The following is a 55,686-nucleotide window of genomic DNA, read 5'->3' on the forward strand; positions in this document are numbered from 1 at the left end:
ACAACTTCGGCCTGCTCCTGCGATGGCTCGCACAACTCCTGTGTGCCATCATCCGGGCCATCGCCGAAACTGTCCCGGCTCAAAAGATCGCTTAAATCAGCGCTCGTCCGCGTTCTTCACGGCGGACACCTTAGCCGCAAGGATACGACTCATGTTCTGACCGTGATCTGGGACACGTTCAACGGGGTGGTCACCGGATAGCCTTGCGAACGAGGCTCCCTGCACCGGAGGTCGAGATGAGAAAGCTTCTGGCGATCGCCACGCTCGTGCTGGCAAGCACGGCCGCAGCGCAGGCGCAGTACACATTCGATTACGGCGGCCGCACCATTCGCATCGATCCCGATCGCGGCACGGTTTCGATCCCCGGCGTCTACGACAATACTCCCCGCCGCACCAAACGCGCCAAGAGCGACGACACCGAGCAGAAGCGCAAGGCTCCGAAGGAAGCCAACACGGACGCCAAGTCGGACACTAAGACGAATTCCCAGGCCGCGCCGCCCAGCGCGCCAGCAGCGGCTGCTCCGCCTGCCGTCGATCAGGCCGCCGTCCCGCCGGCGCCTGCCGCAACGGCAGAGCCGCCCAGCACGGGCGTTGCGGCCACGCCGCCTTCAGCTGCAGCCGCGACCACACCGCCGCCGCCCGCCGTCCAGCAAACTGCTGCGCCTGCTGCAAAGCCTACCACCGCTCCAACGGTCGGCGCCGCCTCGCCGAGCGCTCCGGCACCCAAGCCGCTCGCCAATCCCGTGCAAGCAGCGAACTCGCCGCTTGGCGTCTGGCTCACCGAAGAAAAGGAAGGCAAAATCCGCATCGAGCAATGTGGTGCCAATCTCTGCGGCTACGCCGTCGACAAGAAATCGGCGAACAGGTTCTGATCAACATGAAGCCGGGCAAGGACAAGTGGAGCGGCCGCATCTTCGATCCGAACAGCGGCAGCACCTACGATTCCACCATCGCGATGAGGAGCCCGGACACGCTGCGCGTCCAGGGCTGCGCGTTCGGCGGCATGTTCTGCGGCGGCCAGACCTGGACGCGGGTGAATTGATTGCCTGCAAATCGTAGCCCGGATGGAGCGAAGCGTAATCCGGGATTTTCACCGCGGGAGAGACCGCCCCGGATTGCGCTTCGCTCCATCCGGGCTACGGTCTCATAAAATCAAAAGCCCCGCCTGATAAGCGGGGCTTTCATCTTTCGAACTGCTTGCGGCTGCTCAGCCGACCTTGCCGTTGTATTCCTCGTCGGTGACGTGCTCCATCCAGGTCGAATAGACGCCATCGAGCGCCTCCTGCATGGCGATATGGGTCATGCTGTTGTCCGGCGAGGCCCCATGCCAGTGCTTCTCGTTCGGCGGAATCCAGACGACATCGCCGGGACGAATCTCCCTGATCGGGCCGCCCTTGGCCTGCACGCGCCCGATGCCGGAGATCACATACAGCGTCTGTCCGAGCGGATGGGTGTGCCAGGCGGTGCGTGCGCCGGGCTCGAACGAGACACGCGAGGCGTTGAGCCGCGCCGGCGCAGGCGCCATGTTGATCGGGTCCTGCAGCACGGTGCCGGTAAAATTCTCCTTCGGCGCGCGGCGGGTCGGCCGCGAGCCGGAAACGTGGATGTCCATGGGGTTACCTCCCTTTCTTGACGTTATTTCTTGGTCGCGGCGTAGCGCGCCTTGGTCTCGGCATTCATCGGATACAGGCCGGGCAGCTGGGCGCCATTGTTCACCTCGTTGACGATCCAGGCTTCCATCCGTTCCTGCTCCGGCCCCTCGGCCAGCACGTGATCGAGGAACGCCTGCGGGATCAGCACCGCGCCGTCCTGGTCAGCCACCACGACGTCGTTCGGGAATACGGCAACGCCGCCGCAGCCGATCGGTTCGCCCCAGCCGACGAAGGTCAGACCTGCAACCGACGGCGGAGCCGCGTAGCCGTCGCACCACACCGGCAGGCCGGTGCCGAGCACGCCCTCGACGTCGCGCACCACGCCATCGGTGATCAGCGCCGTCACCCCGCGCTTGGCCATGCGGGCGCAGAGGATGTCGCCGAAAATGCCGGCATCGGTGATGCCCATGGCATCGACCACGGCAATGCAGCCCGCCGGCATCGCCTCGATCGCGGTGCGGGTCGAGATCGGCGACGACCAGGATTCCGGCGTCGCCAGATCCTCACGGGCGGGCACGAAGCGCAGCGTGAAGGCCGGTCCGACCAGCCGCTTCTGCCCGGGCTTCAGCGGCTTGGTGCCGCGCATCCAGATGTTGCGCAGGCCCTTCTTGAGCAGGACGGTGGTGATGGTGGCGGTGGACACGTGCGACAGCGTCGCGATCGCTTCGGCGGACAGTGACATCTGGAAAGCTTGCTCCGATGGGAGGAAAAGACCGGCGCATGTTGCCGGGCAAAGGCCTTGCGTCAAGGGCTGCGCGAAAAAGCTGCGATCATCCAGATTTATCGCCGGCATGCCGATTAATTTATTGAAGTTGCTGCATCATTTTGCACGAAGCGAATTCCGTTTTATCTCGAAACACGCTAGCTTGATGGCTGCCGACAGCACTTGACCCAATGGCCGAACCCTTAAGTCCTCCCCGCCTTTTGCCGAGTGGCGACAGCGCCATCACGGTGGAATTCAGCCGCACCATCGACGACGCCGCCAACCGGCGGGTGCTGGCGCTCGACCGGGTGATCGCTGCCGAGCCGATCGCCGGCATTACCGAGACCGTGCCGACCTACCGGTCGCTGCTGGTGCATTACGACCCCGTCCAGATCGGCTTCGACGCGCTCGGCGCGCAACTGCTGGCTCGCGCCGCCAAGGCGCCGCCGACCGAGACCGGAACGCGGCGCTGGCGGATTCCCGTGACCTATGGCGGCGAGCATGGCATCGATCTCGAGGATGTCGCGAAGGCGCTCAAAACCACGCCCGACCAGATCGTGGCGCGCCATGTCGCCGGCGACTATCGCGTCGCCATGATCGGCTTCACGCCGGGCTGGTCCTATCTCAGCGGGCTGGAGAAGTTCCTGCATATGCCCCGGCGCAAGGATCCGCGGCTCCTGACCCCAGCCGGCACCATTTCGATCGGCGGCATCCAGACCGGCGTGCAGTGCCTGGCCGGTCCGAGCGGCTGGCACCTGCTCGGCCGCACCCCGGTGCGAACCTACCAGTTGCATCGCGATCCGACCTTCCTGCTGGAGCCGGGAGACGCCATCACCTTCACCGCGATCGACGCCAAGACCTTTGCCGAACAGGACCGCGCCGCCGAAGCCGGCGAGTTCGTCGCCGAACTGGTGACGCCATGAGCAAGCTCGTCGTCACCTCGATCGGCCCGGCAAGCTCGGTGCAGGACGGCGGGCGTCCGGGCTCGCAGCGCTACGGTCTCGTGCCGAGCGGCGCAATGGACCGGCTTTCGCTGGCGGCCGCCAACACGCTGGTCGGCAATGACCTGTTCGGCGCCGCGGTCGAGATCGGCCCGTTCGGCGCTAGCTTCACCGCGCGCGGCGGCGCGGTGCGCGTCGCCCTCGCCGGCGCGTCGCGCAATGCCGATATCGGCGGCCGGCCAGTCGCGTTCGACAGCTCGGCGACGCTCGCCGAAGGTGAGACGCTCACTCTCGGCTTCGCGCGCGGCGGCTCGTTCAGCTATCTCGCGATCGAGCATGGCATCGAGGGCGAGCCGATGTTCGGCAGCCTCGCCGTCAACGCCCGCGCCGGGCTTGGCAGCCCCTACCCGCGGCCGCTGCAAAGCGGCGACGAGTTGACGACCCAGGCCGCAAGTGGCGCGCCAGAACGCCGCATCGAATTGCCGGCCGCGACCGATGCGCCGATCCGCATCGTGTTCGGCCCGCAGGACGACGAGTTCGCCGAGGACCACAAGAAGCTGTTGGTCGACAGCGAGTGGAAGATCTCGGCGACCAGCGACCGCATGGGCTATCGCCTCGAAGGTCCCGCCATCAAGCATCTCGACGGCCACAACATCGTCTCCGACGGCACCGTGAACGGCAGCATCCAGGTGCCCGGCAACGGGCAGCCGATCGTGCTGATGCCGGACCGCGGCACCAGCGGCGGCTATCCGAAGATCGCAACCGTGATCACGGCCGATTTCGGTCGCTTCGCGCAGATATCGGCCGGCCGGCCGTTCCGCTTCAGGGCGGTGACGATGGCTGAAGCGCAGGCCGAGGCGATCAAGTTCCACGAGCTGCTGCGTTCCCTGCCCGACCGCCTCCGCGGCATTGAGGATTTTGGTCTCAACATCGAAGCGCTGCGGGATGCGAATGTCGCGGGTCAGGCCGTCAACGCCGTCGATGTGTCGACCTGGCAAGTTGCGCTACCCTGAATCTGTACAACAACAGACGGATCGATCGTCATGACTTCAACTATCGACCTCAATTGCGATCTCGGCGAAAGCTTTGGCCCCTGGGAAATGGGCAATGATGTCGCGATGATCGAGCTTGCGACCTCGGTCAACGTCGCCTGCGGCTTTCATGCCGGCGACGCCGACATCATGCGCAAGACGGTCGAGCTGGCGAAGGCGCGCGGCGTCAGCGTCGGCGCCCATCCCGGCTATCGCGACCTGCACGGCTTTGGCCGCCGTCCGATGCCGGGACTGACGTCCTCGGAGATCGAGAACCTGATCGCCTACCAGATCGGCGCCCTGCAGGCGATCGCGACCGCGGCCGGCCACAAGGTCACCCATGTGAAGGCCCATGGCGCGATTTCCAACGTCGCCTGCGAGGACGACATGACTGCAAGGGCGATCGCCAATGCGATCAAGGCAGTCGACCGCAATCTCATCTTCGTGGTGCTTGCCAACTCGAAGCTGGTGCGCGCGGGTGAAGCGGCGAATCTGCGGATGGCGCATGAGGTGTTCGCCGACCGCGCCTATGAGGACGACGGCAACCTGGTGTCGCGCAAGAAGCCCGGCGCGGTACTGCACGATCCCAAGGCGATTGCCGATCGTGTGGTGCGGATGGTGCAGGACGGCGCCGTCGTCTCGGTCACCGGCAAGGTGATCAAGATGCAGACCGATACCGTCTGCATCCACGGCGACACGCGTGGCGCCGTCGAGATCGCGCGCGGCCTGCGCGAGGCGCTGAAGCAGGCGGGTATCACCGTTGCGCCGTTCAAGACCGCGCACTGAGCCGCGAACGCACCGATCAAAAAAGGGCCGGCCGCCGCGCCGGCCCTTTTAGATTCCGTTAAGAGTCTTCTTAAACCCAAACTTGCCGTTTGATTGTTAGGTGCAGCTTCCGAGCCTTTGATTGTCCTCTTAGGAAATTGGGTACGAAAGCATGTTCCGCACCAGCCTCTCTCTCACCATTGCCGCGGTTGCTACCGCCGCCTTCACCAGCGCGGCATCCGCCGGCTGCTACAGCTGCTATACGCCGCCGCCCCAGCCGTGCACGACCTGCTATCAGGTGCAGAGCGTGCCGCCGCAATATCGCACGGTGCAGGAGACCGTCATGGTGGCGCCGGGCCGCGTCGTCGCGCATCGCACGCCGGCACAGTATCGCACCGTGATGGTGCCGAGGACGGTGATGGTCGCGCCCGAAGGCGTCGCCTATGAGCGCATCCCGCCGCAATACGCCACCCAGGAGCGCACCCAGATGGTCTCGCCGGGCTATTCCTACTACGCGCCGGTTCAGCAGACCTGCAGCACCTGCGGTGGCGGCTACGGCTACGGCTACGGATATGGTCGCGGTTACGGCTACTGAGCTGTCAGCATCCAGCCAACACAAAGCCGCCGCCTGAGGATATCAGGCGGCGGCTTTTGAATTTTCCGAAGGGCTCAGAACGGGTGGACGGACAGCGTGCCGAACACGATGGCCGCGATCACCGCAAAGGCGCTGTACAGCGCCGCGGTGTGAACTCCGGTTCCGGACTTCCGTGAAATGTTTCGCGCGTAAAGGTGCAGGCGGGCTTCCGCCGATAGCTCGCGCATGGTCGATCTCCAACGCCCCATTCTCGGGCATATGGAATATCGTTCGCGTCCGGATTCAAGCGGGCGGCAAAAATAGCGATGCCGCCGCCTTCGGGAACTCGGTTCCGAGAGGAATATTCCTTCTCGCGCGCCCGGCCGAGAATCCTATTCGCCGCAATTCGAGGCGTCCGGAACCCCGCGATAACCGAAAATCTCGAAAACAACCCCATGCAAAGTAGCCGGAGGTCGATAGCCGAGGCGCTGCCGCCGCCGCGCCTGTTGCCCATCCTTGTCCCGGCAACAAGACGCACCGGGTCGTGCACGTGCCGCCTGACGCGGCCGCTGCGTCGCGCTCAGGCCTTCCAGCGCCCGATCTTGAACGCCGCCAGATGGCCCGGAACGTCGCTCGGGTCGAACGGCGGGCCGGCGAACGCTCCGATGGCGCTGGAAGCGCCGGCCGGGCGGCCCGATGCGGCGTCGTAGAGATCGGGCCTGAACACGGCCATGGCGGTCTTCAGCGCCTCCGGCCGGTACGGCGTCTGGCCCCAGCGAACCATCTGCGCATAGAGCCAGGCCGCCTGCCCCGGATCAGGCCGCGCCGCAGCCTCGCGGCCGACCAGCAGATAGCGATTGCTCTCGCGCATGGTGCCGTCGGGCGAAATCTTCAGGTGGCCATCGAGCGTGCGCTGGATGACGCTGGCATCGACGCCGATCCGCTCGGGCTGCGCCAGGATGCGCGCGACCTCGGACCGGTTCTCGGGCCGCTCGATGAACTCCACGGCGCGCAGATGTGCACGCACCAGCGCCGCCACGATGTCGGGATGCTTCTCCGACCAGCTCTGCCGCACCGCCAGCACCTTTTCCACCGCGCTGAGCAGGATGTCGGAGACGAAGTGCAGGATGTGGCCGATGCCGAGATCGACTGCGATCGAATTCCAGGGTGCGCCGACGCAGAACGCGTCGACATGGCCGTTGGCGAGACTGTCGACCATGTAGGGCGGCGGCAGCACCACGAGCTGGACATCCTCATCCGGATCGACGCCGCCGGCGGCCATCCAGAACCGCAACTGGTAATTGTGGGTCGAGAACGGGAAGGTCATGCCGAAGGTCAGCGGTTCCGCCCCGCTCTTCCGCCGCTTGGCGACCACGCGGGCGAGCGCCTGTGCGGTTGCCATCGGATCGAAGCGGTCGCCGTCGATCTCTTCCATCAGCGCGGCGTGCAGCGCCGGCGATACGGTGATGGCGTTGCCGTTCAGCCCGAGGTTGAAGGGCGCCGCGATCGGCACCTTGACGTGACCGAGCCCGAGGCTCGAGGCGATTGCCACCGGCGCCAACAGATGAGCGGCATCGAACAGGCCGATATTGAGCTTGTCGCGGACGTTCGACCACGACACTTCCCGCACCAGCGTGACGTCGAGGCCTTCGGCCGCCGCGAATCCCTTGTCGACCGCAACGATCAGCGCGGCAGCGTCGACCAGCGGAATGAACCCGATGCGCAATGGTGTGGTCATTTCAGGAGCTCCGACGCCGTCAGGATCGATTGCGCGATCTCTCCGATTTTCTTTTTCTCGCGCATCGCGGTCGAGCGCATCAGCACGTAGGCCTCTTCCTCGGTCAGCCCTTTCACCTTCATCAGGATGCCCTTGGCGCGGTCGATCACCTTGCGCTCCTCCAGCGCGTGCTTGGTGCGGTCGAGCTCGTCCTGCAGCTTGGCGAAGGCATTGAAGCGGGAGACGCAGAGATCGAGGATCGGCTTCATCCGCTCCTTCTTGAGGCCGTCGACGATGTAGGCGGAGACGCCCGCCTCCACCGAGGCCTGGATCGAGGCGGCGTCGCTCTGGTCAACGAACATCGCGATCGGCCGGCGGACCGCGCGGCTGACCTGGAACATTTGTTCCAGCACGTCGCGACTGGGGTTCTCGAGGTCGATGACGATGATCTCGGGGTCGAGCGCATAGATTCGCGAGAGCAGGCTCTGCATCTCGCTGATATGCACGACATCCGTATACCCGGCCTCCCGCAGTCCCTCCTCCAGGATGGCCGCTCGGATCGGGCTCTCGTCGACTATGACGATCTTGGGAGACGATTCAGCGCTCATCGACAACTCTTAAGGCCCGGCAGACGCATCCATATCATGCCGGAAGCCCCGGGAAAGGGTTGTAATTCTCGGCAATTGGGACTAGCTCCTGCCCATTCATCAGGCAGATTAGAGATATGCAAGAGGCCGCCGCGCCGAAAGTGAGCTTTGTGTCCTTGGGCTGCCCCAAGGCGCTGGTCGATTCCGAGCGCATCATCACCCGGCTGCGCGCGGAGGGCTATGAGCTGGCGCGCAAGCATGACGGCGCCGACATCGTCATCGTCAACACCTGCGGCTTCCTCGACAGCGCCAAGCAGGAATCGCTCGCCGCGATCGGCGAGGCGATGGCCGAGAACGGCAAGGTCATCGTCACCGGCTGCATGGGCGCCGAGCCCGAGCAGATCGAAAGCGCCTATCCCGGCGTGCTCTCGATCACGGGGCCGCAGCAATATGAGAGCGTGCTGGACGCCGTGCACCGCGCGCTGCCGCCGGCGCACAACCCGCATATCGACCTGGTGCCGCCGCAGGGCGTCAAGCTGACGCCGCGGCACTACGCGTATTTGAAGATTTCCGAAGGCTGCAACAACCGCTGCAGCTTCTGCATCATCCCGAAGCTGCGCGGCGATCTGGTGTCGCGGCCGGCCAATGACGTGCTACGCGAGGCCGAGAAGCTGGTGAAGGCCGGCGTCAAGGAATTGCTCGTCATCTCGCAGGACACCTCGGCCTATGGCGTCGACCTGAAATACGCCGAGAGCCCGTGGCAGGACCGCAGCGTCCGCGCAAAATTCTTCGATCTCGCCAAGGAGCTCGGTGAGTTCGGCGCCTGGGTGCGGCTGCAATATGTCTACCCCTACCCGCATGTCGACGAGGTCATCGGCCTGATGACCGAGGGCAAGGTGCTGCCCTATCTCGACATCCCGTTCCAGCATGCGAGCCCGGACGTGCTGCGCGCGATGAAGCGCCCGGCTGCGCAGGAGAAGACGCTGGCTCGCATCCAGAAATGGCGTGAAGCGTGCCCCGAGCTGACGCTGCGCTCGACCTTCATCGTCGGTTTCCCCGGCGAGACCGATTCCGATTTCGCCTATCTGCTCGACTGGCTCGATGAAGCGGAAATCGATCGCCTCGGCTGCTTCAAATACGAGCCGGTTGCCGGTGCCGCGTCGAACGCGATTGCCAATGCCGTGCCCGACGAGATCAAGCAGGAGCGCTGGAATGCGCTGATGGCGCGGCAGCAGAAGATTTCTGCCCGGCGCCTGAAGCGCAAGGTCGGCACCCGCCAGCAGGTCATCATCGACGAGGTTGGCCCCACGGTGGCCAAGGGCCGGTCAAAGGCCGATGCGCCCGAGATCGACGGCGCCGTCTACCTCACCAGCCGCCGCCCGCTGAAGGTCGGCGAGATCGTCACCGCCAAGATCGAGCGCTCCGACCAATACGACCTCCACGGCAGCGTCGCCGGATTCTGACGCTTGACATGTTCCGGCGTTCGGCTGTATGGCCCTCCGCCATGAAGCTGAACCGGACCCACCGCCGCGCCATCAACCGTCGTCGCACTCGCGACGATGCTGGGCTGCGCCGTGTCCGACGCCATCGCTGATTGATAAATCAGCCAAGGTTTTCGAGAAGGCCGCGCCCCCAGCGCGGCCTTCTTGCTTTTCGGCCTGCCCTTAATCCCCACACCGACCCCAGAGGAGATCGACATGACCAACGCTACCCATCCGTTCGATGCGCTGATGGACATCACCGCTCGCCCCGAGGTCGTGTTCGTGCGCGGCGCCGGCTCGTATTTGTGGGACAGCAACCGCAACCGCTATCTCGATTTCGTGCAGGGCTGGGCCGTCAATCCCCTCGGCCACTCGCCGGTCATCGTGGCCGACGCGCTGGCCGCGCAGGCGAGACGGCTGCTGACGCCAAGTCCTGCGTTCTACAACGAGCAGAGCCTGAAACTGGCAAAGTTGCTGGTCGACAACAGCTGCTTCGACCAGGTGTTCTTTGCGAACTCAGGCGCGGAGGCCAATGAAGGCGCGATCAAGCTCGCGCGGAAATTCGGCGCCAAGTACAAGAATGGTGCCCACGAGATCATCACCTTCGAAGGCGGCTTCCACGGCCGCACGCTCGCGACCATGTCGGCCTCGGGCAAGAAGGCGTTCGAGCCGCTGTTCGAGCCGAAGGTCTCGGGCTTCCGCAAAGCCAGGCTGAACGACATCGAGTCGGTGCGAAAGCTGATCTCGTCGTCGACGGTCGCGATCATGCTGGAGCCGATCCAGGGCGAGGCCGGCGTCTGGCCCGCGACGGATGAGTTTTTGAAGGAGTTGCGGGCGCTGACCCAGCAGCGCGGCCTGCTGCTCATTGTCGACGAGATCCAGACCGGCATCGGCCGGACCGGAAAGCTGTTCGGCTATCAGCACGCCGGGATCGAGCCCGACATCATGACGCTCGGCAAGGGCATCGGCGGCGGCGTGCCGCTCGCGGCCCTGCTCGCGACCGAGCATGCCTCGTGCTTCGATCATGGCGATCAGGGCGGCACCTTCAACGGCAATCCGCTGATGTGCGCCGCGGGGCTTGTCGTGCTCGATCAGATCGGAAAGCCCGATTTCCTGAAATCGGTCGTCGATGCCGGCCTTTTGCTCGAACGCGAATTGCAGCGGCTGTCGTCGCGGCACGGTCTCGGCGAGATCAGGGGGCGCGGCCTCTTGCTGGCGCTCGACCTGAAGATGCCGATCGGCGCGGCCGTGGTTGCCGAGGCGTTCGCGGCCGGCGTGCTGATCAACTCGCCGCAGCCGGACACGCTGCGCTTCATGCCGGCGCTGAACGTGACGCGGGAGGAGATTTCCCTTGTCATCGACTGCCTGGATACGGTGCTGACCAAGGTCGGCGCTGCGCGGCGGGTGGCGTAGGATCCTCCCCGCTCGTCATTGCGAGGAGCGAAGCGACGAAGCAATCCATCTTACCGGGTGGAGAGGTGGATTGCTTCGCGGAGCCTGTCATCCGGCGGCGCTTTGCGCCGACCGGGTGGCTCGCAATGACGGCGAGAATTACGGCCGCAGGATCGCCGCGCCGGTGGTCGCCCTGCTCTCGAGGTCGATATGCGCTTTGGCCGCATCCTTCAGCGCATAGGCGTGGTTGATCGGCACGTGCAGCTTGCCGTTGATCACGGCGGCGAACAGCGTGTCGGCGCCTTCGAGCAGCTCCTTGCGGGTGCCGACATAGTCGTTGAGCTTGGGCCGCGTCGCGAACAGCGAGCCGTGGTTGTTGAGCTCGGCGAGCGGGAACGGCGGCACCGGACCCGACGCGTTGCCGAAGGAGACGAACAGGCCGCGCGGCCTGAGGCAGGACAGCGATCCCGGGAACGTGGTCTTGCCGACACCGTCATAGACGACGTCGCAGAGCTCGCCGCGGCTGATCTGCTTGACGCGTTCCACGAAGTTCTCCTCGTTGTAGAGGATGACGTGATCGCAGCCATTGGCGAGTGCGAGATCGGCCTTCGCCTTCGAGCCGACGGTACCGATGACATGCGCGCCGAGTGCCCGCGCCCATTGGCAGGCGAGCAGCCCGATGCCGCCCGCCGCGGCGTGGATCAGCACGCGATGGCCGTGCTCGACCTTGAAGGTCTTGTGCAGGAGATACCAGACCGTGAGGCCCTTCAGCATCAGCACGGCGCCCTGCTCGTAGGTGATATGGTCGGGCAGCTTGACGAGCTTGTCGGCCGGGATGACGCGCTCGGACGCGTAGCCGCCGAGATTATAGTAATAGGCGACGCGATCGCCGGGGTGGAAATTGGTCACGCCCGGACCCACGGCCAACACCTCGCCGGCAGCCTCATTGCCGGCAATGAACGGCAGGCCGGGCGCCTTGTAGAGACCAGTGCGGAAATAGACGTCGATGAAGTTCAGACCGACCGCGTGCTGGCGGATCCGGACCTCGCCCGTCCCCGGCGCGCCCACCTCGACGTCCTCATAGGTCAGGACTTCCGGGCCCCCCACCTGGTGCACGCGCACAGCCTTGGTCATGTCGTCGCTCCCCTCAGATATCAGCGTCAAGCGAGCGAATGCCATCGCGGCCGGCTTGTCAACCAAGCGGGCCGGAACCCGCTACGGCACGATCCGGAAAAGTGCGAACCGGCTTTCCCTCGCGACAAACGCGCAGCGTTTGCGCGGAGATCATGCCCATCAGCGCGCCGGCTTCCTGCGGTTGCGCTTGGCCATGACGTTGAACGCCTCGACCGCGGCCGAGAAGGCGATCGCGAAATAGATGTAGCCGCGCGGGATGTGGAATTTGAAGCCGTCGGCCACCAGCGCCACGCCGATCAGCACCAGGAAGGCCAGCGCCAGCATCTTGGTGGTCGGATGCTCCGCGACAAAGCGCGCCACCGGTCCCGACGAGATGTACATGATGACGCAGGCGATCACGACCGCCGCGATCATGATCTCGATGTCCTGCGCCATGCCGATCGCGGTGATGATCGAATCCAGCGAGAACACCAGGTCGATGATGATGATCTGCACGATCACCCAGAAGAACGCGCTGGCGCTCGGCCTGTCGTCGGCTTCCGCCTCGCGCGCCTCGACCTCGCCGTGGATCTCGTGGGTTGCTTTCGCGATCAGGAACAGGCCGCCGCCGATCAGGATGATGTCGCGCCACGACAGCGCGACGTCGCTGACGGTGATCACCGGTTGGGTCAGCCCGATCAGCCAGACCAGGATCGAGAGCAGCACAATGCGAAACACCAGCGCCAGCAGCAGGCCGATCTGCCGCGCGCGCTTGGCCTGCGCCGGCGGGATCCGCGACACGATCACCGACAGGAAAATGACGTTGTCGATGCCGAGCACGATCTCGAGCGCAGTCAGGGTCAGCAGCGCCGCCCAGGCTTCCGGGCTGGTGATCAGTTGCATCATGCTCTGAAGGCTTTCATCCGGCGGATCACGGTATCGCTGCCGATGATGTAGACGGCGATGGCGCAGAGACCGAAGGTGATCGGGGCTCCGACCACGAAATCGTTGGCAAGCGTGTACATGCCGAGCAGCGCCCATGCGCCGAGCAGCCACAGCGTCAGCCAGCGCAGCCGCACCACACGCAGCGGATGCAGCACGTGGAACGGCGCAAAGGTCAGCACGATCAGGAGCGCGACCACGATCGTCGAGAACACCGGCGGCAGGTGCAGCAGGAACAGGTAGAACGCCGCCGCATTCCACAGCGCCGGGAAACCGCGGAAATGGTTGTCATCGGCCTTCATGCGGCGGTCGGCGAAATACAGCGCGCTGGAGACCACGATGCCGATGCCGAGGATCGGCGCCGCCAGCGGCAGCAACATGCCGCTCGCGGTGATCGCATAGGCCGGCACGAACACATAGGTGACGAAATCAACCACCAGGTCGAGCACCTCGCCCGACCAGTTCGGCTGCAGCCGCACCACGTCGAGCCGGCGCGCCAGCGGGCCGTCGATCCCGTCGATGACCAGCGCAACCCCGAGCCAGGCGAACATGTTGGCCCAGTGCTCGCGCACCGCCTCCAGCATCGCCAGCAGCGCGACCCCGGCGCCGAGCGCCGTGAAAATATGAACGGTGAATGCGGCGGTCCGCATCCGTTCTGGCAACGCATCGGGCTGGCTCGAATGCTCCATCGGCCGAGTGCTATCAGGAATCGGACCGGTTTGCATATGCGGTCTTGCGGCGTTCCGCCGCGCAAAGCGTTGGAAACTCTTGGTGGTTACCGATGGCTTGAAAATTGGGCCAAGCATGTCAAATGTCCTGATATGACCGACAGCTCGCTGGATTATGACGTTATCGTAATAGGCGGCGGTCCGGCCGGATTAACGGCTGCGATTGCCCTTGCCGACGCAGGTGCGCGGACTGCGCTGCTGGCGCGCCGCGCGCCCTATGCCGACAACCGGACCACCGCGCTGCTCGGTGCCTCGACCGATATCCTGGATCGGCTGGACGTCTGGCGGCGCTGCAGCGACCGAGCGGCGGCGCTCAAGACCATGCGCCTCGTCGACGACACCGGCCGCCTGATCCGCGCGCCCGAGGTGCGCTTCTCATCCGACGAGATCGGCCGCGAGCAATTCGGCTTCAACATCGACAACCGCTCGCTGGTCGCGGCGCTCGAGGACCGCGCCGGCGAAATGACCGCGCTGAGGCGGTTCGACGATGAAGCCGCCTCGGTGCGGCCGGACGATGCCGCGGTCACTGTGGTGACGCGGCAGGGCCAGTCGCTTCAGGCCCGGCTCGTGGTCGGTGCCGACGGGCGCAATTCATTGTCCCGCGAGGCCGCCGGCATCGAGGTGACAAGCCGCGAGCTCGGGCAGTCCGCCCTCACCTTCAACGTCACCCACACCCGGCCGCACCACAACATCTCGACCGAGTTCCACACCGAGCACGGCCCCTGCGTGTTCGTGCCGCTCAGCGGCGTCAGAAGCAGCGTGGTCTGGGTCTCGGCGCCCAAGGAGGCCGAACGGCTGATGGCACTCGGGGACGACGAATTGTCCGTCGCCGCCGAGCGACAATCGCATTCGATCCTCGGCCGCGTCGAGGTCCAGGGCGGCCGTCACGTGTTTCCGCTGGCGATCGAACGGCCGCGGCAATTCGCCAAGGACCGGATCGCGCTGGTCGGGGAATCCGCCCATGTGCTGCCGCCGATCGGCGCGCAGGGCCTCAATATGGGACTGCGCGATGCCGCTGATATCGCCGAGATCACGGGGCAGGCGATCGGTCGTGGCGAAGATCCCGGCGCGCCCAATGTGCTGTCGCGCTACCAGGCGGCGCGGCGCCCCGATGTCGCCAGCCGGACCTGGGCGATCGACATCGCCAACCGATCGCTGCTGAGCGATTTCCTCGGCATGCAGACGGCGCGCGCTGCCGGCCTGCATCTGCTCGGCGCATTCGGCCCGTTGCGGCGCCTCGCGATGCGCGAAGGCCTCGCGCCGTCGTGGCGGCGGTGAGCAAAGCGTTTTCGAGCGAAGTGGGTACCGGTTCGCGTTAAGAAAACGCGTCAAATAAGAAGCGCGCCGATCAGGGAAACACCAGCCGTCCGCTCTGAATGAACCACATCACGCTGGTCAGCGTGACCACCGAGGCGAAGGTGCCGATCAGCACCGCGACCGACGCCGGCTCGATCCAGGTGTCGTTCTGCCGCGCGATCACGAACACGTTGAGCGCCGGCGGCAGTGAGGCCATCAGCACCGCTGTCGCAGCCCAAGGCTGCGCGAACGGGCCGAACAGCAGCATCAGGCCGAACGCCAGCAGCGGATGGATCAAAAGCTTGATCGCGACCACGCCCGGGACCTCCCACGGCACCCGCTCGAACGGCCGCAGCGCCACCGTGATGCCGAGCACGAACAGCGCCGTCGGCGCGGCGGCGTTTTCCAGGAACTGGATGGTGCGATCGAGCGCGACCGGGATCGGGATGTGAAACGCGGCGACCAGCGCCCCGAACACCGCCGACATGATCAGCGGGTTCTGCACGATCTGCCGCAGCACCACGCCGAGTGCGTGCAGCAGCGAGGGATGGTCGCGGTCGGTGAGCTCGATCAGCAGCGGCACGATCGAGAACAGGAAGATGCTGTCGCAGCAGAAGATCAGCGCGGTCGGCGCCGCCGCCTTGGCGCCGAGCACGGCGAGCGCGAGGCCGGGCCCCATATAGCCGATATTGCCGTAGGCGCCCGACAGGCCGGCCAGCGTCGCCTCGCGCAGCGTGAGCCCGCCGATCACCTTGCCCGCGACCATCGCCAGGAAGAATGCGAGCACGGTTCCGAGCGTGGTGGCGATCAGGAATGGCGGGTTGTTCAGCTCCGCAAACGGCGTCTTGGACATGATCCCGAACAGCAGCGCCGGCAACGAAACGTAAAGCAGGAAGAAATTCATCCAGGCGAGCCCGCTCTCGGGCAAACCCTTGGCCTTGCCGCACGCGTAACCGATGAAGATCAAGCCGAAATACGGCAACGCCAGATTGAGGATATCGATCATTCTGAAAGTAGTTTCTCGGCCGGATTTCGGGTCGTTTTTGCAGGGCTGGAATCGGTAAAGCGTGGGCTAATTCGGGCCTTAGCCCCTAGCATCGGCCACAATGTTGGTCTATCGACGAACCATGATCAAAGCGCGCACCGCCAAGTTTCAGATCGGGCAGATCGTCCGTCACCGGGTGTTCTCCTTCCGGGGCGTGATTTTTGATATCGACCCGGAGTTCAACAACACCGAGGAATGGTGGCTGTCGATCCCCGAGGACATGCGGCCCCACAAGGACCAGCCGTTCTACCATCTGCTCGCGGAAAACTCGGAGACCGAGTACGTCGCCTATGTCTCGGAGCAGAACCTCTTGCCCGACGAGTCCGGCGAGCCGATCCGGCATTCGCAGGTGGCGGAGATCTTCATCAAGGACAAATCGGGCGGCTACCGTCCGCGCAATCCGTCGCTGAACTGAGGTCCGGCGGCGCTCCGGCGAATGCCACGGCGTTTGCGCTGCCACGCTCACACCCCCTCGCGCCTGGCCAAGACAACCGCGATCGCCCAGACGGCAAATCCCGCCAGCGCCAGCCCCGCGCCGACGAGGCCGGTCGACGTCCAGCCATAACCCGCGGCAACCGCCATTCCGCCGAGCCACGGTCCCAGCGCATTGGCGACGTTGAAGGCGGAGTGGTTGAGCGCCGCGGCGAGGCTCTGTGCCTCGCCCGCGACGTCCATCAGGCGGGTCTGCAGCACGGTGGCGAGCGCCCCCCCCAGCCCGATCAGGAACACGTCGGCGGTCAGCGTCCAGAAATTTCCTGCCGCCAGCGGATAGAGCGCGAGCGTCGCCGCCGACCACAGCAGGAGCCCGCCTGCGGTTGCCATCAGCGCGCGGTCGGCGAAGCGCGGCACGATGATGTTGCCGGCAGTGAGGCCGGCGCCGAACACGCACAGCGTAACCGGCACCAGCGCGGGCGAGGTGTGGGTCACCGCCAGCATGGTCGACGCCAGATAGGTGTAGACCGAGAACAGCCCGCCGAAACCGATGGCGCCGATCGCCAGCGTTAGCCAGACATGCTTGCGTCCGAGCGCCGACAGTTCGCGCAGCGGGCTCGCCTTGCTGTTGGCGGCATCACGCGGGGCAAAGATCAGGACCAGGATCGCGGTCAAGAGCGCGAGGCCGGCGACGATCGCGAAGGCCCAGCGCCAGCCGATCGCCTGCCCGACCCCGTTGGCGAGCGGAACGCCGATCGTGGTCGCGATGGTGAGCCCCAGCAGCACGCGGCCGACAGCCGCCGTGCGCCTGTCCGTCGGGACCAGCGAGGCCGCGACCAGCATGGCGATGCCGAAATAGGCGCCGTGCGGCAGCCCCGCCAGGAAGCGCAGCACCAGCATGGTGTGATAATCGGGCGCGAGCCCCGAAAGGCCGTTCATCAGCGCGAAGAAGCCCATCAGCGCGATCAGCAGCGTCCGCCGCATCATGCGCGCCGACAGCACCGCGATCACCGGCGCACCGACGACGACGCCGAGCGCGTAGGCGCTGATCGCGTGGCCGGCCTGGGGCTCGCTGATGTGCATGTCGTGGGCGAAGAACGGCAACAAGCTCATGGTCGCGAATTCGGCGATGCCGATTGCGAAGCCGCCCATCGCCAGCGCGAGATGGACGATGCCGGGATGAAACGTTCCGGGGATGTTGTCCTGGCTGACGCGAACGCCAGCATCGACCGAAGCACCGCCGGTCGGCTGCTCCCGAGGCCGGGAGCGCAGTTCCCGCCGCTGCGTGCTGACTTGCTGGGACATTGCGCGACTTCCATGACTGCGAGCGGCGGCCAGGATTCGCGGAAGAACCACGCGCGCATTTGCGCATCGAAGGCGCTGTCCGCACTTTCGTCTGGCCTCCCGTATCGGATTTATGATTGTACTTCGACGCCGGACTTGTCCGGACCAGGCACCGACGATGCGCGCTCATAGCGCGACGCAATCGAAGCACCCTTCGATGACCATCGCACACGATCTGCGCGATCACCAGCGCAACAGGCTGCCAGCAGCCAGTCTGTTTCGCATGACAAAAAAGGCGCCCTTGCGAGCGCCTTTTGATCGCGATGATCTCGCGTTTTCTTGAACGCGTGATTGAAGTGTTTACTTGGCCGCCGGGTTGGCCGGCGCCGGAGCCTGCGCAGAGCCACCGCCCGCGCCTTCCAGCTTCTTGCGCTGCTCTTCGGCGCGCTTCTGCAACTCTTCCTGCAGCTTCTTCGAGTTTTCCTCGAACACCTTCGGATCGGTCGGCGGCCCGTCATAGGCCTTGGCGAATTCGGTGTTGAGCGGCAGCGGCAGCGTCAGCGGCGCGCCGTTCGAATTGATCGCCTGGACCACGAGGTTCTGGCCCTTCTTCATGTTGGCGATCAGCTCGGGCGTTGCTTCATAGTCGGACATGCAGCCGTTCTGGAAGCAGATCACATAGGGCGCCTGCTGCGGCGGGTTGCCGTCGACGATGATGCGGGTGCCGTGCACGAGCTGCATGCCGAGCGGCAGCGTGACGCGCAGGATCTTCTTCGGCTCGCCTTCCGGCTCGATGATCACGGCGGCGATCACCGGCTGGCCGGACTCGATGCGGCCGTCCTTGCCGGTGAAGCAGACCTGCTTGGCGTTGGCTTCCTGGCCCTTCAGGCAGAACTTGGTCCAGGGGGCGTAGATCAGCTGGATCTGCTGATCCTGCGCCGGCGGCTGGGCGGCCGCAGCGGGCGGCTGGCCGGCGGCCGGTGCTTGGGCGGGCGCTTGGGCCGCCGGAGCCTTCGGAGCTGCCTTGGGTGCCGCCTTGGGCGCAGCCTTCGGTGCCGCAGGCGCCGGCGCTGCCGGCTGCTGGGCCCGAGCGGCAGGAACCAGGAGCGCTGCAGAGAATGCCGTCGCCGCCATCAGGGCAACAATTCGCCCATGCGGCCGGACCGGGGCGGCCAAGATACGGAAATTCATTGCGGAAAACCCTTTCTGAACGGAAGCCCGAAACCGCTGCAGGCGCCGACACATAGCCGTTTGGGCGGCTGTCTCCTAGTCAATTGAGGCGGATACGTGACAGGCGTTCCCGCCTTCGAATTGCACGCCTTCAATACAGCGGCGCGCGGAAAGATCAATGCCGACAAGCGGATTTGCGCCCATCTCGCGGCGAGTTTCAGCGGCCTGTGATAAACCTCCGGACGTGACGTTTCGCGAATCAAATCCGGCGCCTCACGCACGTGTTCCCGGGCACACCTGGCGCGCCGCATGGGCCGCCATCTGGCTGGTGTTGGGATTCCTGGGCTTGGCATTCCTGACGAGCGGGCTGGTCCCTGCGGCCGCCGCCGAGAGCCACGCGATCGCGATGCATGGCGCCCCCGCGCTGCCACCCGACTTTACCCACCTGCCCTATGCCAATCCCGACGCTCCCAAGGGCGGCCGCCTAGTCCAGGGTGTGATTGGCACCTTCGACAGCCTCAATCCCCTGATCATCAGGGGCGTCCCCGTGCAGCAGGTCAGGGGCTACGGCTACGAGCGCGGTTATGTCTACGAAAGCCTGATGGCGCGGGGCAATAACGAGCCGTTCACGCTGTACGGCCTGCTCGCGCGCAGCGTCGAGACCGACGACGCCAGAAGCTATGTGACATTCCACATCGACCCCCGCGCCCGCTTCTCGGACGGCCGGCCGGTGCTGGCCGACGACGTGCTGTTCTCGCTGGCGCTGCTGCGCGACCACGGCCGTCCGATGCACCGTCAGTATTATTCGAAAGTCGCAAAGGCCGAGGCGCTCGACCCGCTCACGGTCCGGTTCGATTTCGGCGGTGTGGCGGATCGCGAATTGCCGCTGATCCTCGGCCTGATGCCGATCCTGCCGCGGCACGTCATCGACCCCGAAAAATTCGAGGAAACCACCTTGGCCCCGCCGATCGGGTCCGGCCCCTACCGCGTGACGGCGGTCAAGCCCGGCGCCAGCGTCACCTTCACGCGCGATCCCAATTATTGGGGCCGCGACCTGCCCGTCAACCAAGGCCTCTGGAACTTCGACGAGATCAGGCTCGATTACTACCGCGAGGCCAACGGCATGTTCGAGGCCTTCAAGCGCGGCCTGTATGATTTCCGGACCGAGACCGAGCCGTTGCGTTGGCACGACGGCTATGACTTCCCGGCGGCGCGCAATGGAGAGGTGATCCGCGACACCATCAAGATCGGCACGCCGCGGCCTTCCGAATTCCTGGTGTTCAACAGCCGTCGGCCGAAATTCGCCGACCTGCGGGTGCGTCAGGCACTGGCGATGCTGTTCGATTTCGAATGGGTCAACCGCAACTATTATTTCGGACTGTTTTCGCGCGCCGGCGGTTTCTTCGCCGGATCGGATCTGTCCGCCTATGGCCGCCCCGCCGACGATCGCGAGCGCGAGCTGCTCAAGCCATATCTGTCGCACATCCAGCCCGATATCCTCGACGGCCGCTATCGTCTGCCGGTCACCGACGGGTCGGGGCGCGACCGCGGCCTCCTGCGCAGTGCGCTCGCGCTGCTCGCCGAGGCGGGCTACGCGCTCGACGGCACGGTCTTGAAGCAGCGCTCGACAGGGACGCCGCTGCGCATCGAGATCCTGGTGACGACGCGCGAGCATGAGCGGATCGCCCTCGCCTATCAGCACGACCTGAAGCGGGCCGGCATCGAAGCCGCGGTGCGGGTGGTCGACGCGGTGCAGTTCGAGCAGCGCCGGGTCGGCTATGACTTCGACATGATCCCCATCCGCTGGGACCAGTCGCTGTCGCCGGGCAACGAGCAGTGGTTCTACTGGAGCAGCCAGGCCGCCGATGTGCCGGGCACAAGGAATTACATGGGCGCCAAGGATCCCGCCATCGACGCCATGATCGCGGCGCTGCTCGCGGCGCGCGAGCGGCCGGCCTTCGTCTCGGCGGTGCGGGCGCTGGACCGGGCCCTGATGTCGGGCTTCTACGCTATCCCCCTATTTAACTTGGGAGAGCAATGGATCGCGCGCTGGAATCGGATAGAACGGCCTTCGACCACGGCGTTGACGGGCTACCTGCCGGAGACCTGGTGGCAGAAGCCCGGCACGCAATCCAGATGATTTGCCGAGTGATACGACCCGACGCGGCATGACCTGGTCCGAGCGAAGCGATGCAACCGACGTTGAACCCGTGAACCAGTCGATCACCTCGCCAACGCTCGATACCCTGTTCAAGCGCACTTTGGCGCGGCAGCCCGAGGCGCTGGCGCTGGTCGACCCGCTCAACAAGCTGCGCATCACCGGACAGACCCGCAAGCGCCTGACCTATGCCCAGGCCGACCGCGCGATCTCGGCGATCGCCGCCCACTTCGTCCAGAGCGGATTGCCGGCCAACACGGTGATCGCCGTACAGCTGCCCGGCACGGTTGAATTCGCTCTGACCGTCCTTGCCGCGCATCGGGTCGGCCTCGTGGTGGTGCCGCTACCGCTGCTGTGGCGGCAGGCCGAGCTGACGTCCGTGCTCAACCGCACCGCGGCGCGGGCGATCGTCAGCTGCGGCCGGATCGACGGCGTCTCCTATGCCGACATCGCCATGAACGCCGCGGCGGAAGCGTTCTCGATCCGCCATGTCTGCGGCTTCGGGAGCGATCTGCCCGAAGGCATGGCCTCGCTCGACCAGGCGATCCTGGAGGACTCCCGGGCCTCGCGCCCTATGATACAGGACGGGCGCAAGCCGGCGCTGATCTCCTTCGACGTCACCAGCGAGGGTCTTCGTCCGGTGCCGCGGGCGCATTTCGGCCTGATCGCCGGCGGGCTCGCGATGTCGCTGGAGAGCGATCTGCCGCAGGGCGCCACCATCATGTCGGCGTTCGCGCCGATGTCGTTCGCCGGCATCTGCGCGTCGCTGGTGACCTGGCTGCTGTCGGGCGGAACGCTGGTGCTGCACCACCCGTTCGACGAGGACGCGTTCGAGACCCAGTTCAACGATCACACCTGCAACACGCTGATCGCGCCGGCGCAGCTCGCGCTGCGGCTCGACGAGCGCGGCCTGTCGGAGCGCCTGCCCAGCCTGCGCACGGTGATTGGCCTCTGGCGTACGCCCGAGCAGGTTGCCTCCAGCGCGCACTGGAGCTCGCGGCGGGTGACCATGACCGACGTCTATCTGTTCGGCGAGGCCGGGCTGTTCGGCGCCCGCCGCACCGCCGAGGACGGATCGCCGGCCGTGATCAAGCCGGGGCCGCACAGTGCGCCGCGCGAAGCGCCCGGCGCATCGGTCGCCGGCGAGATCCTGCTGACGCCGAAGGGCACGCTCGGCCTGCGCGGCCCGATGGTGCCGGTCGCCGCCTATGCGCCGCCGCCTCCGCCCGGCGACAGCCTGATTGCGCCGCCGCCGCGCGATTTCGTCGACACCGAATATGCCGCGCGGGTCGATCGCGCGACCGGGGCCATCAACATCACCGCGCCGCCGTCGGGGGTGATGACGGTCGGCGGCTACCGCTTCCTCGCCCAGGAGCTGCAGGAGTGGTCGCGCCGCCTCGGCCAGGGGGCGCTGCTCACCGCATTGCCGGACCGTCTCAGCGGCCACCGGCTGGCCGGACGGGCACAGGACAATGCGCGCGCCCGCGACGCCCTCACAGAACTTGGGCTTAACCCCTTGATGGTCGAGGCATTTCGTGACCGTGGCGGCGCCGGGTTGAGTTAAAATCTTATCATTGTGTTAGTCTTATCATTGTGTTGACGCCGCATTAAGCCATGCGAACTAGCATCGCAGCCGTTGCTGATCTTAAGCATTGGTTTCGAGCGTTCGAATGTCCCAACAAGGTCCGGTCCTCATCGTATCGGCGTCGACAAAGCCGTCGTTTGCCGCAGCCCTCGATGAGACGAAACTGTTCCCGGTCGTGGTCACCGACTGGAACGAGGTCGGACGGGCCATCGAGCAGGTCAAGCCGGCCGCGATCATCGCGGCCGCCGAGGGCGTCGACTTCGTCACCCTGTCGGGTCTCGCCAAGCGCGCCGCCGCCCGCGCGCCGTATCTGCCGCTGATCGCGGTCGATCCCGCGACCACCCTGCCCGACACCGTGATCGCATTCTTCCAGAGCAAGGGTCTGCCGGATCGGCTGGTCGCCCGGCTCAACGCGTCGTTACGCGTTCGCGCGCTGCATGCCACCGTGATGCGCCGCCTGGTGCCGCCGGCACCGATCGCCCTGTCTGACATCGATCCGATCGGAGAGGCCACCGCGCTGTTGATCGGCCGCGGCGGCGCCTACCCGACGCTGTCGGTCGCGCTCGGCGAACGCGCCGGCGTGGTCGGCGCGCTCAGCATCGAGGCCGCCGCCAAGCATCTCAGTAGCCGCGACATCGACGGCATCGTGCTGGCGGAAGGCTTCACGCCGCGGGTGATGGATGCATTCCTGACCGTGCTGACCGAGGACGTCCGCTTCCGCCCGTTGCCCGTGATCGTCGCTTCGGGCGAGTTGACGCCGCGATACGAGCTGCCCAATCTCGAGATCGTCACGGCCGGGCCGACCCGCATCGCCGACATGGCGCTGCCGATGATCCGCCAGCACGCCTTCGAGGCGCGGCTCGGCCGCATGCTGAAGGCGATCGACGCCAAGGGCCTGATCGATGCCCGCACCGGCCTGCTCACCAAGGCCGCGTTCGAGCGCGACTTCGCGACCGCCGTCTACCAGACCGCCGAGCGCGGCGGCGCGCTCTCGGTGGCACGCTTCACCTTCGACAATACGCAGCCGCGCGCGCAGTTCGACGGCGCACGGATCATCAGCCGGCTGATGCGCCGGGCCGATTTCGGCGCGGTGCATGACGACCGCTCGCTGGTCGTGGCATTCGCCGGCACCGACCTGCGCAACGCGCAGGCGATCACGCGGCGTCTGGCGAGCGTGATGCGGCACACCCAGAACGGCCGCCGCGATGCCCGCTCCGAGCCCGCCGTCAGCGTCGCAACGCTGATGCCGGGCGATTCCGCGCTATCGCTGCTGGGGCGGCTGTTCGGGACGTCGGAGCGCGCAGCGTCGTAAGGCCCGCGGATTTTAGGGCACGGTCATCGCCGGCGCAGCATGACCCTTCAAGCCGCCGCGATTTCAGTCCGGCAACAGCCCCATGCCCGCGGCAAGCAGCACGAGAGCCTCCATGATCATATGGGCGCAGAGCTGGGCGGCCATCCCCTGAACGTCTTGTGGCGGGCTGACCGTGTTGAAATCCATCGCGACGATATTCAAGCCTGAAAGGCTGCGCAGCAATTCGATCCCCTCACGGGCCGACAGGCCTCCCCAGGCGGGCGTGCAGACGCCGGGAGCAACCGATGGATCGAACACATCCATGTCCCAGCACAGATAGACCGGCCGCGCGCCGACGACTTGGCTGAATTCCGCGACGGTCTGCGCGAAACCACGCCGCATCAGCTCCTCGATCGTGACGACGCGAAATCCGAGCGACCGCGTATGTTCGAGCACACCCGGGCAATAGGTGAAGCCGCGCACGCCGATGTGCCAGGATCGGCCGGCGTTCACCACGCCTTCCTGCGCCGCGTTGGTGAACTGCGTGGCCGCATTGTACCGATCGTCCGGCGTATACGGATATGCATCGGTATGGCTGTCGATATGCAGTGCGACGAGATCCTTGTGATACCGGGCGGCGGCCCGCATCAGCGGAAGCGAGACCGAACCGTCGCCGCCGATCCCGACCGGCACCGCGCCAAGCTCGAGAATCTGGCCAGCGGCAGCCTCGATCTTGACAAAGGCGTCTTCGATGCGTCCCGGCACCAAGGCAACATCGCCGGCATCGACCGCCCCCAGCAATGACAGCACGTCGACGTCGGCGAGCGACGGATGATAGCGGCGAATGAGCCGCGACTCCCGCCGGACCTCCAGCGGACCTTGCCGGGCGCCGACGCGGAACGGATGCGTGCCGCAGTCGAACGGCACGCCGAGCACGGCAGCGCGGCTGCCCGGCCGCGGTAATCCCGCCGGCAATCCCATGAATGTTTCCGGACCCACAAAACCCGCCACATCGCTCATTTTCTGTTCTCTCTTGTCAGCATGTCGAAGGCGGTCAGCGCGTGCACGCGCGACACCGTCGCCAGTTCGGCGATGTCAGCGTACTCGTCCGGCGCGCCCATGTTGTGAGGTGTCGGTCCATAGACGACCGTCGGGATTCCGGCCATGCGAAACCAGCGCGCATCGGAGCCGCCGACGCGCATGTTGATCGCCGGCGCCCTGCCGATGATGTCCGTCGCCGCAGTTGCGCAGCGCGTGACGATCTCGTCACCGGGGCCGGTGTGATTGGGTTCGAAACAGCGCAACACGCGCCATGTGATCCCGGGCAGATCGAGCACCTCTCGCAACAGCGCCAAAACAGCTTCCGACGTGACGCCGACCGGCAGACGCAGGTCGATAGCGGCCCGAGCCTGGCTCGGCACCAGGTTCGGTGACGAACCGCCACTCACCGTTCCGATGTTGACCGTGACGCTCGACAGGACGTCGGCTTCGCCGGCGCCGCACAACGGTTCGGAGACAGGCCTTGCGCGGCGGATGGCATCCGCGACATTGACCGGCATCACAACCGCCAGGCTGCGCAGCTTACTCACTCTGTCCAGCGCTTCGCGCAAGCGATCGATCGCATTGATGCCGAGATGGACATGCGCGCCGTGCGCCGCGTTGCCCTCCGCCTCGATCTCGATCCAGAGGAATCCCTTCTCGCCGAAGCGCAGCACCATCGGCGAACCGGCGTCGCCAATGATCACGGCGTCGCCGCTGGCATGGGAGACCTGGTCGAGCAGGTATTTGGTGCCGTACGGACCCATGCTTTCCTCGTCGCCGGCGAGCGTCAGCACCACCTCTCCCGCCCATGCCTCGCGCTGCTCGGCCAGTGCGGCCATCGCGGCCATCGATGCCGCAATGCCGCCCTTCATGTCGGCCGCACCGCGGCCGTAAAGGCGGCCGCCCACGACCTCTCCGTCGGGATTGACCGACCAGCTCATCCGCTCGCCCAACGGATAAGTGTCGAGATGGCCGTTGAACACGATACGGCGGCCGGGGGCATGGCCCTTGATCCGCGCGACGACGTTGACGATCTCGGCTGTCCCCGGATGCAGCTCAACCGCAACGCCCGGCACATGCGCCCTGAGAAGATCGGCCGCCAGCGCCGCCACGGCGCGCGTGTCGCCGTCCGGATTTGGCGACGGCACTCCGATCAGCCGCATCGCCAGCTCCACGACCTGGCTGGTCCGATCGCTCGAAACCGCGCGGCGAACTTGATCAACGTCGTGCAAGGCGCGCTTCCCATATGCGGATCGAGTGGGTGAGCGGCCAGCAGATCGCGAAATACACCACCGCGATGAAGGTGAATATTTCCAGCGGCCTGAACGTTGACGACGGCAACTCCATGCCGCGCCGCGTGACCTCGCCGACCGACACCACGGACGCAAGCGAGGAATATTTGATGAGCTGGACGAAATTGGCGGCCAGCGGCGGCAGCACGCTGCGAATCGCCTGCGGGCCAACGATCCGCACAAAGCTCTGCGCGGGCGTCAGGCCGAGCACCTGTGCCGCCTCGCGGTGCCCGACCGGAACGGTCTGGATGCCCGCCCTGAAGACCTCGGAGATGAACACCGCCGAATAGAGCGAGAGACCGAGGATCGATGCGGCCAGCGCATCGATCCTCACATTGAAGACGATCGGCAGCACGTAATAGACCCATAGCAGCTGCACGAGGATCGGCGTATTGCGGACGATTTCGCCGACCGAAAGCGCGATGATGCGCGCGATGCGGAAGCGGGACATCTGCATGATCGCGATGACGAGCCCCAACAGGGTCGCCACCACGAGCGTGACAATTGAAATGAAAAGGGTCATTTCCATGCCGGAGGCAAGAAAGCCCAGATTGTTCGGGATGACGTCCCAGCGAAAGCTGTAGCTTTGCATCTGATGTCTCAGGGCGCGACGATCGGTCCGAGCTTGTTCTTCTCGGCGGCGGCCTTGAGCCGGCCGTCGAGCTTGATGGTGCGTACGAACAGGTTCACGTAGTTCAGCCAGATCTGGTCACCCTGGTTCATGACGTACGCGTAAGGCGTCACGGACAGGTTTTCCGGCGGCGCCACCGTCGTGGTCCAGTCGAACTGGGCATTCATTTTGATCGAGGCCGGATAATCGGTCATGACGACGTCGACGCGTTGCGCCATCAGCTCAGCCTGGGTCGTGGCCGGAGGTGCGACCGCGACGGTCTTGGCGTTCTTGAAGTAGGACCTCATGAAGTTCTCGACATAGCTGCCGAGCGAGACGCCGGCGTTGACGCCCGGCTTGTCGATATCCGCCCAGGATGTGATCGGGCCGCCCTTGCGCACGACGGCATAGACGCCGCTCGTCAGATACGGGTCCGAGAACGCGACGGCCTGCGCACGCTTCATCGTCGCCCCGACGCCGAACATGCCGAGATCGCATTTGTTGGCCTGCAGGTCGGCGATGAAACTGCCAAAGCTGGTTTCCACATAGTCCAGCTTCACACCCATGTCCTTGGCGAGCTCCTTGGAGAGATCGATGTCGATCCCCTCGAGCTGCCCGCTATCTGGATTGCGGAACGAAATTGAATAGTACATCGGCCAGATGCAGACCCTGAGTACCCCGCTCTTGGTGATCTCGTAGAGGCGCGACTGCGTCTGCTGGGCAGCCGCCGGCGTCATCGAGAGAAAGAGCGCGCAAACGAAGGCAAGTCGGCGCAGATTTGGCATGAGCTTCAATCTCCTGTCGTGCAGTGATCACTCGTCAAACTGATTGAGAAAGCGCCTGGCGCGCTCGGTCGTCGGCCGTTCGAAAAAGGCGGCCGGCGTGCCGTGCTCAACGATCATCCCCTCGTCCATGAACACGACATGGCTCGCCACGCGGCGGGCGAAGCCCATCTCGTGCGTCACCACGAGCATCGTCATGCCTTCGAGCGCGAGCGTGCGCATGACCTGCAGCACCTCGCGGCGAAGTTCGGGGTCGAGAGCCGACGTCGGTTCGTCGAACAGGAGTATCTTCGGCTGCATGGCAAGCGCCCGGGCGATCGCGACGCGTTGTTGCTGGCCTCCGGACAGCCTGGCCGGATAGGCATCGCGCTTCGCCTCCATGCCGACCTTCTGAAGCAGCCGTTCGGCCGTGACGACCGCCTCATCCCGGCTGACCCCGCGCACCCGCATCGGGGCCTCGATGATGTTTCCCAGCACCGTCATGTGCGGCCACAGATTGAACTGCTGGAACACCATTCCGATTTCCGGCCGCACCTTGCGGGCAGCGAGCCGCACATCGGACGATGGCCGGGCCTGCGAGACCGTCGCCCCCTCCATCACGACGCGCCCGTCGGAAGGAGCCTCCAGCAGCGCCATGCATCGCAGAAGGGTCGTCTTGCCTGAGCCGCTTGGACCGATGATGCAGGTCGACTGCCCGGTGCCCAGCGCAAGATCCACGCCGTTCAGAACGGTGTGGGCGCCGAAGCGTTTGACCACCGCTTCGGCGGCTAGGACCGACGCGGCGCACGATGCGTGGCTTGTGTTCATCCCCGCAGACCCTCCAGACGACTTCATCTCGAAACATAAGCAAATATAATGCCAATGCTCGTCACGCTCAGATTGCGGTAACATTATCTGGAATTTCGCCGGCGTGATGTGCGAAAATTCCTTGTATTATTGGCGTTTCCCTTCATGTTCATACCACGAGCGACATCGTAGCGATATATAGATATTGGTTATGGATCGACGGCTTGTTGAAATTTTCCATGCTGTGATGCAGCATCGCTCGGCAACCGAGGCCGCGCGTGCACTCGGCGTATCGCAGCCGGCTGTGAGTGCGGCCTTGAAACGGCTGGAGGCGGATGTCGGCTTTGCGCTGTTTCGCCGGGAGAGCCGCCATATCGTGCCTACGCCGGAGGCGCATCTGCTGCACAATGAAGCGATCCGGGCGCTCGCCGGGTTTGCCGAACTGGAGGACGCCGCTGCCGGAATCTCCGCAGGCAAGCGCGGCGTTCTGACGATCGCGAGTCCGGGACCTGGGATAGTCTGGCTTCCGGGCGTCGTCAGCCGATTCCAGCGCGAGCGCCCGTCAACAACGATCAGGCTCCTGACCCGAAGCTCCGAGAATGTCCGGAGCCTGGTCTCGGCACGTGCATTCGACTTCGGAGTCGCCGAGCCGCCGTTCGACCGCACCAATGTCGTATTGCGGCGCTACCGAATGTCCCTGGACTGCGTGATGCCTGCAACGCATGCACTGGCTGACCGGAAAGTCGTCACTCCCGATCTTCTCGAGCGACATGATCTGATCATCACCTCGCAGAGCCGATCGACCTATGCCGCGGTATCGCGCGCCTTCGAAGCCAGCGGTACGCCGTTTCATCCGGCGATCGAGTGTGAATTCTTTGCCGTCGCGCTCAACCTCGTCATCGATGGCGCGGGTGTCTGCCTCGTCGACGCGCTCAGCGCGTCCGAAACGCTCAGGCGAACCAGCGGAGCGAGCAAGCTCGTCGTCCGCCCCTTCGCGCCGGCGATCCACTACGAGGTCGGAGTCCTGAAGCCGACGATCGGCGAACTCAGCGTTCTCGCCGAGCAGTTCCTGAAACTGCTCGACGACCACGTTGCGCCATATTTGATCCGATCCTGAGCGGGGGCTTGCGTCGCATCGCGTGTTAAGCCGCCTTCTTGCTCTCCGCGAGATTGGCGAGCTGGCGCAGGATCTCGGTGGTGCCGGCGAGCCGCTCTTCCGGCGTATCCCACTCCTGGAAGAACACCACCTTCATGTCGGGGCGCACCTTGGCGGCCTGGCCATGCTGGCGGATGAAGCTCACCAGCCGCTCCGGATGGGCAAAACTGTTGTCGCGGAATGCGATCACGGCGCCCTTCGGGCCGGCGTCGACCTTGCCGACGTTGGCCCTTCGGCAATAGGCCTTGATCGCCGCGACCTTGAACAGATAGCGCACCTCGTCCGGCAGCACGCCGAAGCGGTCGCGCATCTCGGCGGCGAAGGCGTCGATGTCCTCGTCGGTCTCGAGATCGGCGAGCCGGCGATACAGCGACAGCCGCACGCTAAGGTCGTTGACATAGTCCTCGGGGATCAGGACCGGCATGCCGATCGTGATCTGCGGCGACCAGCGGTCGGCGGCCGGCTCGGCGACGCCGGCCTTGAGGTTGACGATCGCCTCCTCCAGCATCGACTGGTACAGCTCGAAGCCGACTTCCTTGATGTGGCCGGATTGCTCTTCGCCGAGCAGATTGCCGGCACCGCGGATGTCGAGGTCATGCGAGGCGAGCTGGAAGCCGGCCCCCAGCGTCTCCAGCGATTGCAGCACCTTGAGCCGCCGCTCCGCCTGCGCCGTGATCTTCTGCTGTGCCGGCAGCGTGAACAGCGCATAGGCGCGCAGCTTGGAGCGGCCGACGCGGCCTCGCAGCTGGTAGAGCTGGGCTAGGCCGAACATGTCGGCGCGGTGCACGATCAGCGTGTTGGCGTTCGGGATGTCGAGACCGGACTCGACGATCGTGGTCGAGAGCAGGATGTCGTACTTGCCGTCGTAGAACGCGGACATGATGTCCTCGATCACGGTCGGCGGCATCTGGCCGTGGGCGACCGCGACCTTCATCTCCGGCACGTTCTTGTCGAGGAAATCCTTGACGCCGGCGAGGTCCTCGATCCGCGGCACGACATAGAACGCCTGACCGCCACGGTAGCGCTCGCGCAGCAGCGCCTCGCGGATCATCAGGGGATCATGCGGCGCGACGAAGGTGCGCACCGCAAGGCGATCGACCGGCGGCGAGGCGATGATCGAGAGCTCGCGGACGCCCGTCAATGCAAGCTGAAGGGTGCGCGGAATCGGGGTTGCCGACAGCGTCAGCACATGGACCTGGGCGCGCAGCTGCTTCAGCCGCTCCTTGTGGCTGACGCCGAAGTGCTGCTCCTCGTCGACGATCAGGAGGCCCAGATCCTTGAACTTGATCGCCTTGCCGAGCAGCGCGTGGGTGCCGACGACGATGTCGACGTTGCCGTCGGTGAGCCCCTTCTTGACCTGGTTGAGCTCCTTGGTCGACACCAACCGCGACGCCTGCGCGACATTGACCGGGAAGCCGCGGAAGCGCTCGGTGAAAGTCCGCGAGTGCTGACGCGCCAGCAGCGTGGTCGGCACCACGACGGCGACCTGCCTGCCCTCCAGCGCCACGGCGAACGCCGCGCGCAGCGCCACCTCGGTCTTGCCGAAGCCGACATCGCCGCAGATCAGCCGGTCCATCGGGCGGCCGATCTCGAGGTCCTTCAAGGTCGAGGTGATGGCCCCGAGCTGATCCTCGGTCTCCTCATAGGGGAAGCGCGCACAGAACTCGTCATAGACATGCGGCTGCAGCGGGAATTTCGGCGCCTCGTGCAGCTGCCGCTCGGCCGCGATCTTGATCAATTCGCCCGCGATCTCGCGGATCCGGTTCTTGAGCTTGGCCTTGCGTGCCTGCCAGCCGCCGCCGCCGAGACGGTCGAGCTCGACATTGGCGCTGTCGGAGCCATAGCGCGACAACAGCTCGATGTTCTCGACCGGCAGGAACAGCTTTGTTTCGGCGGCATAATGCAGCTCGAGACAATCATGCGGCGCGCCGGAGACTTCTAGCGTCTGCAGCCCGACAAAGCGGCCGATGCCGTGCTCGACATGGACCACGAGATCGCCGGTCGCAAGGCTCGTCACCTCCGAGATGAAATTGTCGAGCTTGCGGCTCGCCTTGCGCGGCCGCACCAGGCGGTCGCCGAGAATGTCCTGCTCGCTGATGACGGCGAACTCGTCGGTCTCGAAGCCGGATTCCATGCCGAGCACCGCCAGCATGGTTTCGTTGCGCGGCGTCGCCTGCACGATCCGCCAGGTGTTGACGCTGGTCGTGTTCACGAGCTTGTGGTCGCGCAGCATCGCGCCCATGCGGTCGCGCGAGCCCTCGCTCCACAACGCGATCACCACCTTCTTGCGCTGTGACTGCAGCGCGCCGACATGGCCGACCACGGCCTCGAACACGTTGACATTGCTGTCGGCGCGTTCGGGGGCGAAGTTGCGGCCCTGCCGCGCGCCAGCGTCGAACACGTCGGGCGTGCCTTCGGGCACCGCGAACGGCGTCAGCCGCGCCAGCGGCGCATCGCCGAGCAGCTTGGTCCATTCGGCCTCGGTCAGATAGAGCTGGTCCGGCGGCAGCGGCTTGTAGACCGCGCCGCTGCCCGGATGCTCCAGCGCCTCGCGCCGTGCGTCATAGTAGTCAACGATCTGCGAGAAGCGTTCGCGCGCCGCGTCCTCGCCCTGCGGCTCGATCGTAACCGTCGCCCCGTCGAGATAATCGAACAGCGTGTCCATCCGCTCCTGGAACAGCGGCAGCCAATGCTCCATGCCGGGGTGACGCCGTCCCTCGGAGACGGCTTCATAGAGCTGATCGTCGCGCCCCGGCGCGCCGAACGCGGCGACATAGCCCATGCGGAAACGCCGGATGGTCTCGGTCGTGAGCTGGAATTCCGAGACCGGCACGAGATCGAGCCCGCGCATGTCGAGCAGCGTACGCTGGGTCTCGGCATCGAAAGTGCGGATCGATTCCAGGCTGTCGCCGAAGAAGTCGAAGCGCACCGGCTGGTCGAGGCCGGCCGGAAACAGATCGAGGATGCCGCCGCGCACGGCATATTCGCCGGGCTCGCGCACCGTGGACGAACGGGTGTAGCCATTGTGCTCGAGCCAGGCCACGACCGAATCCATCGGCACCACATTGCCGGGCGCAACCGACAGCGCTTGCGCTGCGACCTGATCGCGCGCCGGGACCCGCTGCACGGCCGCGTTCACCGTCGTCAGTACGATCAGCGGCTTGTCGCTGCCGACCAGCCGCGACAACTTGGCCAAAGCGGTGAGCCGTTGCGCCAAAATGCCGGCATGCGGCGAGACGCGGTCATAGGGCTGGCAGTCCCATGCCGGAACCTGCATCACGGCGATATCGGGCGCAAAGAACTCCAGCGCGCGGGCGAGCTGCTGCATCCGCGCGCCGTCGCGGCACACCACGGCAAGGCTCACCGCCGGACGCTTCGGCTGCGCCGCGATCGCGCGCGCCAGATCCGAGATGACGAGCCCCTCGGCGCCCTCGGCGACGTTGGCGATGGTCAGCACCCGGCCGGGCGCGAGCATCGCGGCCGGTGATTTCATCGGCTGTTTCATGCGCTGGGATCCGCGACCCGGAACGCCTTGATGCGGGCAAACAGCGTGGTGGCATATTCGGCCGGCAGCACCTTGTCGCCGGTCAGCGCCGCATAAAGGTCGGGATCCGGGACCTCGATCAGATGCTCGAGCTCGCCGAGCTCGTGGTCGGACAGGTCGCCAATGGTCGCGTCGGCGAAGCGGCCGAGGATCAGGTCCATCTCCCGGGTGCCGCGATGCCAGCAGCGAAACAAAAGCCGCTTGCGGCGGTCATCGAGCCCGCTGCTCGATCGTGTCGATCCCGTCATGTCCCAAAATCCATCCAACGCCAAAAGCCCGGACGTGCCGGGCGGCTTGATATAGCCATGGCGATGGCCGATGTCAGCCCTCATTCGCCGCGTTTTGGGGTTTCCGTGGGCGCATGCCGTCATTGCCGGGCTTGCGCGCCCGTCGAAGCCTTGTAGACGGGACCCGGCCGACATCAGCTCCAAAAAAAGACGTGGATGTCCGGCACAAGGCCGGGCATGACGGTGTGAAACGGTCTTGGATTCGTCGATGCGCCCAGCCCTGCTCAATCCGCTGTTTGCCCAGGTCACGACCCTGCAAGGGGTCGGCCCGAAGCAGGACAAGCTGCTGCGCTATCTGCTCGACCGCAGCGAGACGCCGCGGCTGGTCGATCTTCTGCTGCATCTGCCGGCGAGCGTGATCGACCGCCGCGCCCGGCCGAAGATCCGCGACGCCGCGGTCGGAACCATGGTGACGCTCGAGGTCACGGTCGACCGCCATCGCCCGCCGCCGCCGCGCAATTCGCGCGCGCCCTACCTCGTCTATGCCAGCGACGACACCGGCGACGTCGTGCTGACCTTCTTTCGCGCCCAGCCCGGCTATGTCGAGAAGCTGTTGCCGGTCGGCGAGAAGCGCTACGTCTCCGGCACGCTGGCGATGTATGACGGCATCCCGCAGATCGTGCATCCCGATCGCGTCGTCGATGAAGCGGGCTTTGCAAAACTGTCCGGCATCGATCCGGTTTATCCGCTGACCGAGGGGCTTGCGATCGGCTCGCTCCGCCGCGCGATCGCGCAGGCGCTCACCAGGCTGCCCGAGCTGCCGGAGTGGATCAGCCCCGAGGTGCTGCGCCGCTGCAACTTCCCGCCGATCAGGGAGGCGCTGACCCGCGTGCATGTTCCGGTCGAGCTGACCGATATCCTGCCCGACGGTCCGTTCTGGTCACGTCTCGCATTCGACGAGCTGCTGGCCGGCCAGCTCGCGCTCGCCCTGATCCGCGCCACGCTGCGACGCCCCGCCGGTGTGCGCAACGCCGGCGATGGTCATCTGCGCCGGAAGATCATCGATGCCCTACCCTATGCGCTGACCAGGTCGCAGCAAGAGGCGGTCGCGGCGATCATCGCGGACCTGCAGCAGCCGGTGCGGATGCTGCGCCTCGTGCAGGGCGACGTCGGTTCCGGCAAGACCGTGGTGGCGCTGCTGGCTGCCGCCGCGGTTGCGGAAGCCGGCAAGCAGGCCGCGCTGATGGCGCCGACCGAAATCCTGGCGCGCCAGCACATCAAGACCATCGCGCCGCTCGCCGAGAGCGCCGGCCTACGCGTTGCGATCCTCACCGGCCGCGAGAAAGGCAAGGAACGCCGCGAACTGCTGGCACAGCTCGAGGCCGGCGAGATCGATCTCCTGGTCGGCACCCACGCGCTGATCCAGGACGACGTGATCTACAAGGCGCTGGCGCTCGCCGTGGTCGACGAGCAGCATCGCTTCGGCGTCCGCGAGCGCCTCGCGCTAACTTCCAAAGGCGAGGCCGTCGACGTGCTGGTGCTGAGCGCCACCCCGATCCCGCGCACGCTGGTGCTGACTTACTTCGGCGACATGGACGTCTCGGAGCTGCGCGAAAAGCCCGCCGGCCGCCAGCCGATCGACACCCGCGCGGTGCCGATGAGCCGGATCGAGGACGTGATGGACGGCGTCGGCCGCGCGCTCGGCGCCGGCAAGCTGGTCTACTGGATCTGCCCGCTGGTCGATGAATCCGAGGCCGAGGGCACCGAGCATCTCACCAACGCGACCGAACGTTTCGAGAGCTTGCAGAAGCGGTTCGGCGATCGCGTCGGCCTCGTGCACGGGCAGATGAAGGGCGCCGAGAAGGATCGCGTGATGGCGCAATTCGCCGCGCACGAGATCGGCCTTTTGGTCGCAACCACGGTGGTCGAGGTCGGCGTCGACGTGCCCGCGGCGACCATCATGGTGATCGAGAACGCCGAACGTTTCGGACTTGCGCAGCTGCATCAGCTGCGCGGGCGCATCGGCCGCGGCTCGGAAGCCTCGACCTGCCTTCTGCTCTACAAGGAGCCGCTCGGCGAGATGTCGAAGGCGCGGCTGAAGGTGATCCGCGAGACGACGGATGGATTCCGGATCGCCGAGGAGGATCTGAAGCTGCGCGGCGAAGGCGACGTGCTCGGCATCCGCCAGAGCGGCCTGCCCGGCTACCGCATCGCGCGCTCCGAAGTGCACGGCCAGCTCATCACCCAAGCCCGCGACGAGGCGCTGCGGATCATGAAGGACAACCCGAAGCTGAAGGGCGAGCGCGGCGAAGCGCTGCGCGTCCTGCTCTACCTCTACGAACGCGACGAAGCCGTGCCGCTGATCGGCGCGGGGTAGCGGCCAACCCCGTCATTGCGAGCATAGCGAAGCAATCCATCGGTCCGCATATGTGGAATCATGGATTGCTTCGTCGCTTCGCTCCTCGCAATGACGAGGATGGAGTTGGGCCTCTTATTCGACCTTGGCCGGCGCGGGCTGAGTTGCCGGCTGCAGCGAGGCCTGGTTGGTCGAAGCCTGGCTCGCAATGCGCGCAGCATTGGCCATGCCGGCGAGCGCCGCGGCGCGCTTCTGATCGGCGGTGCCGCCGGGCTGCACCACGCCGGCGGACATGATCAACGTCGCGGCATCCTCGGTGCTCATCTCGATCTCGATGATCTTGCTCTTCGGCACGTAGAAGAAGAAGCCGGTGGTCGGGTTCGGCGCGCACGGCAGGAACACCGAGATATGCTCTTCCGCTCCGGGTAGGCTGGCGGCGAGCTCGGCGCTCGGCGCTTGCGAGATCAGCACGATCGACCACATGCCGGGCGAGGGAAACTCGACCAGGCCGACGCGGCGGAAGCTCGAGCCGTTGCCGGAGAACAGCGTTTCGAACACCTGCTTCAGGCCGCGATAGATCGCACGCACCGCAGGGATGCGGCCAAGCAGCCGTTCGCCGAGATCGACCAGGGTTCGCCCGATCAGATTGGCGGTGAGGAAGCCGAGCAGCGTCAGCGCGATGACCGCGACGATCAGGCCGGAACCCGGCAGCCCGAACGGCAGATAGGTTTCCGGCCGGTAGGCCGTGGGCACGAACGGCCGGACCAGATTGTCGACCCAGTTCACGAACCACCAGGTCAGATACAGGGTGATCGCAACCGGTCCGGCCACCACCAGGCCGGTCAGGAAATAGTTGCGAAACCGCGCCATCAGCCCGCGCGGAGCATCCGGGGGCAATTCACCGGTCGAGGCGGGAGGCACTTGGTTGGAGGTCATTGCGGTTCCAGGGTCGTCGAAGCGGCCGTAGTCCACCACCCAGCTAAGCCATTCTGTCGCATTTTTGAAGGGCCGCGTGAAGCTGCGGCTTGCGACTATTCGACCGTGACCGATTTGGCCAGATTCCGCGGCTGGTCGACATCGGTGCCCATCACGACAGCGGTATGATAGGCGAGCAGCTGCACCGGAACGGCGTAGACCATCGGCGCGAAGGTCGCCCCCATGTCCGGCATCACGATCGTCACCAGCGACTGGATGGTCGCCTCCGCCGCGCCCTTGGCGTCAGTCATCAGGATGATCTTGCCGCCGCGGGCGGCGACCTCCTGCATGTTGGAGACGGTCTTCTCGAACACCTTGTCGTAGGGCGCGATCACCACGACCGGCATGTGCTCGTCGATCAGCGCGATCGGCCCGTGCTTGAGCTCGCCGGCGGCGTAGCCCTCGGCATGGATGTAGGAGATTTCCTTCAGCTTCAGTGCGCCCTCCAGCGCCAGCGGATAGCTGGTGCCGCGGCCGAGATAGAGCACGTCGCGCGACTTCGAGATCTCGCGCGCCAGCTTCTCGATCTGCACTTCGGTGGTGAGCGCTTCCGACATCAGGCGCGGGATCTCGACCAGGCCATGCACCAGCTTGGCCTCGTCGGCATCGGACAGCTCGCCGCGCGCCTTGCCGGCGGCGACCGCGAGCGAGGCCAGCACCATCAGCTGGCAGGTGAACGCCTTGGTCGAAGCGACCCCGATCTCGGGGCCGGCGAGCGTCTGCAGCACGGTCTCGCTCTCGCGCGCGATCGTCGAGGTCGGCACGTTGACGACCGAGAGCGTGTGCGCGCCCTGCGCCTTGGCGTAGCGCAGCGCCGCCAGCGTGTCGGCGGTCTCGCCCGATTGCGAGATGAAGATCGCAAGATCGCCCTTGCGCAGCGGTGCCTCGCGGTAGCGGAATTCGGAGGCGACATCGAGCTCGACCGGCAGCCGGGCCAGCCGCTCCAGCCAGTATTTCGCGACGAAGCCGGCATAGCTCGCGGTGCCGCAGGCCGTGATCGAGATGCGCTGGATATCCTTGAAGTCGAACGGCAGCTTCACCGGCATGGTGACGCGCTCGGTCGCCATGTCGACATAGCGCGCCAGCGTGTGCCCGACCACTTCCGGCTGCTCGTGGATCTCCTTCGCCATGAAGTGGCGGTAGTTCGCCTTGTCGACTAGCGCCGTTGCCGTCGTGTGCTTGATCGCCTCGCGGTGGACGATGGCGTTGTCCTTGTCGAAGATCGTGGCGCCCTTGCGGTTCAGCACCACCCAATCGCCGTCCTCGAGATAGCTGATCGTATCGGTGAACGGCCCGAGCGCGATCGCGTCGGACCCGAGATACATCTCGCCTTCGCCATGGCCGACCGCGAGCGGCGGGCCGTTGCGGGCGCCGATCATCAGGTCATCCTCGCCGGCGAAGATGAAGCCGAGCGCGAACGCGCCGCGCAGCTGTGACAGCACCGCCCTCACCGCCTCGATCGGCTTGACGCCGCCCTTGAGCAGATTGTCGACCAGATGCACCACGACCTCGGTGTCGGTCTCGGTCGAGAACGCCGCACCCTTGGCCTCGAGCTCCTCGCGCAGCTCGCGGAAGTTCTCGATGATGCCGTTATGGACCACGGCGACGCGCTCGGTGGCGTGCGGATGTGCGTTGTTCTCGGTCGGCCGGCCGTGGGTGGCCCAGCGGGTGTGGCCGATGCCGGTGTGGCCTCCGAGCGGCTTGGCCTCGAGCCGGGCCTCGAGATTCTTCAGCTTGCCCTCGGCACGGCGCCGCGCCAGGCCGCCATTCTCCAGCGTGGCGACACCCGCGGAATCATAGCCGCGATATTCGAGCCGCTTGAGCGAATCCACCAATTGCTCCGCGACCGGAGCGCGTCCAAGAATGCCGACGATGCCGCACATGCGGTTCAATGTCCCCAAAAATCGCCGAAAATTTGCCAAAGCGGCGACACGGTCCCTTAACGGGAATCGCCGGCCGCAAGATACTCAATAATTATTGCCGATTGCGACAGTCTTAAACGGCAAGGTTGATGCGAAAGGCTGGTTAATCGGGGCTAACCATTTTGGCAAGAGCGCGTCAGCGCGGATCCGCCGACGCGGGCCACGGTTTCGCCTCCCAGATCGTGGTCCATTCCTGACCCGCGCCGCACGCAGGCGCGCTGACCTCGACGCGAACCACGACAAAGCTTTCGCGATTGGTCACGTCCAGCCGATAGACATGCCGCAGGTGTGGGCTGGGACACAGGTCCGATCCGGTTTCGGCCTGAAACAAGCCGGCCTCCTCCCTCCATGTGATGAAACCCGGAGTGTCCGTCGTACCGAAGCCGTTCAGCGCGACGTACGGAAATTCCATCGGCTTTGGTCTGCTGACGTCGGAAAGATCGAACGCGCGATGCGATCCGGTCACGGAAAAGCGACAGAACATCAGCGCGAGACGGTGCCCGGCCACTTTCATGAAGCGAACCGGCAACTTTTCGATGTCATCACTGTATTTGCAGCCGGATTGCTCGGCCGCAAGCGCGAGCATCCTTGGCACCAAGGCCGGATCGGAAATTTCAAAGTCCGTGCGTCCATTGGCAAGGCTGCTCCATTCGCGAAGCGCCTCGCGTCGTGCATTGATGCTCGAAGTTTCGTCGCCGCGCGCGACCGACACGAGCGGCGGACCGGCCGTGAGAAGACCTCCGAGCAGCACCTTGATCAATCCAGCGATCAGCCGCGCGCTCACGGTTCCCATCCCCGGCCACGCAGCCAGACCTCGCGGCACGTGACCAGCATGCCGTGCAGTCCGTTCTTCAGGAAAAACAGATAGAGCGCGAACAGCAGTACGAAGCTGGGCCGATCGTCACCCCAGGAAACGAACTCAGGTTGGTCGTGTGTCTTCCGGGACAGTACCGCCAACTGTCCGGTCTCGGCCCATTGGTAGAGTGGTGCGGCGCTGAAGTACGTCACCAGGCTGCAAAAGACTCCAATCAAAACGGTCGCAGCATGTTTGCGCATGCCGTGTTTTGCCTCGTCGCCTCCTAAGAGCGATGAAACCGCAGACGGCAAACATCGTTAACCGCATCAATACGTAATTAACGACTTTCGGCGACGCCAGCCGACGCTGGCGGTAACCGGCGCTCCCAGGACGCCCTAATGCTCCACCCGGTAGAGCCGCCATCGCTCCGGCACGCCCTTGAGCTGGTGCGCGCCGCGGTCCTTGAAGCGGATTTCGGACTTTGACATCAGGTCCTTGACCGCGCTCGAGACCAGCACTTCGCCGGCCCGCGCTTTCGCCGCGACGCGCGCGCCGATGTGAAACGCAAGCCCGATCACCTCCGCGCCACTCACCTTGTATTCGCCCGCGTGCAGTCCCACCCTGATCTCCAGCCCCAGCGTGCGCACGGACTCGCGGATCGCGGTCGCGCAACGGATCCCGGCTGCCGGCGCGCGGAACGTCGCCAGCAACCCGTCCCCCGTCGTCACGACCTCCTTCCCCCGCAAGGCCTTCAGCTCCCTGCGCACAGCGACATAGTAGTGGTTCATCACCGTCGCCCAGCGCGTGTCGCCGAGCCGCGCGGCCTTTTCGGTGGATCGGACGATATCGACATAGAGGATCGTGGCGAGCGCCTGCTTGAGCTGCGAGTCCCGGTCGGTGGTTCGCCGCCGGTTCGCGATATTTCCAGCCAGCGGCTCATAGCGGTGGCTGCGTCGCCGCGCGATGGCGGCCTTGGTGTAGTCCTGGGCGCGCTGCACCGTGCGGCAGCGAATGGTTTTTTCCTGCGGTGGAAACGTCCAGTGGACCTTTCGCCCGTCGCCCGCGCCATCAACCTGCACGGCGCCCCATTTCAGGAAAACCGTCGAGCCGGCCCGTCGAATGCACCATGCCTTCGACGTGTATCCGGAAACGTTCGACTGATGGACTCCGATGCGAAGGAATTTTGGCATGAGCGTCCGGCCGATCGAAGAAGCGTTTGGCAGCCTACCCAGGGTAAAGCGTAGCCATACATTCCCGCGTTGGCAACGGTGCAGGTTTGCGGACTATCGAGAATGCCGGACCGCGATGTCCGCGTCGGGTCCCGCGCGCGGACGAAGGATCGTGTGAGGCAGCACCAGCGCTTCGTCAGCTCCGGAGGTCGCGCCCCTGCCCATTCGATGCAGCGTCGGCATCGACCGACAGAATGGCCGCGTCTTGCACGTCCGCTATCGGCTGCTCTGGATCGCGGAATCGAGCCGGGGTCAACCGGCTGCGGTCGACCGTCACGCCGAAGATGTCGAAGCGGTTGTAGTAACCGACCACGTCGTGAAACTGTTTCGGCTCGACGCAGCGATTGAGATCGATCTCCGCGTAGGCGATCCCCTCCTCGTCCTGCAATCCATCGCCGAAGACGCTGCCGGTCGGATCGACGAAGAAGCTCGCCGCACGTGGTGTCTGGTCGATCACGTCGGCGATCGTTCGATCGCGTTCAATGAGGAAGGCGCGCAACGCCTGGTCCATGTAGCCGGCGGTGACGATCCCGAATACCTTGGCTTCGAAGCAATGGGCGCTGGCCCGGATGCGGTTGGCGGCCACGTTGTCGAAATTGCCGCCGCCTGCCGGGCGCCGGGTGGGCCACATCGGCGGCCAGCTCGAAATGTGCACCTGCTCGCCCTGCGCCATCAGCGCGAAGCGGGCCAATGGATTGGTATTCTCGCCGCAAATCAACCCGCCGATCCGGCCCTGCCGCGTCTCCGCGACTTTAAGGCCCGCACCATCCCCGGACGACCACACCAGCTTCTCATAGAAGGTCGGAACCAGCTTGCGGTGATGGATGAGAATTTCTCCGGTCTCGCCGATCAGCAGGTTCGAGTTCCACAGCCCCCCGACGCTGACGGCCGAGCGCTCGCTGATGCCGATCGAGACCGTGACGCCGAGGGCGCGCGCCTCGGCGCAAAGCCGCGCCACTTCCGGTCCGTCCGCCAGCACGGATTGCTCCGCCATGCGCACGAACAGGTCGTGGTTGTCGATTGGAGGCCACAGCGCGGCCCAGACCGGAAAGGCGGGAATATAGGTTTCGGGAAACGCGATCAGCTCGGCGCCGGCCCTGGCCGCCTCGCGAATGATGGCGATCGCCTTTTCGGTGGTCGCCCAGCTGTCGAGGAAGACGGGCGCGGCGTGGACGGCAGCAGCCTTGAAACGAGGAAGCATGTCGAAAATCCCGGCTAGGACTAGGGGAGCGAAGCGGTATCATCCCTGCCTTGCCGGCGTGCATGGGAATTGTCGCAAGGTCGGTTGCGAAGGATCGGAACCGCCACGCGCTGGAACGGGAATTGCTTTGCTGACAAGGGCCGCAATTTCAACGGCCGCAACCTGGAGGCAGGTGATGTTCGACACGATCAACTGGGACGATCTGCGGGTGTTTCTCTGCGCCGCCCGCGCCGGGAATTTGAGCCAAACGGCAAAGCGGCTGCGGCTCGACCATTCCACCGTCAGCCGACGCATCGCCCAGATGGAAGCTTCGCTCGGGGTTGCGGTGTTCGAACGCCACCGCACCGGCCTCAAGCTCAACGAAGTCGGCGAGCGGTTGCTGCGTCATGCCGAGCGGGTCGAGAGCGCGGTGATCGCGATCCGCGAGGAGGCCAGCGCCAGCGACACCCAGGAGCTCGTCGGGACCGTGCGACTCGCCACCATGGAGGGGATCGCCTCGCTCTATCTGGCGCAGCGTTTCGCCAAACTGCGACGCACCACGCCACAGCTCACCGTCGAACTCGTTACGTCCGCCCAGACGGTCTACGTCCATAAGCGCGAGGCCGATCTGTTCGTGTCCTTCTTCCGGCCACCCGGTCCGGGCCTGATCTCGGAGCGCATCGGCAAGTTTCGGCTCGGGCTATTCGCGAGCCAGGACTATCTCGACCACCATGGGATGCCCGCAAGCCTGCGCGACCTGCAGGATCATTGGTTCGTGTCGTATATCGAGGACCTGATCCAGGTCGATTCGGTGCGCTGGCTCGCCGACGTCATCGAAGAGCCGAAAATCGCCTTCCACTCCAACAGCATGATCGCGCAGATGAACGCCGCGGCGGGCGGCCTCGGCATCGTGATGCTTCCGAGCTTTGCCACAAGGGACCGGCCCGACCTGATACCGGTGCTGCCGGCTCTCGCCGGCACCGTTCGCGAGGTCTGGCTCAATGTCCACAGCGACCTGCAATTCGCCCCGCGCATCCGCGCCGTCCGCGCCTTCCTGAAAAATACCCTGAAGCAAGATCCAGACATGCAGGTCACGCTGGCCGATGTCGTGCCGCAGCCGCGCACAGCAGATTGCAAAAATCCATAATTCCCTTCCGTCGGACCCCGGCTGAAGCTCGTCAGATTGGCGCCAAGCAGAGCGCGCTGAGTTTTTGAGGGGGCCGATATGAACGTGGTTATTCCTGGCAATGCCGATCCGGCGCCGAGCGGCGGCGCATTGGCCAAGAAACCGGCCGAGAAACTGGCCAAGAAGCGGCTGACGGTCGCGCTCGTTCTGAGCGTTGCGATGATCGTGATCTATTTCGGATTCATGGGGCTTTTCGCGTTCGACAAGCCGCTGCTCGGCACCATCCTGATGCCCGGCCTGTCGCTTTGCATTGTGCTCGGCCCGCTCGTCATCATCTCTTCCTTCGTGCTCTGCCTGGTCTACGTGCTGTGGGCGAACCGGGTGTTCGACGCAGGCGTTCGCGAGCTTCGCTAAGGGGACAGGCAAATGGGCAGCAGCACGCTTTCGATCGGGTTCTTCTTCGCCTTCATGGCGTTGACGCTGGCAATCACCTATTGGGCCGCGCGGCGCACGCGCACCACCGAGCACTTCTTTGCCGCCGGCGGCCAGGTCACGCCGTGGCAGAACGGCTGGGCACTCGCGGGAGACTTCCTGAGCGCCGCGGCCCTGCTCGGAATTGCCGGCATCGTCACCTCGAACGGCTTCGACGGCATGATCTATTCGATCGGGTGGCTGGTCGGCTGGCCGATCATTCTGTTCCTGATCGTCGAGCCATTGCGCAATGTCGGCCGTTTCACCTTCGCCGACGTCGTGGCCTATCGCCTGCGCCAGCGCCCGGTGCGTCTCGCCGGCGCTATCGGTACACTTGCCGTGATCCTGTTCTACCTGATCGCCCAGATGGTCGCGACGGGATCGCTGATCAAGCTGCTGTTCGGCCTGCCCTACACCTGGTCGGTCATCGTCGTCGGCAGCGTGATGCTGGTCTATGTGCTGTTCGGCGGCATGTTGGCGACGACGTGGGTGCAGGTGGTCAAGGCGGTGCTGCTGATGGGCGGCGGCATCCTGCTCGCCCTCCTCGTGTTGACCCATTTCGACATGAACCCGCTGAAGCTGTTCGCCGCGGCGTCCGAGAAATACGGCACCAAGGTGCTGCAGCCGGGATCGAAGGTGGTCTCGGGTCAATGGGATGCCATCTCGCTCGGGCTCGGCCTGATGTTCGGCACCGCCGCGATGCCGCATGTGCTGATGCGGGCCTACACGGTGAAGGATTCCAAAGCCGCACGGCTGTCGATCCTCTATGCCACCGGCCTGATCGGCGTCTTTCATCTCATGGTCTTCATCATCGGCTTCGGCGCCATGGTGCTGGTCGGCGCCGAGGCGGTGGCCAAGGCCGGCGGCGGCGGCAACATGGCAGCGCCCCTGCTCGCACTCACCGTCGGCGGCAATGCGTTCTTCGGCTTCATCTGTGCGGTCGCCTTCGCGACCATGCTTGCCGTCGTCGCGGGGCTGACGCTGTCGGGCGTCGCCACGCTCTGCCACGACGTCTGGACCAATGTGATCCGAAACGGCACCGCTTCGGAGGCCGAGCAGCTCAAGGTCGCGCGGGTCGCGACGGTTCTGATTTCCATCCTCGCCATCGGTCTGGGCATCGCGTTCGAAGGCCAGAATGTCGCCTTCATGGCGGGACTTGCGTTCTCGATCGCCTGCGCCGCCAACTTCCCTTCGCTGGTGCTCGCAATCACCTGGCGCCGCTTCACGACGCCTGCTGCCGTGGCGAGCATCCTCGTCGGCACACTGAGCTCGCTGGTGCTGATCTATCTGTCCCCGACCATCCAGGTCGACATTCTCGGCAAGCCGCTCGCCGCGGTCGAGCATCAATGGTGGTTCGTGTCGCTGCGCAATCCCGCGATCATCAGCATGCCGCTATCCTTTGCGGTCGCGATCCTGCTGTCGCTGGTGACACGGGAGAAGAACGCAAGCCTCGCCTTCGACGAGATGCAGCGGCGCATCCTGCTCGGACCGGTAGAGCCGAACACCAGCGAGCCGCGCCAGGCGAAGAATGCGGCATGAACCGGGTCAACCGATCGACGTTGCGATCAGCCCGTTGCGAACCCCGTCACCCGATGCGCATGTGTGACTCACAGATCGCGTAACACACTCAGTGTCGTCCCGGCGAAAGCCGGGACCCATAACCACCGACGGTTATTGCTTCACGATGCTGGAACGACGAGTCCTGTCCCCAACTTCCGCCGCGGAGTATGGGTCCCGGCTTTCGCCGGGACGACACCTTATGGTCGAGACAGGCTCGCAAAGATGTCGCGAGAAGATCACTTCCCCTTCGCCGCCTTCTCCTTCAGCTTCGCCGTACGGTAGCGCGCGGCGCCGCCTTCGCGGATGGACTGCTCGCTGCGCTCGAGCGCCATCGCATCGTCGGGAACGTCCTTGGTGATCACGGAGCCCGAGCCGATATAGGCGCCCTTGCCGATCGTGACCGGCGCGACCAGCGAGGTATTGGTGCCGATGAAGGCGCCCTCGCCGATCAGCGTCTTGTGCTTGAGGAAGCCGTCATAGTTGCAGGTGATGGTGCCGGCACCGAGGTTGGAATTGGCACCGACATGGGCGTCGCCGACATAGGAGAGATGGTTGACCTTGACGCCGGCCTCCAGCCTCGAACCCTTGGTCTCGACGAAATTGCCGATCTTCACGCCGTCGCCGAGCGAGGTGCCGGGCCGCAGCCGAGCGTAGGGTCCGAGCTCCACCTTCTTGCCGATCGTGGCTTGGGTGATGTGCGAGAAGGAATGGATCACGGCGCCGTCGTCGATCGACACGCCGGGTCCGATCACCACGAACGGCTCGATCGTGACGTCCTTGCCGAATTTGGTATCGGCGGCGAGATAGACCGTCTCCGGTGCGATCAGGGTCACGCCGGCCTCGAGCGCCTGGTTGCGCAGCCGCGCCTGCATCACGGCCTCGGCCTCGGCGAGCTGCGCCTTGGTGTTGATGCCGCGCACTTCGTCTTCGCTGGTCTCGATCACGACGGCCTCCAGTCCGAGTTCCCTGACAATGCCGACGGCATCGGTCAGATAATATTCGCTCTTGGCATTGGCATTGCCGATCTTCTCGATGATCGCGAGCGCCTTCCGGCCGTCGAACGCCATCACGCCGGCATTGCACAGCGTGATCTTGCGCTCTTCGGCACTGGCATCGGCCTGCTCGCGGATCGCAACCAGCTTGCCGTTCTCGACCACCAGGCGGCCGTAGCCGGTCGGGTCTGCGGCATGGAAGCCGAGCACCGCAAGCGCCGCGCCGTCGCGCAGCGGCGCGCGCATGCGGGCAAAGGTCTCGGCCGTGATCAGCGGCGTGTCGCCGAACGCGACCAAGAGGTCGTCGGCGCCGCGGGCGATCGCCTCGCGCGCCGCCAGCACCGCATGCGCGGTGCCGAGCCGCTCGCGCTGCACGAAGGTCTGCGCATCGGGCCGCACCCGGCGCGCCTCGGCGGCGACCGCCTCATGGTCCGGGCCGACCACGATCGCCAGCTGCGATCCCTCGCCGGAGGCCGCGGCATTGAGCACGTGCGACAGCAGCGGCTGCCCGGCCACGGGGTGCAGCACCTTCGGCAGCGACGAGCGCATCCGCGTGCCCTCACCGGCCGCAAGCACCACTGTCAGGCTCGTTCGCGCAGTCATTCGCAATCCTCGATGTCCCGCGCAGTTCGCTGCGCAAAGCTGTCTTCGGGGCCGTCTTTAATTGTTTTCCCCGGCAGAAGAAACCGATTCGCCTCCGTGGCGCTCCGGATTCAAGTTCCCGGTCCATTTCCTGTTAATCTTTGCCTCGTGATTCGGCGGGCCTTGAGGAGGGCCAAGCGGGCTTTGGCCAAAGATCGCGACAATCTGGCGGCGGAATTCGATACCGAGAGCACCACCGGCTTTTTGGCCGAGGAAGATGCTCTGGATCGCCGCATGCTGTGGCGGCTCGGCTCGTGGGGCGTCGCCGCGGTCGGCGCCGTCACCGTCGCGGTGATGGCCAACCAGTCGGCGTTGACGCTGCGGCGCGACCAGGTTGCCGCAGCGGATCTCGCGCGACAGGCCCAGCAGTTGCAGACGCTGGCGAAGGAGAGTCACAACGAGGCGCGCCGGCTGGCGTCCGCGATCGATACGCTCAACGGCGACCGCGACCGGCTGTATTCGCGCGTCACCACGCTGGAGCAGGGTCTCGACTCCGTGACCGGCGCGATCGCCAGGCAGCCGCCGGCACCATTGCCCTTGGCAGCGGCGCCCTCGCCCGCAACCGCCAGTTCGTCTGCCGCCGCCTCCGCGCCAGCCGTTGCCGCCGTCGCAACGACGCCGCCGGTCGCATTGGACAAGCCGGCGGCGATCGACAAGCTGCCCGCAGCCGGCGACAGCAAGGCGACTGGCCCGATCGAGAAGCCGGTTGCGGCGGCCGAAAAGCCGGCAACGGCCGACAAGAAACCGGCGTCCGCGGCCGCCAAGCCGCAGGCCGCCGCGGAGAAGCCGCCAGCCTCCGACAATTCGCCGCCGAATTCCGCCACGGCCGCATCGATCGCAAGTCCAATGAGCGCCGCCGCGGCCGGCGCCGAGGATGCACCCGCTGCGCCGGCACCGGTCGCGGACAAGCCGCTTGCCGACAAGCCGGTCCTGGCATCACTCGATCCGGCGGCGAACAAGGCAACCGAAACGGTCAGGCCGCCGACCGCCAACGATGTCACCGCCGCACCGATCCCTCCGCTGGTGATCACAGCGGATCCGGACGCCGAGGACGATGCGCCGCAGGCACAGATCCACCGCACCGAGTTCGGCGTCGATCTCGGCACGGCCAATTCGGTCAATGGACTGCGCGCGCTGTGGCGCGGCCTGTTGAAGTCGAAGGCCAACGCGCCGCTGGCGGCGCTGCGGCCGATCATCGTGATCAAGGAGAACAGCAACGGGCTCGGCATGCAGTTGCGCCTGGTGGCCGGACCGCTGAACGACGCCGGCACCGCAGCCAGGATCTGCGCGGGCCTCAGCCTGGTGCAGCGGACCTGCGAGACGGCGATCTATGACGGCCAGCGACTGGCCCTCAACGAGCCGGCCGCCGGAGCCAAGCCGGCGCCGTCGCATCGCCGGGCCGTGCCGAAGCGCGCCGTCGCGCCGCCGCCGCAGCAGCAGCAGCCGGTCGCCGAGGACAAGAAGCCGGAGCCGACCACGATCTCCTCGATATTCCGGCGGAACAGCCAATAATCATGTGAGCCAAGGGATTGTGGCCGGATTTTCAACCGATTTCGATGCTCCGACCGAACTTGTCCCGCAACCCGATCCCGACCATAGTGCCGCGATGACAAAACCTCCGTTCCGCCTCTCCCCCTATCAGGTCCAGTTCCTGATGGTCGTGGGCTTCGTCACCGTCGGCTACGCGCTCTACGTGCGCTATCTGGCAATCGAGTTCTCTCCCGTTGCGCTGGCCTGCGACGCCGGCGCGCAGACCATGCTCTGCAAGGCTCGCGCGCTGTCGACCGTACTGTTCAAGAACTCGGTGTTCGGGATCACCGCGCTGGTAATCGCGGTGCTCAACCTGACGCGGCCGTCGATCGTGCTGCTCACCGTCGGCTTGATCGCCGCGGGGCTCGGGATCGTGCTCTACAATGTCGTGCTGTCGGGGCTTGCGATCGGGCTGTTCATCCTGGGTTTCGCGCGGCCCGCACCCGCCACAGCGTAGCGGCAAGCAAAAGGTACATCACGCAGGTCCAGTCCGACTGCCAGTTGATCGTGCCCTCGTTGTAGATCGTGTAGCCGGCGGCGATCACCAGCAGGCCGGCGAATACGGATTCCGCGAGCGGCCGGATGCCTTCCTTCGGGCGATTGAGCATGGTCAGCAGCGCAAATGGCACCACCGCCATGGTCAGCGAGGCATACGGGAAATCGCGGTAGCGCGGATCGAAGGTGAAGCCGAGCGCGGTTTCGGCAGCAATCACCGTGGTGATGACCAGCACAATCGCCAGCACCGCGCCGAACATGCCCTTGCCGCGATAGTCGCGCGGCCCGACCAGTTCCAGGAAGGTCGGCAGCGAGCGGCCGGCGATCAGCGCATGCGCCGTCAGCAGTGGCGCGGCAATGCCCGCCGCGAGCAGCACGCCCCAATGCAGCCAGCCGCCGACGCCGTAGCTCTCGTAATACATCTTGTCGCCGGCAATCCCGAGCAGCGCCCCCGCCGTCGTCGCCGAAATGGCGACGGCGATCCAGGCCGACGGCCGCGGCGTCCAGGGCCGGCGGCGCAGCGTCAGCCAGGCCGCGAGGAAGGTGGCGACGGACAGCGCCATGCCGCCCACCATCTGCAGCTTCCAGTCCGGATAGTTCGTGATCGCAACGCCGGGCGGATATTTCACCTGCCGCTTGACCGAATCGAACAGGCCCCAATTGCCGCCGACGGTGCCCTCGAGCTTGCGCTTCCAGGGCTGGTCGTAGGCCTCGATCAGGTTGACCCGAAAGCCCTCGCGCTTGGCGAGGTCGAGGATCTCGGACACCACCCGCGCCTGGTTGGTGCGCGACGGCAATGCGCCCTCCCGCATCCGCCCCTGGCTCGGCCAGCCGGTCTCGCCGATCAGGATCTCCTTGCCCGGGAATGTCACCGCCATCCGCTTGCGGATATCGTCGACATGCGCCGCGGCGTACTTCGCCTTGACCGGGATGTCCTCCCAATACGGCAGGATGTGAATGGTGACGAAATCGACCGCGTCATAAATCTCGCGGTTCTTCACCCAGTATTCCCAGACGTCGGCATAGGTGACAGGAAGATTGCCCGCCGCCGCCTTCACCGCGCGGATGTTGCCAGCAAGATCGGTGGCGGTCATCTCGCCGCGCAGCAGCACCTCGTTGCCGACGATCAGCGAGGTGACGACGCCAGGATACTCCTTGGCGAGCCGGACCGCGATCGCGATCTGCTGCAAATTCTTGAAGCGGTTGCTGCTGAGCCAGATGCCCTGCATCACCTTCAGCCCGACCTTGGCCGCAACGCCGGGGACCTGGTCGAGGCCGTTCTCGATCGAATAGGTGCGCACGCAGTCGGTGACCTTGGCGAGATCGGTCAGATCCTGCTCGATCTGCTCGACTGGAATCTGCGTGGTGGGATCCAGCGGCGTCTGCGCGCCGCGGAACGGCGTATAGGACACGCATTGCAGCTTTGCAGCGGGATCGATCGGCGCGCGCACGAGCGTAATCGGCGTGGCGAGCCACCACCACACGGATGCAATCACGGCGAGCGAGATCAGGAGAAGCGCCAGCGGCGTACGAAGCGAAATCGGTTCCATCCTCCGGGGGACCGTCGAATTAGCCGGTCACAGCCCATCTGCCAAGTGCGGGATTAGGTCAATACCATGGTTGTCCTGCGACAGTTTTGCGCTGGGTCGATAAAGTTGTGAGTTTGCTGGACAAAATACCAAATTCCAGTCATCAGATTTCGCCAGAGTCTCCGCCGCACTGGAGACCTATTTGGACGGCATCACGCGAGCCGTTAGGATGATCCCGCGGGGGCAGGAACATTATCGGGGAATACATGCGTCGACGGCTGCTTGAGTTGAAGAACACTACTTTGCGCCATCTTGCCGTAACGGGCCTTGTCACGGGCCTTGCGCTCCTCATTGGGGCCGGCGGCGCGTTCGCCCAGAGCGGCACGCCGAATCCGCCGGATCAGGCGAAACAGCAGCCTGGACAGCCCGACGCCAACGCAAATGCCGCACGGGAAGCCAACCAGCGCAAGGTCGAGGAATTCGTCGAGGCCCAGCAGGCCATCAACGGGCCGGCCGGCAACCCGGAGTGCGTCTGGCTCGGCCGCCGCGTCGTCCGCCTGATGTGGAACGACGACCTCGATACCGCGTTCCGCCATCTCGACCTCTACGACCGATTCGGCTGCCCCGGCGGCCACGTCCAGGCGGCGTTCCGCTGCCTGACCCGGTTCGGCGCCCAGATCGACGACAAGGTCCGCGGCAGCCTCGACGGCCGCATCCACGCCTGCTGGATCAATCCGGGCGCGCAGCCCCAGGCCGCGGCCGCCGCCGCTGCTCCCACCCCGGCGCCGGCGACGGCCGGCACCGCCGCACCGGCACCGGCAGCCTCGCCCTCGCCTGCACCGACCCCGTCGGCGTCACCTGCGCCAGCGTCGAAATAGGCGTATCCCGCGACCGGGGTCCGGCCGCGATTTTTTTGCGGCTGGAACGGCTTGCGCCCTTAAAACGCCATCGCGGCACACCAGTTGTTAAATCGGATGGTGGAGATATCCTTCGCTCCGCCGTCGTGTTGGTCGAACCCAGGGGACGGGTTCGCTTAGTCCTCAATCTCAGGCCCCGTATGGTTTAACCGCGATGCGCGCCGTCGTCGCCGTCCTGTTGCTTGTCACCGCCGCCCACGCCGCCCTGTGGGGTCTCTTCCAGGAGAAGCAGCCGGCGCCCGATTTCCGTGGCACGCTGCCAAGCCTGTCCTACGCTCCGTTCGAGTCCGGCCACACCGTCGCCGACGTCGCCGCCGACACCGAGAAGGTGCGCACTGACCTCAGAAAGCTGTCCACGCTCACCAAGGCAGTCCGTCTCTATTCGTCGACCGAAGGCAACGAGCTGGTACCGCCGGTCGCCGCCGAATTCGGCATGAAGGTCACGGTCGGCGCGTGGATCGACAAGGACGCCAACCGCAACAACCGCGAGATCGAAGCCGCGATCAACCTGGCCAAGCGCAACAGCAACGTCATCGGCATCGTGGTCGGCAACGAAACCGTATTCCGTGGCGAGCAGGTGCCGCTGGAAAACCTCGGCTCGGTTCCGGAGATCGGCGTGCCCCCCGAGGAGTCCGAGAGGATTCTTCGCGAGGAAGCGCAGCGCCTCCACGACGCGGAAATGCAGCCGGATGAAGATGGCAGCAGCGGTTTGAGCAAGCGCGCTGAAGCGATCAAGTGGGCGATCGCTGAAAACAACGTGCACCGGCTGATCAAGGTGATCCAGCGGGTCAAGAAGTCGGTCAACGTTCCCGTCACGACCGGCGAAATCTGGAACATCTGGCGCGACCATCCGCAGCTCGCCAACTCGTCCGACTTCGTCGCCGCGCACGTGCTGCCCTACTGGGAAAACTTCACCGACAAGCAGGCGGTGGACCAGGCGGTCGACCGCTACAATTTGTTGCGCGACTCCTTCCCCGGCAAACGCATCCTGATTGCCGAATTCGGCTGGCCGAGCCAGGGCTACAATCTGCGCAGCGCCGTTCCCGGCCCGTTCCAGCAGGCCACCGTGCTTCGCAACTTCGTCACCCGCGCCGAAGCCATCGGCATGGACTACAACATCGTCGAGGCGATCGATCAGCCCTGGAAGTTCTTCGAAGGCGGCGTCGGCCCCTACTGGGGCATCCTCAATGCCGACCGCGAGCCAAAGTTCGCCTGGACCGGACCGGTCACCGATCCGAACTACTGGAAGATCGCGCTGGTCGCCGTCCTGGTCGGCCTGTTCATGTCGCTGCCGATCCTGCGGCTGGACCAACCGACCGTGATGCAGGCGCTGCTCTTGTCGGCGGCCGCCAATGGCGTCGGCGCGTGGGTCGCGACGGTGTTCTCCTACTGGACGACGCACTACTTCGTCTGGGGTTCGGCCTTCGCGCTCAGCCTCGGCCTGGTGCTGCTGGTTCCGCTGGTCCTGATCGCGATGGCGCGGATCGAGGAGATCGCGGCGGTGGCGTTCGGCCGCGGCCCGCGCCGGCTGATCGGCAAGAGCGCGCCGCTTGCGCCCGCCACGATCGGCGAGAACGTGAAGTTTCCGAAGGTCTCGATCCACATCCCGGCCTATTTCGAGCCGGTCGAGATGCTCAAGCAGACGCTCGATGCGGTGTCGCGGCTCGACTATCCGAACTTCGAGTGCGTCTGCATCATCAACAACACGCCCGATCCCGACTTCTGGCGGCCGATCCAGGATCACTGCCGGCTGCTCGGCGAGCGCTTCAAGTTCATCAATGCCGAGAAGGTGCAGGGCTTCAAGGCCGGCGCGCTGCGCATCGCGATGGACCGCACCGCGGCGGATGCCGAGATCATCGGCATCATCGACGCCGATTATGTCGTGCATCCGGACTGGCTGAAGGATCTCGTGCCGGCGTTCGCCGATCCGCGCGTCGGCCTCGTGCAGGCGCCGCAGGAGCATCGCGACGGCGATCGCTCGCTGATGCACTACATCATGAACGGCGAATATGCCGGGTTCTTCGACATCGGCATGGTCCAGCGCAACGAGTTCAACGCCATCATCGTGCACGGCACGATGTGCCTGATCCGCCGCGCCGCGATGGACAAGGCCGGCGGTTGGTCCTCTGACACGATCTGCGAGGACACCGATCTCGGCCTCTCGATCCAGCAGCAGGGCTGGCTCACGCACTACACCAATGTGCGTTACGGCGAAGGCCTGCTGCCCGACACCTACGAGGCCTTCAAGAAGCAGCGCCATCGCTGGGCCTATGGCGGCTTCCAGATCGTGAAGAAGCACTGGCGGCGCTTCCTGCCCGGCGCCAGCCGGCTGACGCCCGATCAGCGCCGCGAGTTCTCGCTGGGCTGGCTGAACTGGCTCGGCGCCGAAAGCCTCGGCGTCGTGGTTGCGATCCTCAATCTGATCTGGGTGCCGATCGTCGCCTTCGCCGACATCGCGATCCCCGACAAGATTCTGACGCTGCCGATCATCGCCTCCTTCATCGTCTCGCTGGTGCATTTCGTCGCGCTCTACCGGCTGCGCGTGAACATCAAGGCCGGCCAGATGTTAGGGGCCATGATCGCGGCGATGAGCGTGCAGTGGACGGTGTCGCGCGCGGTGGCGCAGGGCCTGATCACCGAGCATCTTGCGTTCGCCCGCACCTCCAAGGGCGGCCTGTCGCGGATGTCGATCGAGTTCCAGGCGTTCTGGGAAGCCGTGATCGGCGTGTTGCTGCTGATCGGCGCCGTCGTGCTTGTCGTCACCAACGGCTACAAGCAGGTGCGCGAGATCTACATCTTTGCCGGCGTCCTGGTGCTGCAGAGCCTGCCATTCCTGGCGGCGGTCTCCATCGCGATCCTGGAAAATTCGCGGATCAACGAGTTCGCATTCTGGCGCAACAGCGCGATCCGCACCGCGGAACTGATCGGGTTGCGCCCGGTCAGCCTGCCCTCGGTCGCCGCCCCGTCGCAGCCGGTCGGCTCGGAAATCCGCCGCGACAACTAGCGCCGGATTTGGCCGACTTCAAGAAACGGCCCTAACCACAGGCGCCGGAACGGCAAATCCGGCGCGTCGGTGCACAATTGAGCGCCCCTCGGCTATTGACCCGATGGGCCCTGCCCCCTACACAGCGCGGGCTGGAGCACGATCCGGAGCGGTTCACCGCTGGCGTCCGGATCTAATGTTCAGGTGAGTGAGCGCGTAGCTCAGGCGGTAGAGCACGTGACTTTTAATCATGGGGTCGAGGGTTCGAGTCCCTCCGCGCTCACCAAACAAATTCTGTCCAGCCCGGTGACATGGGTAACAGGTCGTACCTAAGACATGGGTGACAACCTCGTGCCGAACGGGTTGTCGCGGGGTTGCAGGGTTTTCTGCTCCAGGTCGAAGTATCCCAAATCATCGTGCATGAAGCTGACGAGCCAAATGCCGTCATCGACTTCCTTGATGCCGAGTTGTTGGCCGGCCAGCACGGTGGAGATGTTGATCCGCTTGCGGTGCAGGCAAAGCCGCCCGACGCTTGATGGAGCACGCGAGAGCATTCGAGGCGATCCAGGCGGCCCACGCGAGCGGGACGTTCGCGCGGATGCTCCAGCCTGGGAAAGACCTGTTCGCCTGGGCTGTCCCATACATCCGGAGTACCTCATCTAGTGGAGCTAAGGCCACGAGCCCTTGGCGTTTCGCACGTCGCAATATCCATCGGGAATTTGCACTTCCTTCCTCGGGCTAGGCCGGCGCCGCCCGCATGCATTTCAAGCGGACGGCGTCGGGTGTTCTCGCCATGCGGATGATTGACCAGGTGCGGAAAGAAGCTTGGGATAGCATCTGCCCGGCTCCTCCAAGGTCGGGCGCCCATTCCAAGGCGAAGCACCCGAGGACGATCTCAAATGGAAACGGCCACGCTTCTATCGGTTCTCCGCGACCGGAACGTCAGAGTATGGGTCGAAGGGGACCGCCTGAAGTGCAGCGCCCCCGCTGGCGCGCTTGACGCAGAGTTGCGCGCGACACTGGCCGACCGAAAGCAAGAACTGCTCGCCTGGCTTCGGCAGGCGGAGGCGCTGAAGAGCGGTCCGGCCGACTCCCTGCCGATCGAGCGCGAGGACGGGACAAGAGCGCTCCTGCCGACAATTTCCAGGGAAGTTCCGTTGCCGATAATCCCGGCACGGCGTGAACGCATGAGCCGTTTCGTTAAGGAGCTCCGAAGTTGCGGTTACGACCTTGTAAGCTGTGCCGAACGTCTTGAGGTCCTTCCTCGCCTCGGCGTCAATTTCTGGCCAATGATGCGAATGCATTGGGCCCCTCGGAAGAGCGATCCGATCGACAATCTCATTACGCTCTTCATCGATGGCCAGCCGGTGAGCGCAGACGTTATCGCGAAGCAGATTTCGTCGTTCTTTGTCGATGCTGCGCTCGAAATGAGATTGGCTGAAAAAAACGGCGACTTGTTGCAGTCGAACTTCTGTTTGTTCCCATGCTATGGGAAATATCTGGTCACCGATCAAGCAGAGAAGAATACCGCAATCAACCAAGTCATGTGGTTGTGGGGAGAGAGCTTCATGCTCGGCGGCTTTGTGAAGAGGATCCCCCGCAGGCGCGCCATTGATCTCGGAACAGGCTCCGGAGTGCACGCTATTCTGGCAAGCGAC

49 protein-coding genes, 1 tRNA gene and 1 pseudogene (1 of these 51 only partly in view) are annotated in these 55,686 nt (G+C 65.3%); 24 read left to right on the top strand and 27 right to left on the bottom strand.

Annotated elements, in window-relative coordinates; genetic code table 11:
- The first annotated feature begins 236 nt into the window (after nucleotides 1-236).
- A pseudogene (locus I6F38_RS21300) lies at nucleotides 237-1,042 on the top strand (DUF2147 domain-containing protein).
- Between the two features lie 165 nt (nucleotides 1,043-1,207).
- Here I6F38_RS21300 and I6F38_RS21305 read toward each other — a convergent pair.
- Both I6F38_RS21305 and I6F38_RS21310 read right to left on the bottom strand, forming a co-directional pair.
- The gene (locus tag I6F38_RS21305) at nucleotides 1,208-1,612 is read right to left on the bottom strand and encodes a cupin domain-containing protein (RefSeq protein WP_016847553.1); all 405 of its coding nucleotides are present in this window, start codon (nucleotides 1,610-1,612) and stop codon (nucleotides 1,208-1,210) included.
- Nucleotides 1,613-1,635: 23 nt separating this feature from the next.
- The gene (locus I6F38_RS21310; RefSeq protein WP_076828879.1) at nucleotides 1,636-2,334 is read right to left on the bottom strand and encodes a ribonuclease activity regulator RraA; all 699 of its coding nucleotides are present in this window, start codon (nucleotides 2,332-2,334) and stop codon (nucleotides 1,636-1,638) included.
- A 212-nt stretch (nucleotides 2,335-2,546) separates the two neighbouring features.
- On the opposite strand from I6F38_RS21310, the gene pxpB reads away from it, so the two are divergent.
- The 4 genes from pxpB (at nucleotide 2,547) to I6F38_RS21330 (ending at nucleotide 5,687) form a co-directional block, all read left to right on the top strand.
- Nucleotides 2,547-3,278: a 5-oxoprolinase subunit PxpB gene (gene pxpB, locus I6F38_RS21315; protein WP_225161692.1), complete on the top strand. Its 732-nt coding sequence runs from the start codon at nucleotides 2,547-2,549 to the stop codon at nucleotides 3,276-3,278.
- Nucleotides 3,275-4,309: a biotin-dependent carboxyltransferase family protein gene (locus tag I6F38_RS21320; RefSeq protein WP_225161693.1), complete on the top strand. Its 1,035-nt coding sequence runs from the start codon at nucleotides 3,275-3,277 to the stop codon at nucleotides 4,307-4,309. Before pxpB ends, I6F38_RS21320 begins: the two co-directional genes overlap by 4 nt.
- 30 nt (nucleotides 4,310-4,339) lie before the next feature.
- The gene (locus I6F38_RS21325) at nucleotides 4,340-5,113 is read left to right on the top strand and encodes a 5-oxoprolinase subunit PxpA (RefSeq protein WP_225161694.1); all 774 of its coding nucleotides are present in this window, start codon (nucleotides 4,340-4,342) and stop codon (nucleotides 5,111-5,113) included.
- A gap of 151 nt (nucleotides 5,114-5,264) precedes the next feature.
- Nucleotides 5,265-5,687, top strand: coding sequence for a hypothetical protein (locus I6F38_RS21330; protein WP_225161695.1), 423 nt, complete (start codon nucleotides 5,265-5,267; stop codon nucleotides 5,685-5,687).
- Between the two features lie 74 nt (nucleotides 5,688-5,761).
- On the opposite strand, the gene I6F38_RS21335 is transcribed toward I6F38_RS21330, so the two are convergent.
- The 3 genes from I6F38_RS21335 to I6F38_RS21345 form a co-directional block, all read right to left on the bottom strand.
- On the bottom strand, nucleotides 5,762-5,914 hold the full coding sequence (locus I6F38_RS21335) for a hypothetical protein (RefSeq protein ID WP_211986830.1): 153 nt from the start codon (nucleotides 5,912-5,914) through the stop codon (nucleotides 5,762-5,764).
- A 332-nt stretch (nucleotides 5,915-6,246) separates the two neighbouring features.
- Complete coding sequence (locus tag I6F38_RS21340; RefSeq protein ID WP_225161696.1) at nucleotides 6,247-7,404, bottom strand: CmpA/NrtA family ABC transporter substrate-binding protein; 1,158 nt, start codon at nucleotides 7,402-7,404, stop codon at nucleotides 6,247-6,249.
- Nucleotides 7,401-7,991: an ANTAR domain-containing protein gene (locus I6F38_RS21345; protein ID WP_028332037.1), complete on the bottom strand. Its 591-nt coding sequence runs from the start codon at nucleotides 7,989-7,991 to the stop codon at nucleotides 7,401-7,403. The genes I6F38_RS21340 and I6F38_RS21345 overlap by 4 nt, the downstream gene beginning before the upstream one ends.
- A 116-nt stretch (nucleotides 7,992-8,107) precedes the next feature.
- On the opposite strand from I6F38_RS21345, the gene rimO reads away from it, so the two are divergent.
- Together rimO and I6F38_RS21355 are read left to right on the top strand one after the other, a co-directional pair.
- Nucleotides 8,108-9,433, top strand: a complete 1,326-nt coding sequence (gene rimO, locus I6F38_RS21350; protein WP_225161697.1) for a 30S ribosomal protein S12 methylthiotransferase RimO — start codon at nucleotides 8,108-8,110, stop codon at nucleotides 9,431-9,433.
- 234 nt (nucleotides 9,434-9,667) lie between these two features.
- A complete protein-coding gene (locus I6F38_RS21355; protein ID WP_225161698.1) occupies nucleotides 9,668-10,864 on the top strand; it encodes an acetylornithine transaminase in 1,197 nt (398 codons plus the stop codon).
- Between the two features lie 138 nt (nucleotides 10,865-11,002).
- Here I6F38_RS21355 and I6F38_RS21360 read toward each other — a convergent pair whose 3' ends face one another.
- The 3 genes from I6F38_RS21360 to pcsA form a co-directional block, all read right to left on the bottom strand.
- Nucleotides 11,003-11,977 carry a quinone oxidoreductase gene (locus tag I6F38_RS21360; protein WP_050384723.1) on the bottom strand — a complete coding sequence of 325 codons (975 nt, stop codon included), beginning with the start codon at nucleotides 11,975-11,977 and terminating at the stop codon, nucleotides 11,003-11,005.
- 159 nt (nucleotides 11,978-12,136) lie between these two features.
- Entirely contained in the window at nucleotides 12,137-12,862 is a 726-nt protein-coding gene (locus I6F38_RS21365) for a TerC family protein (RefSeq protein ID WP_225161699.1), read from the bottom strand.
- The gene (pcsA, locus tag I6F38_RS21370; RefSeq protein ID WP_225161700.1) at nucleotides 12,859-13,587 is read right to left on the bottom strand and encodes a phosphatidylcholine synthase; all 729 of its coding nucleotides are present in this window, start codon (nucleotides 13,585-13,587) and stop codon (nucleotides 12,859-12,861) included. Before pcsA ends, I6F38_RS21365 begins: the two co-directional genes overlap by 4 nt.
- 132 nt (nucleotides 13,588-13,719) lie before the next feature.
- Here pcsA and I6F38_RS21375 point away from each other — a divergent pair, with 132 nt between their 5' ends.
- Nucleotides 13,720-14,904, top strand: a complete 1,185-nt coding sequence (locus I6F38_RS21375; RefSeq protein WP_225161701.1) for a UbiH/UbiF family hydroxylase — start codon at nucleotides 13,720-13,722, stop codon at nucleotides 14,902-14,904.
- A 70-nt stretch (nucleotides 14,905-14,974) separates the two neighbouring features.
- On the opposite strand, the gene I6F38_RS21380 is transcribed toward I6F38_RS21375, so the two are convergent.
- Entirely contained in the window at nucleotides 14,975-15,928 is a 954-nt protein-coding gene (locus tag I6F38_RS21380; protein ID WP_016845765.1) for an AEC family transporter, read from the bottom strand.
- Between the two features lie 121 nt (nucleotides 15,929-16,049).
- Between I6F38_RS21380 and hspQ the strand changes: the two genes are divergently transcribed.
- The gene (gene hspQ / locus I6F38_RS21385; RefSeq protein ID WP_021081543.1) at nucleotides 16,050-16,382 is read left to right on the top strand and encodes a heat shock protein HspQ; all 333 of its coding nucleotides are present in this window, start codon (nucleotides 16,050-16,052) and stop codon (nucleotides 16,380-16,382) included.
- A 47-nt stretch (nucleotides 16,383-16,429) separates the two neighbouring features.
- On the opposite strand, the gene I6F38_RS21390 is transcribed toward hspQ, so the two are convergent.
- The gene (locus I6F38_RS21390) at nucleotides 16,430-17,704 is read right to left on the bottom strand and encodes an MFS transporter (protein ID WP_225161702.1); all 1,275 of its coding nucleotides are present in this window, start codon (nucleotides 17,702-17,704) and stop codon (nucleotides 16,430-16,432) included.
- Nucleotides 17,705-17,900: 196 nt separating this feature from the next.
- On the opposite strand from I6F38_RS21390, the gene I6F38_RS44025 reads away from it, so the two are divergent.
- Nucleotides 17,901-18,026, top strand: coding sequence for a hypothetical protein (locus tag I6F38_RS44025; RefSeq protein ID WP_276573503.1), 126 nt, complete (start codon nucleotides 17,901-17,903; stop codon nucleotides 18,024-18,026).
- Between the two features lie 17 nt (nucleotides 18,027-18,043).
- Here the strand turns inward: I6F38_RS44025 and I6F38_RS21395 are convergent, their stop codons facing one another.
- Nucleotides 18,044-18,874 (bottom strand): invasion associated locus B family protein, encoded by an 831-nt coding sequence (locus I6F38_RS21395; RefSeq protein ID WP_028340693.1) that lies wholly within the window; start codon nucleotides 18,872-18,874, stop codon nucleotides 18,044-18,046.
- 385 nt (nucleotides 18,875-19,259) lie between these two features.
- Here I6F38_RS21395 and I6F38_RS21400 point away from each other — a divergent pair, with 385 nt between their 5' ends.
- The 3 genes from I6F38_RS21400 to I6F38_RS21410 all read left to right on the top strand — a co-directional run bounded on the left by I6F38_RS21400 (nucleotide 19,260) and on the right by I6F38_RS21410 (nucleotide 23,908).
- On the top strand, nucleotides 19,260-20,993 hold the full coding sequence (locus tag I6F38_RS21400) for an extracellular solute-binding protein (protein WP_225161751.1): 1,734 nt from the start codon (nucleotides 19,260-19,262) through the stop codon (nucleotides 20,991-20,993).
- A gap of 28 nt (nucleotides 20,994-21,021) precedes the next feature.
- Nucleotides 21,022-22,575: a class I adenylate-forming enzyme family protein gene (locus I6F38_RS21405; RefSeq protein ID WP_225161703.1), complete on the top strand. Its 1,554-nt coding sequence runs from the start codon at nucleotides 21,022-21,024 to the stop codon at nucleotides 22,573-22,575.
- 106 nt (nucleotides 22,576-22,681) lie between these two features.
- Complete coding sequence (locus tag I6F38_RS21410; RefSeq protein WP_225161704.1) at nucleotides 22,682-23,908, top strand: GGDEF domain-containing protein; 1,227 nt, start codon at nucleotides 22,682-22,684, stop codon at nucleotides 23,906-23,908.
- A gap of 63 nt (nucleotides 23,909-23,971) precedes the next feature.
- Here I6F38_RS21410 and I6F38_RS21415 read toward each other — a convergent pair whose 3' ends face one another.
- Genes I6F38_RS21415 through I6F38_RS21435 form a run of 5 tightly spaced genes read right to left on the bottom strand, consistent with a single transcriptional unit; the run spans nucleotide 23,972 to nucleotide 28,419 of the window.
- The gene (locus I6F38_RS21415) at nucleotides 23,972-24,868 is read right to left on the bottom strand and encodes an arginase family protein (RefSeq protein WP_172649172.1); all 897 of its coding nucleotides are present in this window, start codon (nucleotides 24,866-24,868) and stop codon (nucleotides 23,972-23,974) included.
- Nucleotides 24,869-24,903: 35 nt separating this feature from the next.
- Entirely contained in the window at nucleotides 24,904-26,091 is a 1,188-nt protein-coding gene (locus I6F38_RS21420; RefSeq protein WP_225161705.1) for a M20/M25/M40 family metallo-hydrolase, read from the bottom strand.
- A gap of 55 nt (nucleotides 26,092-26,146) precedes the next feature.
- Nucleotides 26,147-26,812, bottom strand: a complete 666-nt coding sequence (locus I6F38_RS21425) for an amino acid ABC transporter permease (protein ID WP_225161706.1) — start codon at nucleotides 26,810-26,812, stop codon at nucleotides 26,147-26,149.
- Between the two features lie 8 nt (nucleotides 26,813-26,820).
- The gene (locus tag I6F38_RS21430; RefSeq protein WP_141341311.1) at nucleotides 26,821-27,615 is read right to left on the bottom strand and encodes an ABC transporter substrate-binding protein; all 795 of its coding nucleotides are present in this window, start codon (nucleotides 27,613-27,615) and stop codon (nucleotides 26,821-26,823) included.
- A 27-nt stretch (nucleotides 27,616-27,642) separates the two neighbouring features.
- Complete coding sequence (locus tag I6F38_RS21435) at nucleotides 27,643-28,419, bottom strand: amino acid ABC transporter ATP-binding protein (RefSeq protein ID WP_225161752.1); 777 nt, start codon at nucleotides 28,417-28,419, stop codon at nucleotides 27,643-27,645.
- Between the two features lie 190 nt (nucleotides 28,420-28,609).
- Between I6F38_RS21435 and I6F38_RS21440 the strand changes: the two genes are divergently transcribed.
- On the top strand, nucleotides 28,610-29,515 hold the full coding sequence (locus tag I6F38_RS21440; RefSeq protein ID WP_076828905.1) for a LysR family transcriptional regulator: 906 nt from the start codon (nucleotides 28,610-28,612) through the stop codon (nucleotides 29,513-29,515).
- Nucleotides 29,516-29,540: 25 nt separating this feature from the next.
- Here I6F38_RS21440 and mfd read toward each other — a convergent pair whose 3' ends face one another.
- Nucleotides 29,541-33,059, bottom strand: a complete 3,519-nt coding sequence (gene mfd / locus I6F38_RS21445; RefSeq protein ID WP_225161707.1) for a transcription-repair coupling factor — start codon at nucleotides 33,057-33,059, stop codon at nucleotides 29,541-29,543.
- Entirely contained in the window at nucleotides 33,056-33,346 is a 291-nt protein-coding gene (locus I6F38_RS21450) for a succinate dehydrogenase assembly factor 2 (RefSeq protein ID WP_225161708.1), read from the bottom strand. Before I6F38_RS21450 ends, mfd begins: the two co-directional genes overlap by 4 nt.
- 247 nt (nucleotides 33,347-33,593) lie before the next feature.
- Between I6F38_RS21450 and recG the strand changes: the two genes are divergently transcribed.
- Nucleotides 33,594-35,702, top strand: coding sequence for an ATP-dependent DNA helicase RecG (gene recG, locus I6F38_RS21455; protein WP_225161709.1), 2,109 nt, complete (start codon nucleotides 33,594-33,596; stop codon nucleotides 35,700-35,702).
- Between the two features lie 114 nt (nucleotides 35,703-35,816).
- On the opposite strand, the gene I6F38_RS21460 is transcribed toward recG, so the two are convergent.
- The 6 genes from I6F38_RS21460 to I6F38_RS21485 form a co-directional block, all read right to left on the bottom strand.
- Nucleotides 35,817-36,617 carry a DUF502 domain-containing protein gene (locus I6F38_RS21460; RefSeq protein ID WP_057018726.1) on the bottom strand — a complete coding sequence of 267 codons (801 nt, stop codon included), beginning with the start codon at nucleotides 36,615-36,617 and terminating at the stop codon, nucleotides 35,817-35,819.
- Between the two features lie 95 nt (nucleotides 36,618-36,712).
- Nucleotides 36,713-38,539, bottom strand: a complete 1,827-nt coding sequence (glmS, locus tag I6F38_RS21465; protein WP_225161710.1) for a glutamine--fructose-6-phosphate transaminase (isomerizing) — start codon at nucleotides 38,537-38,539, stop codon at nucleotides 36,713-36,715.
- A 175-nt stretch (nucleotides 38,540-38,714) separates the two neighbouring features.
- The gene (locus I6F38_RS21470; RefSeq protein ID WP_225161711.1) at nucleotides 38,715-39,362 is read right to left on the bottom strand and encodes a hypothetical protein; all 648 of its coding nucleotides are present in this window, start codon (nucleotides 39,360-39,362) and stop codon (nucleotides 38,715-38,717) included.
- Entirely contained in the window at nucleotides 39,359-39,634 is a 276-nt protein-coding gene (locus I6F38_RS21475) for a hypothetical protein (protein ID WP_225161712.1), read from the bottom strand. Before I6F38_RS21475 ends, I6F38_RS21470 begins: the two co-directional genes overlap by 4 nt.
- Nucleotides 39,635-39,769: 135 nt before the next feature.
- A complete protein-coding gene (locus tag I6F38_RS21480) occupies nucleotides 39,770-40,564 on the bottom strand; it encodes an adenylate/guanylate cyclase domain-containing protein (RefSeq protein ID WP_092090560.1) in 795 nt (264 codons plus the stop codon).
- Between the two features lie 175 nt (nucleotides 40,565-40,739).
- Entirely contained in the window at nucleotides 40,740-41,804 is a 1,065-nt protein-coding gene (locus I6F38_RS21485; protein ID WP_057018472.1) for a carbon-nitrogen hydrolase family protein, read from the bottom strand.
- A 175-nt stretch (nucleotides 41,805-41,979) separates the two neighbouring features.
- On the opposite strand from I6F38_RS21485, the gene I6F38_RS21490 reads away from it, so the two are divergent.
- From I6F38_RS21490 to I6F38_RS21500, 3 genes are all read left to right on the top strand, one after another.
- The gene (locus tag I6F38_RS21490) at nucleotides 41,980-42,930 is read left to right on the top strand and encodes a LysR family transcriptional regulator (RefSeq protein ID WP_028332060.1); all 951 of its coding nucleotides are present in this window, start codon (nucleotides 41,980-41,982) and stop codon (nucleotides 42,928-42,930) included.
- Between the two features lie 78 nt (nucleotides 42,931-43,008).
- A complete protein-coding gene (locus tag I6F38_RS21495; protein WP_225161713.1) occupies nucleotides 43,009-43,323 on the top strand; it encodes a DUF485 domain-containing protein in 315 nt (104 codons plus the stop codon).
- Between the two features lie 12 nt (nucleotides 43,324-43,335).
- Nucleotides 43,336-44,919: a cation acetate symporter gene (locus I6F38_RS21500; protein ID WP_225161714.1), complete on the top strand. Its 1,584-nt coding sequence runs from the start codon at nucleotides 43,336-43,338 to the stop codon at nucleotides 44,917-44,919.
- Between the two features lie 257 nt (nucleotides 44,920-45,176).
- Here the strand turns inward: I6F38_RS21500 and glmU are convergent, their stop codons facing one another.
- A complete protein-coding gene (gene glmU, locus I6F38_RS21505; RefSeq protein ID WP_225161715.1) occupies nucleotides 45,177-46,535 on the bottom strand; it encodes a bifunctional UDP-N-acetylglucosamine diphosphorylase/glucosamine-1-phosphate N-acetyltransferase GlmU in 1,359 nt (452 codons plus the stop codon).
- A gap of 183 nt (nucleotides 46,536-46,718) precedes the next feature.
- Here glmU and I6F38_RS21510 point away from each other — a divergent pair, with 183 nt between their 5' ends.
- Both I6F38_RS21510 and I6F38_RS21515 read left to right on the top strand, forming a co-directional pair.
- Nucleotides 46,719-48,086 (top strand): hypothetical protein, encoded by a 1,368-nt coding sequence (locus I6F38_RS21510; protein WP_225161716.1) that lies wholly within the window; start codon nucleotides 46,719-46,721, stop codon nucleotides 48,084-48,086.
- Nucleotides 48,087-48,180: 94 nt separating this feature from the next.
- On the top strand, nucleotides 48,181-48,561 hold the full coding sequence (locus tag I6F38_RS21515) for a hypothetical protein (RefSeq protein WP_016844836.1): 381 nt from the start codon (nucleotides 48,181-48,183) through the stop codon (nucleotides 48,559-48,561).
- Here the strand turns inward: I6F38_RS21515 and I6F38_RS21520 are convergent.
- Nucleotides 48,521-50,149, bottom strand: coding sequence for a beta-(1-6) glucans synthase (locus I6F38_RS21520; RefSeq protein ID WP_225161717.1), 1,629 nt, complete (start codon nucleotides 50,147-50,149; stop codon nucleotides 48,521-48,523). The genes I6F38_RS21515 and I6F38_RS21520 overlap by 41 nt on opposite strands.
- A 245-nt stretch (nucleotides 50,150-50,394) precedes the next feature.
- Between I6F38_RS21520 and I6F38_RS21525 the strand changes: the two genes are divergently transcribed.
- The 3 genes from I6F38_RS21525 (at nucleotide 50,395) to I6F38_RS21535 (ending at nucleotide 54,314) form a co-directional block, all read left to right on the top strand.
- On the top strand, nucleotides 50,395-51,006 hold the full coding sequence (locus tag I6F38_RS21525; RefSeq protein WP_057018479.1) for a hypothetical protein: 612 nt from the start codon (nucleotides 50,395-50,397) through the stop codon (nucleotides 51,004-51,006).
- Nucleotides 51,007-51,199: 193 nt separating this feature from the next.
- The gene (locus tag I6F38_RS21530; protein ID WP_225161718.1) at nucleotides 51,200-54,049 is read left to right on the top strand and encodes a glycosyltransferase; all 2,850 of its coding nucleotides are present in this window, start codon (nucleotides 51,200-51,202) and stop codon (nucleotides 54,047-54,049) included.
- 189 nt (nucleotides 54,050-54,238) lie between these two features.
- Nucleotides 54,239-54,314: transfer RNA gene (locus tag I6F38_RS21535), tRNA-Lys, on the top strand.
- Nucleotides 54,315-54,357: 43 nt separating this feature from the next.
- Here the strand turns inward: I6F38_RS21535 and I6F38_RS21540 are convergent.
- Nucleotides 54,358-54,582 (bottom strand): hypothetical protein, encoded by a 225-nt coding sequence (locus I6F38_RS21540; protein ID WP_225161719.1) that lies wholly within the window; start codon nucleotides 54,580-54,582, stop codon nucleotides 54,358-54,360.
- A gap of 345 nt (nucleotides 54,583-54,927) precedes the next feature.
- Here I6F38_RS21540 and I6F38_RS21545 point away from each other — a divergent pair, with 345 nt between their 5' ends.
- Nucleotides 54,928-55,686, top strand: the 5' portion of a protein-coding gene (locus I6F38_RS21545; protein ID WP_225161720.1) for a methyltransferase. The gene runs 615 nt beyond the window's last position; the window shows 759 of its 1,374 coding nt (coding positions 1-759); its start codon is at nucleotides 54,928-54,930; its stop codon lies off the right edge, out of view.

The sequence above is a fragment of the Bradyrhizobium sp. BRP56 genome, assembly GCF_020194035.1.
GTDB lineage: Bacteria > Pseudomonadota > Alphaproteobacteria > Rhizobiales > Xanthobacteraceae > Bradyrhizobium > Bradyrhizobium australafricanum.

What these genes read in the sequence shown, in the direction of transcription:
- I6F38_RS21305 (WP_016847553.1), bottom strand. Translation starts at nt 1,612, where the DNA reads ATGGACATCCACGTTTCCGGCTCGCGGCCGACCCGCCGCGCGCCGAAG.
- I6F38_RS21310 (WP_076828879.1), bottom strand. Translation starts at nt 2,334, where the DNA reads ATGTCACTGTCCGCCGAAGCGATCGCGACGCTGTCGCACGTGTCCACC.
- pxpB (WP_225161692.1), top strand. Translation starts at nt 2,547, where the DNA reads ATGGCCGAACCCTTAAGTCCTCCCCGCCTTTTGCCGAGTGGCGACAGC.
- I6F38_RS21320 (WP_225161693.1), top strand. Translation starts at nt 3,275, where the DNA reads ATGAGCAAGCTCGTCGTCACCTCGATCGGCCCGGCAAGCTCGGTGCAG.
- I6F38_RS21325 (WP_225161694.1), top strand. Translation starts at nt 4,340, where the DNA reads ATGACTTCAACTATCGACCTCAATTGCGATCTCGGCGAAAGCTTTGGC.
- I6F38_RS21330 (WP_225161695.1), top strand. Translation starts at nt 5,265, where the DNA reads ATGTTCCGCACCAGCCTCTCTCTCACCATTGCCGCGGTTGCTACCGCC.
- I6F38_RS21335 (WP_211986830.1), bottom strand. Translation starts at nt 5,914, where the DNA reads ATGCGCGAGCTATCGGCGGAAGCCCGCCTGCACCTTTACGCGCGAAAC.
- I6F38_RS21340 (WP_225161696.1), bottom strand. Translation starts at nt 7,404, where the DNA reads ATGACCACACCATTGCGCATCGGGTTCATTCCGCTGGTCGACGCTGCC.
- I6F38_RS21345 (WP_028332037.1), bottom strand. Translation starts at nt 7,991, where the DNA reads ATGAGCGCTGAATCGTCTCCCAAGATCGTCATAGTCGACGAGAGCCCG.
- rimO (WP_225161697.1), top strand. Translation starts at nt 8,108, where the DNA reads ATGCAAGAGGCCGCCGCGCCGAAAGTGAGCTTTGTGTCCTTGGGCTGC.
- I6F38_RS21355 (WP_225161698.1), top strand. Translation starts at nt 9,668, where the DNA reads ATGACCAACGCTACCCATCCGTTCGATGCGCTGATGGACATCACCGCT.
- I6F38_RS21360 (WP_050384723.1), bottom strand. Translation starts at nt 11,977, where the DNA reads ATGACCAAGGCTGTGCGCGTGCACCAGGTGGGGGGCCCGGAAGTCCTG.
- I6F38_RS21365 (WP_225161699.1), bottom strand. Translation starts at nt 12,862, where the DNA reads ATGATGCAACTGATCACCAGCCCGGAAGCCTGGGCGGCGCTGCTGACC.
- pcsA (WP_225161700.1), bottom strand. Translation starts at nt 13,587, where the DNA reads ATGGAGCATTCGAGCCAGCCCGATGCGTTGCCAGAACGGATGCGGACC.
- I6F38_RS21375 (WP_225161701.1), top strand. Translation starts at nt 13,720, where the DNA reads ATGACCGACAGCTCGCTGGATTATGACGTTATCGTAATAGGCGGCGGT.
- I6F38_RS21380 (WP_016845765.1), bottom strand. Translation starts at nt 15,928, where the DNA reads ATGATCGATATCCTCAATCTGGCGTTGCCGTATTTCGGCTTGATCTTC.
- hspQ (WP_021081543.1), top strand. Translation starts at nt 16,050, where the DNA reads ATGATCAAAGCGCGCACCGCCAAGTTTCAGATCGGGCAGATCGTCCGT.
- I6F38_RS21390 (WP_225161702.1), bottom strand. Translation starts at nt 17,704, where the DNA reads ATGTCCCAGCAAGTCAGCACGCAGCGGCGGGAACTGCGCTCCCGGCCT.
- I6F38_RS44025 (WP_276573503.1), top strand. Translation starts at nt 17,901, where the DNA reads ATGACCATCGCACACGATCTGCGCGATCACCAGCGCAACAGGCTGCCA.
- I6F38_RS21395 (WP_028340693.1), bottom strand. Translation starts at nt 18,874, where the DNA reads ATGAATTTCCGTATCTTGGCCGCCCCGGTCCGGCCGCATGGGCGAATT.
- I6F38_RS21400 (WP_225161751.1), top strand. Translation starts at nt 19,260, where the DNA reads ATGCATGGCGCCCCCGCGCTGCCACCCGACTTTACCCACCTGCCCTAT.
- I6F38_RS21405 (WP_225161703.1), top strand. Translation starts at nt 21,022, where the DNA reads ATGACCTGGTCCGAGCGAAGCGATGCAACCGACGTTGAACCCGTGAAC.
- I6F38_RS21410 (WP_225161704.1), top strand. Translation starts at nt 22,682, where the DNA reads ATGTCCCAACAAGGTCCGGTCCTCATCGTATCGGCGTCGACAAAGCCG.
- I6F38_RS21415 (WP_172649172.1), bottom strand. Translation starts at nt 24,868, where the DNA reads ATGGGATTGCCGGCGGGATTACCGCGGCCGGGCAGCCGCGCTGCCGTG.
- I6F38_RS21420 (WP_225161705.1), bottom strand. Translation starts at nt 26,091, where the DNA reads ATGCGGCTGATCGGAGTGCCGTCGCCAAATCCGGACGGCGACACGCGC.
- I6F38_RS21425 (WP_225161706.1), bottom strand. Translation starts at nt 26,812, where the DNA reads ATGCAAAGCTACAGCTTTCGCTGGGACGTCATCCCGAACAATCTGGGC.
- I6F38_RS21430 (WP_141341311.1), bottom strand. Translation starts at nt 27,615, where the DNA reads ATGCCAAATCTGCGCCGACTTGCCTTCGTTTGCGCGCTCTTTCTCTCG.
- I6F38_RS21435 (WP_225161752.1), bottom strand. Translation starts at nt 28,419, where the DNA reads ATGAACACAAGCCACGCATCGTGCGCCGCGTCGGTCCTAGCCGCCGAA.
- I6F38_RS21440 (WP_076828905.1), top strand. Translation starts at nt 28,610, where the DNA reads ATGGATCGACGGCTTGTTGAAATTTTCCATGCTGTGATGCAGCATCGC.
- mfd (WP_225161707.1), bottom strand. Translation starts at nt 33,059, where the DNA reads ATGAAACAGCCGATGAAATCACCGGCCGCGATGCTCGCGCCCGGCCGG.
- I6F38_RS21450 (WP_225161708.1), bottom strand. Translation starts at nt 33,346, where the DNA reads ATGACGGGATCGACACGATCGAGCAGCGGGCTCGATGACCGCCGCAAG.
- recG (WP_225161709.1), top strand. Translation starts at nt 33,594, where the DNA reads ATGCGCCCAGCCCTGCTCAATCCGCTGTTTGCCCAGGTCACGACCCTG.
- I6F38_RS21460 (WP_057018726.1), bottom strand. Translation starts at nt 36,617, where the DNA reads ATGACCTCCAACCAAGTGCCTCCCGCCTCGACCGGTGAATTGCCCCCG.
- glmS (WP_225161710.1), bottom strand. Translation starts at nt 38,539, where the DNA reads ATGTGCGGCATCGTCGGCATTCTTGGACGCGCTCCGGTCGCGGAGCAA.
- I6F38_RS21475 (WP_225161712.1), bottom strand. Translation starts at nt 39,634, where the DNA reads ATGCGCAAACATGCTGCGACCGTTTTGATTGGAGTCTTTTGCAGCCTG.
- I6F38_RS21480 (WP_092090560.1), bottom strand. Translation starts at nt 40,564, where the DNA reads ATGCCAAAATTCCTTCGCATCGGAGTCCATCAGTCGAACGTTTCCGGA.
- I6F38_RS21485 (WP_057018472.1), bottom strand. Translation starts at nt 41,804, where the DNA reads ATGCTTCCTCGTTTCAAGGCTGCTGCCGTCCACGCCGCGCCCGTCTTC.
- I6F38_RS21490 (WP_028332060.1), top strand. Translation starts at nt 41,980, where the DNA reads ATGTTCGACACGATCAACTGGGACGATCTGCGGGTGTTTCTCTGCGCC.
- I6F38_RS21495 (WP_225161713.1), top strand. Translation starts at nt 43,009, where the DNA reads ATGAACGTGGTTATTCCTGGCAATGCCGATCCGGCGCCGAGCGGCGGC.
- I6F38_RS21500 (WP_225161714.1), top strand. Translation starts at nt 43,336, where the DNA reads ATGGGCAGCAGCACGCTTTCGATCGGGTTCTTCTTCGCCTTCATGGCG.
- glmU (WP_225161715.1), bottom strand. Translation starts at nt 46,535, where the DNA reads ATGACTGCGCGAACGAGCCTGACAGTGGTGCTTGCGGCCGGTGAGGGC.
- I6F38_RS21515 (WP_016844836.1), top strand. Translation starts at nt 48,181, where the DNA reads ATGACAAAACCTCCGTTCCGCCTCTCCCCCTATCAGGTCCAGTTCCTG.
- I6F38_RS21520 (WP_225161717.1), bottom strand. Translation starts at nt 50,149, where the DNA reads ATGGAACCGATTTCGCTTCGTACGCCGCTGGCGCTTCTCCTGATCTCG.
- I6F38_RS21525 (WP_057018479.1), top strand. Translation starts at nt 50,395, where the DNA reads ATGCGTCGACGGCTGCTTGAGTTGAAGAACACTACTTTGCGCCATCTT.
- I6F38_RS21530 (WP_225161718.1), top strand. Translation starts at nt 51,200, where the DNA reads ATGCGCGCCGTCGTCGCCGTCCTGTTGCTTGTCACCGCCGCCCACGCC.
- I6F38_RS21540 (WP_225161719.1), bottom strand. Translation starts at nt 54,582, where the DNA reads ATGCTCTCGCGTGCTCCATCAAGCGTCGGGCGGCTTTGCCTGCACCGC.